Genomic DNA, 51,659 nt, shown 5'->3' with positions numbered 1-51,659 from the left:
TGGCCTCCAAAGCCACCTTCGCCTTGAACTCTGCCGAATAGCGTTTCCGTTTGGTCATTTCTGTGCGTTCTTCCTCAGGCGCTACAGCTTAGCACTTGGTCCGAAATCCCGCGACCACCTCTCTACAATGACGACAGACCACACAGCGCCATCGGATATAACGTCCCGAGCGCATTGCACTTTCCCGGTGACGCAACCAGCCCGTCATCGTGAGCAAGGTCCGAAACTCCAGCTTCGGGTGGTCCAGAGTTGGTAGGCACAGCAAAACCGCAACGCACCCAAAGACCCCTAGTCAAGCTACCCCCTCCCAACGACCTCAGGTACATGCATTAAAGCGCGCTAATTTTGCGCCGCTCTGTGGCCAGATCTTACTCTGCCGTTGACAGACGCCAAAAGGTATGCGACTGGAAATCACGTGCCCGAAGGTTTTTAGATCGCTGATTGGAGAAATATAAAGCACTTGAAAAGAAAGTCGCTTTATTCAATAATAACTAGGCCTTAATCTGAATTATTATTGATATGATAGTTGACTGATTTCCCTTCGCTTCAGTCTGACCACACCCACGATTATAGAAGAGCACACCCAAAATCGAGCGAACGAGACTTCTCCAGTTCGAAAGCTCCTAACCGTGGTATTTCTCGGATCCTTTCGAGCTGGCGATTGCAAATTAAACAAGAAAGACTTCGTGATGGAGCGCTTACTGATCGCAAATGCACACGATCCAAAATAATAAGCGATGAAACTTCTTAACTTACTCACACGCCTGCTATGCACTGCAATCTCTATGTTATCAGGAGTACTTGGTTATTCTTGGGCCGTTAAAAACGCCCCTTCCGAAACCGAGTTTTTTGTGCAAGCTGGTTTGCTTTCACTCATTATCCAAACTTTACTTATTTCAATCGCCTCCAATCATAAGAGCCGCCTTCTGAACGGTTGGAAAGTTGGTCAGATTCATTTACGTTCGTCAATCAGTATAGCCATTTCTGCATCTTGCACAGTTATTTTTGCAATACTTACATTCATCATCTGGTACACAACCAGCGAACAAAAACTGTTTTTCTTCGTTACCCTGTTTCTCCTCGCTTTCACTCTTCAGCTATTGAGCTTTACCGCCAGCAGTCAGCAACAAGTTGTTGATCTTGCGCGGTTCTGGAGGTTTCAACTCATCGGAGCAGTGACAAGGCTGGCTGCAGTAATAGTACTCGTTGTCGGATTCAACCTGTCGTTTTTAGGTGTTCTTATTTCTAATGCTTTTGCCGCGGCAACGATTGCTCTGCTATATAGGAACCTCCGTTTTAATCTGACTGATTTAATACGCGATCTGCGTCTGGCAATTACTTATAATAGATCACTGCTTCGACTGGACGGTATCCTTCGCGCTTTCAGGTTGAGCTATGAGCAACAGCTTATGATGGCATTCATTGTAGTGTCAGACTTCGCATTCTTGCATGAGAACAACAAAAGCGAAGCCGCATATACCTCGACTGGGTTTCTAAATGCTGAGGCAACAGCGCTCCGTCAGGTCTTTGCCTCTAGCGAACGCGAGAACTTTCTTGGCGAAAAGTCCTCAGGTAGGTTCGCTATCATTAGTATCATCTGCCAGATTGTAGCCCTTCTTCTCTGGAACTTTGAATCTTTCACCGAGCAGCATCTTCTTATTTTGCCGGACCTTGAAAACGGGGGGACGCGCACTATTCTACGAGCTCTGGCCGTATATGTTGCACTTTACCCACTGACGCTCGGATTTGCATTTGCCGACTACTTACCAACTTCCCAGGTTAGGCTTCTAGCGTTTTCCCTTGCAATAAGTACATCAATTCTGCTTTGTCTCGCAGCGGCTTTTCAATCATTGTGGACTGGAGAACAGCTTTCTAAAGAAGTATGGCCGCTTTGGGCCGCAGCCCCAGGATTTACGATTGGACTTTCGTTTAGCTATCTGCGGTGGCGTAAGAAAATGCAAACTAAAAGCGCGTAGCAGAAAATTGGCAACAAGAGCGGCTTCATGATATCTCTAATTGGCATCCGAATGTTCCTATGGTCGTCCATCGCGATATTTGGACTCATTCCAATAGTAGTTGTCTACAGCGGTTTTGCGGGTATCATTTTTTCACGGGATGAACTAAACATAGCCACGCCCCTTATCAATGGAGTGGTTATTTATTCTGCAATCTCAATAGCTTCTTGGGCTTTCCGAGAAAGACAAAGAGGTCTTATTGTTAGACAATTTCGCTTTCCTAATGCAAACTTCGTGGCATTTCTTTTGCTTTTGTGGTGTATGATTGATTTAGCGGGCGGTGGCCTGAGTTATCGCCAAGACGACGTATCCACTGGCATCGCGAACCGCAGCGGGCTCTTGCGCATTGCGATCATTTCAAACGGCGCTGCGATAGTTGGAGCAACTTATATTTTCCTGGCACGGCAACACGCCAAAGCAACGAAACGAATTCTTATCGACGTTTCCGTCTTTACTTTTCTGGGAGTCTTGGCTGCCTCGGGCTCTAGAGGGTTAGTTTTATCGACGTTAATATCCATTTTTCTGGGAAACTTATTGAAGAATCGCGCCGAAAATGGGCCTTCAGCACGTGTCACCTACTCAAATTTCCTTGCGATCGCTATGCGCAAATTCGCGAATCTCGGAAAGACAATGATTTTAGCTGGTATGGCACTAGCACTGATCGCGATATGGGGGGCCCAACGAGATAACTATGAAAGCACTTCTTTCTCTTTTCTTTTTCGCCTATCTGAACCCTACTGGCATTTTAGCTATTCAGCATGGCAAACTAGGGGGGCAGACCCGTCGCTGTTCACCGACGCCCTTCAAAGAATTGGCTCGATCCCGATGCGGTGGTTTGGGGTTCAGTTCGAAGGCAGCGTTGACGGTGCAGAGTATTTTCTAGATAGATACCTCGGGATCGACTACAAAGAAGGTGTTTCTCTACCCTTGACGCTGTTAGGGCACGGGCTTCTGGCTGGTGGCTATATTGGCGTATTCTTAAATTTCTTCATTGTCGCGGCATTTGCAACCGCACTGAATCGCTATCTACTGCGAATTCTGCATTTCTCACCAAGTACTATTATTGCACTGCTCGCCTATCAATTGAGCAAAGCCGTTACGATTTACCCCAAGACCCTCTCCGGTGCGTTCTTGTATCTTGGATACGAGTTGTTTCGTGATATAATTATAATTTTTACAATCGCTACGATCATAAGGTTAATTGGCCGTGCCACAAACAAAAAACCTTACCAATCTGCCTGAAATTCTGCCCAATCTCGCTCTCTTAACCGTTCACGGAGAGGGACGAGGGGGCGGAGAGAGTGTCGCGCGACTGATCGAAACTGCCTATGTCGAACGAGGTGTCACCCTTGTGGTAACTACCGCTCGAGAAGCGAAGAAGGCGTTGCTCGAGTTGAAGGAGCATCTGCTTTGCAGCAACGGAACCGTCAAGAGAACCAGTGCACTAGTGCTTTTTAGCTCGGGCCCTCGAGACTTGCCCTTAATATTGTTTGCTATACGGCACAGGATCCCATTCGCCGTCTATATGCAGGTACCCTACACTTTGGCCGTCACTTGGCGCGACCCCATTCATGCAATTGCGGTCATGGTTTACGTCAAGGTGTCCTCATTAGCGTCCCAAATAAGGATTGCTAATTCAGAGACCACTGCCCGTAGCTTTTCCCGTCCAGCGGAAATAGTTTTGCCGATTATAGATTTACCTGAGAAATCTCTCCCTGAAGACTCTCCTATGCAAAATTCACTGTGCCACGACAAGAATATGGTTTTTGTAACGGCCTGCCGGCTCTATCCCGAACGGGGCCGTGGGTCCAAAGATCTGGACGCACTGGAGCAGCTTTTGACAGAATGTCGGGCCCTCAATGCTCAAGGCGGCATCCAATATTCCGTGCAGCATTATGGCGATGTAGACCCTCAAATCTGCGTCCGTTTCGCAAAGTACAAGGATGTACTTTCCTTTGGCGGCTTCAATTCAAATTGGCTTCGTGACGAGAATGGCCCATTTTTCTTTTTTTCAGTTTATGAGGGCTTCGGCCTTTCAGCATATGAAGCCGCCCAAGCGGGAAAACCTGTTTTTGTAAATTCAGCTTTTCCCTCAGACTTAACTTCACTGTTCTCTAACATACATTTCGTCCATACTGGCTCGCACAGTTACTCGATACTAAAGCAGATGCTGAATGCGCTTTCTACTTATAACTGACCTATTAGATCCTGAGCGTGGGTCTGAATTTCAAATTGCTTTGAAGGCTATTTCGGCGATCGCGCGTCAGCCTAGCGCCACAATCGACTTGTGGACCCTAGAACGGCTCGATAACCGTCAATCAATTATCAAGTGGCTTGTGGACAAAGGACTTGCAAATCGGGTTAAACTGAACTTCGTCTCGATGATTTTTGCCAAAAGTAATGGAGATCACCCAACACGATTGCATTTTCTCGCCGACCTGTTGCGACTATATAGTGCGGCCTTACGCACGAATGACGCACAGACAGTGATTTGGAAATCTGGTCAGGTTAACGCTTTATTTTACCTGCCATTCTTGTTTGTACAAAAGAAAATCATCCTAGGTGCGATTTCTGGACTAGAATATCCACCTTTGAGGGCAATTGCGCGCTACGGCCCCCGATCACTTTTAGTAAAATACAGCCTTTACGCCATTTTAATACTTTTGGAGCGAGCGGTCTTTCATTTTGCAATTCGCTTGCGGCGCCAGCCGCTCACCCTGCTCTTTGCCACCCAAACTGACCGTAGTGTTTTCGCACGGACCATTGCAATGCGCCCTCATCTCATACGTGATGCTCTTTACAGTGAAGTTGATCTCGAAGGTATTCTCGCTTCAGTCCCACATCCCAACGCCCAGAAACCCCACAAAGAAACCACATGCCTGCTTTGGTCCGGTGCCTTGAATCAGAGAAAGAACCCCACAGCTGCGCTTCGAGTTTTAGCCAAAGCAGTACAACTCGGGCCCAAGACCGAAGCTCTCATGGTGGGAAAAGGACCTCTTGAAAATCGGTTAATTGAGGAAATAAAGTCTGTCTCCAGCCCGCAATTGACACATTTGCAAGGACTGACACGTTTAGATTTTTTGACAAAGTTGAGCCAGTTTGATGCTGTACTTGTTACCAGTTGGCGGGAGGCAAATTCCGTTTTCATTTTCGAGGCACTCGCAGCGGGCTGTCCTGTTGTCGCAAGCAACATTTCAGGGATGCGTGACAGCGTGGCTAAAACAGGAACTGTACTAGAATTCGATCAGCTCGCGGAGCCTGACCACGCGGCAAGAATATTGTTGGCCGCCGCCCAACGCAACAACCGCAGAGAAATTCGTGGCTATGTCGAAGCATTACACAGCGCCGAGATGACAACAATCGAGAAGGTACTCTTACACACATGAAGCCATCTGTACTTTCCTTATTGCGGACCTCCTCGGGGCTGGATGAATACCCTCTTTTCAGAGCCTTGGTTTCGAGTGATCTAGATGTGGTGAATTTTGATGACCGGCTTTACTGTTGGCACGAAGTTCCGACGAAGTCACACCGTTTAGCCCGCCGATGGAACCGCCGTGCTCTGGCAACAGCGCTTGACGAGCGGCTAATATACTATTTAGAAAAAACACGACCGACACATTTTTTGATCTTCAAGTCGCCATCGCTGTCGCGGAAAGTTGTATTGGCGGCAAAATCTGTTGGCGCAAAGACAGTGGGAATATACCCTGATCTCGATCCTGCTGTATACGGCGCTGAGTATGTTGATGCCCTGTCCGAAATTGATCTGTTCTTTCATACTAAACCAAACCTATCAGATTATTTCCGAGATAGCATAAACAAATATTCTCAAGCCATTGGGCCATTTTATGATCCAGCTCTGGTAGCGCCAATAGCGCAAGCAGATCCAGAAATCGGCGTGAGCTTTATCGGCCACCACTCACCGGGTAAGGAACAAAGTATCGCTGAGTTTGCGTCACTCTATTCCGGTAGGGTTTCAATCTACGGTGATCGGTGGTCGGCAAATATGTTCCGCAATGCCAAGGCAGACATCGTTATACATCCCGCTCTTTATGGCAGAGCAGTCAATGATGTTTACCAGCGTTCAACCTGTGTACTAGGATTGTTGATGGAAGCAGTCGGAGCTCACGGAACTGGTGACGAAATAACATCACGCACAATACTTGTTCCTTCTTATGGCGGTCTGTTATTACACAAGAAAACCCCAACAGCAGCCGCTATCTTTGGCGATCATGACGATCTTATGTACGAGAACGCCGAGGATCTTGCTGAAAAAGTCAAACGTTTGGAGAGTGATCCCAATCGACGAACGAACCTTGCCTCGATCCAACAGGCTCTGGCGCTATTAGCCGGAACAGATGCACAATCCTTCATCAAGAAAACAATTCTGTCATGAAAATTGCAATTATCTCATCAACCTTTCCAACCGAAAAGCCAGGCGGAGTACCCACATATGTTGACGGCCGAGCCACCTTTCTTTCACGAAAAGTAGACGTGCGAGTCTACGCATTAGGTCAGGTGGATTCCGGAGATAGCTCTGCGCAATACAAACAGGTTAGCTTGGGGCCTTCAAAAAATTTCAAGAAGAACTTTCTATTCACCTGGATGCGTCTCTTGAGAGAAATCCGGAGTTGGCGTCCTGACGTGATTGAAATTCATAATATACCTGTGGGCCTACCTATTTTTGCGCTGTTCCCACTCTTCGGCATGACGCAACCCACCTATTTTTTTCATGGCCCCGCTCGACTTGAGGCCAAGATCGAAGGTGCGAGCCGCATAAGGTATACTCTCAGGTATTATCTAGAGCACTTTTGTTTGCGCCGAAGTCGCGTCAACTATTGCGTTTCGCAGGCTTTCCGCAATGTTCTGCTTGAGGAACACTCCTTTCTTGTTCGCCGATCTAGAAAAGTCGCGATCCGTTACCCCAGGATCAAATTACCACATGAATTGGACACTCCAACAGCCCAAACGCCCGAGAGTGAGCGGCTTAGCTATATTTGCGTTCGCAGACTTGTAGAGCGGACTGGCACGGCCCAATTGTTAGATGCCTTCCTTGCCGCTAAGGCCTCCAAAAGTCTGCCAAGTGGTGCTGTACTCAGAATTGTAGGCGATGGTCCACAGCGACCTATACTTGAAGAAAAAATCAAGAACAAAGATCTATCAGATTCTGTGGAGCTATTGGGACACGTTTCGCAAGAAGAGCGAGACAGGTTATTCGCGACTTCCAACTTCAATGTAGTGCCTACCATAGGCTTGGAAGGTTTCGGGCTCGTAGTTGTAGAAGCCGCTTTCTGGGGCTGCCCCTCAATCGTAACAGATGTGAACGCATTACCCGAGGTAATTTCCAAACTTGACGGAATAGGCGTGGTCGTGCCGCCAACTCAAGCAGGATTGCAAGCCGCGCTTAAAGACACCAAACCTTTGCCAATTGAACAACGTCACCACCTCGCAGAACTCGCACGGCGCAAGTTCGGAGTTTCTTGAGCTAATGGGATAAACTGTGACCTAGCATGGCATTTGTCGACCGTCAGGGTCAATAGGACAGTTGTAAGTGTAATGACCCAGCTGAATCTGCTCAGTTTAAGCCGCTAATCTGAATGCCTCGGCAGGCGTGCGCATTGCTAGGGCCTGATGAGGGCGGCGGTTATTGTAAAAACTGATCCAGTCGCCGATGACGCGCGTGGCGTGCTGGATGCTCTCGAAGCGGTGACGGTGGGTGCATTGTTCTTTGAGAGTACGAATGACCCTTTCGACCATGCCATTTTGCTGCGGACAATGCGGGGTGATGAACTCCTGTTTCATTCCATAGCTGCGGACCAATGCTGTGAAGTGCCTGCTTGTAAAAATGAGGCCGTTGTCTGAGCGAAGCAGGAATTCGTTCTGGACGCGGCCAAGGGTCCCGAACCTGCTGATCAAAGCATGTTCCAAGGCTGCGCTGGCAGTGGTTGCTTTGCCGGATCTGGAGATGTGCCAGCCCAGAAGTTCCCGCGTGTGGCAATCGATGACCAAGGCCAGTGATGCCCAACCGTCTTTTCCAGTCCAGACGCGGGCCAGATCCGTGGACCAGCGCTCGTTTGGCGCCGTGGCAACTGAGGGCACAGCCTGAATGCGAGGGCGCATCCCGATGGCACGCTTACGCACTTGCCAGCCTTTTATGCGGAAAATCCGCTGCACAGTGTTCTTGTTGAACCCTAACAGCCAGGCCACGGTTCGATAGCCGAAGGAAGGCTCTTCCTCGATCATGGCTTTGATCGGCTCTGCGAAACGGGGATCAACCTTGGGCGCCGACTTTGTCGGTCGATAGTAAACGGTTCGCCGCGGGACGCCGAACCAAGCGCAGAGTTTGGCGATCGAGACCTTGATCCCGTCCGCCAAAAGGCCCTCATGGAGCGTCCGGATCAATTGCCGTCCTCCCGCTCCATGAGGGCCTGGAACTTTTTTCGAGCGCGCAGCTCAAGCATGGCCTCGCCATAGGCTTCTTGCAGGTCTTTGAGCTGCTTCTCGTACTGCGCGTGGATATCTTGCGGCGTGGCGCGCAGGGAATTCTCCATCCCCTTCTTCGCATCGTCGATCCAAGTTTCAATCTCGGACGGCGTCAGATCAAAGGTCCGGCTGGCTTCCGCCACCGTGGTTTTGCCCTGAATGATTTCGATCACCAGGGCGGTCTTTCGCTTGGCTGTCCAGCGTTTGACGGTCTCGTCCATACTTTTACTCATGGCTATTTTCTTCCTTTATAGCATGAGCAGGAAATCAGTGGGTCGTTACACGAAAGCTTCTTGCGGAATGCGACTTGGCCATCCGCTGTGGCGCCATGGACTTGAAAAACCCTTTTTGCCAAGTCCATGCCGATGATGCTAACTTGTTCCATGGATACTTCCTCATTCAGCTGATGTGACCCACATCACCTTGGCACGTTGCGATGCCGTCGGGAGGGGGTATCCACCCCATCAGTTCTCGGTGACATCCAACAATCGTTCGGCAGTTCTGGCACGGCCAATTCGTCGGGCTTCTCCCGCTTATGACGCTTGCGCGGCTTGATACGGAAGTTCAGCTCAAATTCACGGTATATCCGGTAGACCCGCTTGTGGCTCCAGACGTGTCCTTGGACGTTGCGCAAGTACAGAAAGCACAGGCCGAAACCCCAAGTCTTCTTCGCCTTCGTCAGTCCAAGCAGAAGATCGGCGATCTGCTCGTTCTCGTCGTCCAGCTTGGGGCTGTACCTGTAGCACGTCTCGCTAACATCGAACGCTCGGCACGCCAGCGCAATGCTGATGCCCTTTATCGCCACCACTTTCATGGCCAACTCTCGGCGCTGAGCTGACCGCTTCATTTTTTCCAAGGGCCTCCTTGAGCAGATCATTCTGCATGCTGACATCGGCATACATGCGCTTCAGCCGCCGGTTCTCCTCGGCCATCGCTTTCATCTCGCTAATTAAGCTCGCAGCCATGCCACCATACTTGGCGCGCCATTTGTAAAGCGTGGCGCTGCTCATCTCATGCTCGCGACAAAGCTCTTCAGCAGGAACGCCGCCTTCCATCTGGCGCAGCACACCCATGATCTGGGCTTTTGTGAAGCGTGTCTTCTTCATTGGAATCTCCTCGTTCATCCTGCCGATAAAATTCTACTTCCGCATCCATTTAAGATCAGGGGGATTACCCTCAATCAGAAGTGAGCGCCGCTATCACTCTCTGCGAAACACTTCCAATGCAGTACTTTGTATTTTTCACTTCCACATTAAGCCTCACAATCGGCTCCGTATTCGAACTCCGCAAATTGAACCGCCAATCCCCCATATCAAAGCTAAGGCCATCCATCTCGTCGATCTCTTTCGCTTTTTGCTCAAATTCGCGGCGGACGCGCGCTATCGCGGCTTTCGGGTCTTCCAACGTGAAATTTATCTCACCCGAACTTGGGAATGCTGCCTTCCGACCGGCAATCTGATTTGCCAATGGCCCATTTCGACTCACCAATTCAGCCACCAGTAACCACGGGATCATGCCGCTGTCACAAAAGACGAAATCGCGGAAATAGTGGTGGGCTGACATTTCGCCGCCGTAGACTGCATTCTCGTCGCGCATTGCTTGTTTAATGAACGCGTGGCCGGTGCGGGATTGGACCGCCTTACCCCCTGCCTTTGCGACCACATCCTGCGTGTTCCAGATCACACGGGGGTCGTGGATGATCGTGGCGCCCGGTTCTTTTTTCAGGAACGCTTCCGCCAGCAGGCCCACGACATATTCGCCATCAATGAAAGCGCCGGTGTGATCGAAGAAGAAACAGCGGTCGAAGTCGCCATCCCATGCTACGCCGAAATCTGCGCCAGCGGCGACAACAGCTTCTGCAGTCGCGGGGCGGTTTTCGGGGAGAAGCGGGTTCGGGATGCCTTGCGGGAAGGTGCCGTCGGGCTCGTGGAACATCCGTTCGAATACGAGAGGCGCTCCTGTCTCGGCCAAACGTGCGGAGATCGCGTCGAAGGTCGGACCCGCCGCACCGTGACCTGCGTTCACCAGAATTTTCAGCGGCTTCAGAGCGAGGACATCCACGAAAGAACAAACGCATTCGACGTAAGCGGCACGCGCCTCGGCGGCAACGTCCCGCGTCTCGCCGGATTTTGCGTCGCCGAAGGCATCCGCCTCGGCCAGTTCTTTGATCTTAGCCAAGCCCGTCGCCGCATCCAAAGGCGCAGAGCCGGCGCGCACCATCTTCATCCCGTTGTAATCCATCGGGTTGTGCGATGCAGTGACGCAAATCCCCCCGTCGGCGGCAAAGTGGGTGGTGGCGTAGTACATTTCTTCGGTACCCGACAGGCCAAGATCCAGCAAGGTGCAGCCTTCGTCCATCAAGCCGCGAGCGACTGCCGCCGCGAGGGATTCAGATGAGGCGCGCACGTCGCGGCCAAGCACCACGGTTTTGGCTGCCAAAGCACGGGCAAAACCACGCCCGACCCGATATGCGATCTCTTCGTCCAGATCGATGCCAAGGCGACCGCGAATATCGTAGGCTTTGAAGCAGGTTAGCGCGCTCATCCCTTTGCTCCTTGTCCGCGGGAATAGACATCTTCGTAGCGGATGATGTCGTCCTCACCCAGATAGCTGCCGGTCTGAACCTCGATCAGCACCATGGGCACTTTGCCCGGGTTCTCCATCCGATGCACGGCGCCCAGAGGGATGTAGACTGATTGGTTCTCGGTCACCAATTTGACCGTATCATCCACGGTTACCTTGGCGGTGCCTTCGACCACAATCCAATGCTCGGCGCGGTGGTGATGGCTTTGCAGCGACAATGCGGCACCCGGATGCACAACGATCCGCTTCACTTGGAAGCGCGAGCCCACAACAAGGCTCTCATACCAGCCCCAAGGGCGGTAATCGCGCGGCAGAGTTTCCGCCTGCGGCACGGCCTTTTCTTTTAGCTTGGCAACGGCGGCTTTTACCTCTTGGGCGCGATCTTTGTGGGCAACTAGCACCGCATCAGGCATGGCAACCGCGACGATATCTTTAAGGCCGATGCCGACCAGTTCCTGCGCCTCACTTGTGGCATGCAATAGCGTACCTTCGCAGTCCAAAGCCGTCGCGGGCCCAGTCAACACGGTGTCTGACGCATCCGCATCTCCGTCACGCCAGACCGCCTGCCAATCGCCCAGATCGGACCAAGCGCCGGAATAAGGAACGACCGTCAAATTGTCCGCCCGCTCCATCACCGCATAGTCGATTGAGATGTCGGGCAGCTTAGCCCACTCATCTGCATCAAGCCGTGTGAAGGACAGATCCTTCTCAGCCGCCCCAAAGGCTGCGCGAGTAATATCCAGAACCTCGGGCGCGTGTTTTGCGAAGGCTTCCAGAATGGTCGTGGTCGAGAATAGGAATATACCCGCATTCCACAAATGCATACCACCAGCCAATAGCGCCTCGGCCTTCTCGCGGTCTGGCTTTTCGACAAAACTCTTCAACGGCTGAGGAACAGGGCCGAAATCGTCGGTTGGTTGCGATAGTTCCAGCCAACCATAGCCGGTTTCGGCGCGGTCAGGGCGAATGCCGAAAGTCACCAGCTGGCCCGATTTCGCCGCCGGTGCGGCAGCGGCAACAGCATCTCGGAACTGCGCGGCATCGGGGATCACGTGATCCGACGGCGCAACCAGCATCAATGCGCCCGCTTCCCGTGCCTCAAGCGCTAGGGCTGCGGCACAGATCGCAGCAGCGGTGTTCTTGGCGGACGGCTCGATCAAGATATCTGCAGGCGCCATTTCAACGGCAGCCAGTTGTTCGATGACGATGAAACGGAAATCCGCGCCTGTCACAATAATAGGTGCAGCATAACCCGCGCCAGACAAACGCCGCGCTGACGCTTGATAGAGGCTTTCATCACAAGAAAGATTCACGAACTGTTTAGGATAGGACTTGCGCGACAAAGGCCAAAGACGCGTGCCCGAGCCACCACAAAGAAGGACTGGATGAATGGATTGGTTCATAAGAAAATTCTCGACAAATCTGAAAGCACCGTTGTGGTCGTACTAATGGGGAAACTCTCATTTTGAAAGGCAATAGATCAGCTTTCTGGGGAACCTTCTGTAGAGAAACAACGAAAGGCCACGTTACTTCAAACAGGCACTTTCTGCCAAAAAACACGTCTTTTGAAGGTACTTGCAATGCAGCTCAAGATTGAATCAGCGCACAACCTCAATCCCCAAGCGTGAATTGTTCGCAAAAAAGCAACCCACTGAATTTAGCATTTTGGAACAATTTTTGTTCGCTCTGCCTTAAACCCCATGGGCGAGTTGCGTGTTTGCGGTCGAAAAGCAGCGCCTTATCGTCTTTCAGGAATTCCAAACTCGCCGGTTTTGCTCTTGGCAAAGAATCAGATTGCGCGAGATACACACACCGCTTTGAAAGCAAAATCCTTTAAAACCTCACACATCCCGAAAACTCGGCCCGCGCCACTTGGCTGATCTGCTGCGACATCTCTAGAAAGGCTGCGGGCTCGCCGCTTGAGCGGCGCCAGGCCAGGCCGATCTGCCGCATTCGCGGGGGCGCTAGGGGGATAGTGCAAACGTCGCTGTCGGCGCGCTCGACCTCGGATCTCGAATAGAGCGCGGGCAGCAAGGTGACGCCCATCCCCAAAGCCACCATCTGGCGCAGGGCATCCAGACTGGTTCCCTCAAAATCCTGACGCAATTGCGCACCGGACAGCTCACTCAAGTCCTTGATTTGACGGTGTAACGTGTAGGCTGGGTCCAGTGTGATGAAGGTCAGGGCAGACAGATCCTCAAGGCGTGCGCTTGTCTGCTGCGCCAACGGGTTTCCGTGATCAACCGCCAGCAACAAAGGCTCGCGGAACAGCGGATAAAAGCGCACGTCGTCATGGCCGACAGGCGCTTGGGTCAGGATCAGGTCATGGGTTCCCGCCAGAAGATCCTCGATCAGCGCTTTTGACGGGCCATCGCGGATGATCAGTCTGAAATCGGGATAGATTTCATGCAGTTTTCGCAGCACCCGCGGCATCAGATAGGGCGCGATTGAAGGCGACGATCCAAGGCGCAACGTCCCGCTTAGCCCCTCATGGGCAGAGAGCGGGCGGTGCATCAAACCATCTACCTCGGCCAGAATGTGCAAAGCGCGCACAGCCACATCGCGGCCCGCTGGGGTCAGGATTAGGCCATTGCGTTTACGCTCAAGCAACGGCGCGCCCACGGCCTCTTCCAAAGCGCTGATTTGCAGGCTGAGCGAGGGCTGACTGATCCCCAACTGCTGCGCCGCGCGGCGGTATTGCAGCACGCGGGAAAGCGTCGCGAAATAGCGCAATTGGCGCAGGGTGATCTCTGCCATCGGTTCTCCGCCGCTAATTTTGATAGGAAAATCCTATCCTACTTTTGCATTTCATTGTCTTTTCTTAGCGCAAACCGGCCCCACGTCAAAAAAACGCCTGCACCGCACAAAGACCTGAAATGCGCGGTGCGACAACGGAATGAACAGGGAGGATAGCGATGTTCAAAGGACTGGGACTGGCAATGGCATTGATCTTGGGCGGTATGGTCGCTTTGCCCGCCGCGCTTGTGATGATGATCTGACAGATCTTCTCCGGAAGGGGTAAAGGCGCACGCAACACCCCCCGTGCGCCTTTTTCTATGGGTGCGCGGCGGCCCTCAACCGCCAGCCAATCACTATCCAAGCCCCGCCAGCCACAGATAAAGGGGCAAACCCAGCGTGATGTTGAAGGGAAAGGTCACCCCAAGCGACAGGGTCAGGTAGACACCTGCCTCGGCCTTGGGCAGGGCGATCTTCATCGCCGCAGGCACAGCGATGTATGAGGCCGATGCCGCCAGCACCATCAGCAGAAACAGGCTGCCCGTCTGCAAGCCGATCACGCTGCCTACGCCCCAAGCCAAAGCCGCCCCCACAACAGGCATCACCAAACCAAAGGCAAAGAGGCCCGCGCTAAGCATATGCTTGTTTTTCAGCAGACTACGCCCCGCCGACAGGCCCATATCCAACAGGAACAGGCACAAAATCCCCGTGAATGGCGTGACCACGAAGGGGGCAATCATCTGCATGCCTTTGTCCTGCGTGACGGCCCCGATCACGAAGGCTCCGGTCAGCAGCACGATCGAGCCATTGGCGAACAGCTCTCGCATCGGCACGCAAGCGGTCTCTCCCGCAGACCGGCCAAAGCGGGCGGCAATCCAGAGGGCAGATAGGATCGCAGGGACCTCCATCGCGGCGGCAACGGCCACCATGTAGCCGTCGGCGGCAATACCCGTCAGCTCTAGCAGACTAGAGGCGGCGACGAAGGTCACGATAGAGATAGACCCGTAGTGCCCCGCCACCGCCGCCGCGTTCATGGCGTCCAGCCGCGTCATCGCCCGCAGCAACATGAAGGCCACGAACGGGATCAGGAATGACAGTGCCAGCCCTGCCCCGATGGCCAGAAACAGATCGGCCCGCAATCCGTGCTGCGCCAGACTATTGCCGCCTTTGAACCCGATCGCCAGCAGCAGATAAAGGGACATGAACTTGGCCGCCCCTTCGGGAATGGATAGGTCGCTGCGCAACACAGCGGCCAGCAAACCAAGGGCGAAAAACATGATGGTCGGCACCATGAGGTTGCCAACAAGACTGTCGAAAATAAGCGGCATCGGGATCTCCTAGCGAATGGCCCGCGCCTCTTGCCCGAAATTCTGCGATAGCATAAATACAAACTGATCTTGTTATGAATAGCCTGAGGCTATGTATGCGCCCGACCCTGCGACAGATGGAATATGTGGTGACCGTCCACCAGCTGGCCAACTTTGGCCTTGCCGCAGAGATGCTGCATGTCAGCCAGCCAAGCCTGTCCAACCAGATCGCCACGGTTGAGGCCGAACTGGGCGTGCGCCTGTTTCAACGGGGTCGCAGCGGTGTCACGACCACATCGCAGGGGCTGGAATTCGTCACCCGCGCCCGCCGTATTCTGGCCGAGGTCGAGGCGCTGAATGCCGCCATGACCAGCAAAATCCCGTTCGGTGGGCGTTTGCGCCTAGGGGTTTTGCCGTCAATCGGGCCGTATCTATTGCCGCAAGTGGTGCGCAGCCTGCACCAGACGCAACCGGACCTGCGCGTTGTGGTGCGTGAGGAAAACACCCTCAGCCTTGATGAAGGGATCAGGAACGGGCGGTTCGACGCCATCATCTCGACCCCCGAGGATCACCCGAACACCCAGCAACATTTCCTGTTTCGGGAACAGCTGTGGGCGGCGGTCTCGCGTGACCATCCACTGGCAGAACTGGATGAGATCACGGCGGGGGATCTGGCAGGCCAGCGGTTGCTGACGCTGGACACGGGCCACCGGCTGGCGCGGATCGTTTACGCGATCGCGGGGCAGAACGGCGGGATTGTCTCGAATGACTATGAGGGGACGTCGCTGGACTCGATCCTGCTGATGGCGGCGACCGGCGCGGGCGTGGCTGTGCTGCCCGACCTTTTCGCCCGCCGCCAAGCGGTGCACCGGGAAGAGGTCAAGATCATCCCCCTCAACGTGCCGGACGCGGACCGCGCGATCAGCCTGTTGCTGCCCGAGCGTTCTCAGGCCGGTGATGGGCCCGATCTGCTGGTGCCCCCTCTGAAGGAAACCGCCGCGCAATTTGGCGTCTAGCCCCTTCGGGCACACCAAATGCGCGGGGCGTGCTTTATAAAAAATCATCCCGCCGCGGGGTGAAGCAGTCTACCAGCTGGCCCGCTTCAAGGCAGATGCAACCGTGCATAGCGCCGGAGGGGATGACAAAGCTGTCCCCTGCCCCGACTTCGAACTCTTCCCCATTCAGGTGGAAACGAAAGCGGCCGCTTTCGACGTAGGTCGATTGCACGTGCGGGTGATTGTGCAGCGCGCCCTCCGCGCCGACCTCAAAGCGGAACGAGACCACCATCAGATCGGGCGCGTCGGCCAGAACTTGGCGTGTCACGCCTTTGTCGGGCGACACGATCGGAAAGCTGCGGAGAATTTCTGTCATCTTGCACCTCAATCGGTTTGGCGATGCGCATTCATCATATAAGTATCAAAACATGCATGACAAGAATTCTTTAGCCAAGAGAACAGCATCCCGAAGGCTTGGCCCGAATCTGCGCGGTTACTGGTTGTTCTCATGAGAACTTGACAGATCAATATCTGTATAACAAGTATGGACAAGATGTATGACTAACCGGCCAATCAGATTCGGCCGAAACGGGAGGGGACTATGCGGCAAAGCAAACGCCGTTACGCGGGGGTCGCGGAACAGGGCGTGTCGATCCTGATCACCTTGTTTGGGCTGTTGATCCTGACCTTCGTGATCGGGCGCATCATGCCCACCGATCCGGTGCGCGCCATGGTCGGTGAGGATGCAACGCGCGAGGTGTATGAGAACGTCTATCGCCAACTGGGCCTCGACAAACCCATGTGGCAGCAGTTCCTGATCTACCTGCGCGATATCGCTACGTTTGACTTCGGCACCTCGATCCGCACGGGCAAACCGGTGCTAGAGGACATCGCCCGCGTCCTGCCCGCCACGATCGAGCTGGCGACCTTTGCGATCATCATCGGGGCGGGCCTTGGCACGCCGATGGGGGTCATCGCCGCCACCAATAAGGACAAATGGCAGGATCAGCTGATCCGCGTGTTCAGCCTGATGGGGCATTCGATGCCGATTTTCTGGACGGGGATGATTGCCCTTTTGGTGTTCTACGCCAATCTGGGCTGGGTCGGCGGCTCTGGCCGGATGAGCCAGTTTTACATCGGCCTTGTGCCGGAGCGGACGAATTTCCTACTGATTGACAGTGCATTGGCCGGCCAGTGGGACGTGTTCCGATCCGCCCTGAACCACATCATTCTGCCCGCCAGCCTGCTTGGCTATTCATCCTCGGCCTATATCACGCGGATGACGCGCAGCTTCATGCTGGACCAGATCAACCAAGAATATGTGACCACCGCGCGGGTCAAGGGCCTCAGCCGTCGGCAAACCATCTGGCGCCACGCTTTCGGCAATATCCGCGTGCAGCTGGTGACCATCGTGGCGCTGGCCTATGGCGCGCTGCTGGAAGGAGCCGTGCTGATCGAGACTGTCTTCGCATGGCCCGGCTTTGGCCAATATCTGACCTCGAACCTACTGATCGGGGACATGAACGCCGTGATGACCTGCGTGCTGATCGTCGGCGTCATCTTTATCGGCCTGAATATCCTGTCCGACATCCTTTACCGCGTATTCGACCCGAGAACGAGATGAGTATGACCGACCGCCTCTCAAGCGCCCCTGCGCCGCGCCGCCTGCCCCACGGGCTGATCGTTGCCCGCAATATCCTGCTGTTTCTTATGCGTGCGCCGACCTCGCTGTTCGGGCTGATCGTGCTGGGGCTGCTGATCACCCTTGCGGTTTTCGCGCCGCTGATCGCGACCCATGATCCCTATGTGCAGAACTTGCAAAACACGCTTCAGCCGCCCTCTGCCGCACATCTTTTCGGCACAGATGAATTGGGACGCGATATCTTTTCGCGTCTGGTCGCCGGTTCGCGAATTACCCTCTCGATCATCTTTCTGGTGACCATCGTGGTCGGCCCGCTAGGGCTGTTTTTCGGCACGGTCGCGGGATACTACGGCGGCAAGGTCGATACAGTGCTGATGCGGATCACCGATATTTTCCTGTCCTTCCCGTCCTTGATCCTGTCGCTGGCCTTTGTCGCCGCCCTCGGGCCAAGCCTGAACAACGCAATCATCGCGATTTCGCTGACCGCATGGCCGCCCATTGCGCGACTTGCGCGGGCCGAGACGATGACCTTCCGGCAGGCAGACTATATCGCCGCCGCAAAGCTGCAAGGGGCATCGTCAGCGCGGATCATCTGGCGGTCGATCGTGCCCATGTGCCTGCCCTCGGTCCTGATCCGCCTGACGCTGAACATGGCCACCGTGATCCTGACCGCCGCAGGTCTGGGCTTTCTGGGACTTGGCGCACAGCCGCCCCTGCCCGAATGGGGCGCGATGATCGCCACGGGCCGCCGCTACATGATCGACAGCTGGTGGCTGGTGACCTTCCCCGGCCTTGCGATCCTCTGCGTTAGCCTTGCCTTTAACCTTTTGGGCGACGGCCTGCGCGATGCGCTGGACCCCAAACAGATGAACCGGGGGTAATCATGGACCCTATTCTTGAGGTGAAAAACCTGTCGATCCGGTACCACGGTGCACCCGAGCCAGCGGTGCGCAACGTCAGCTTTACCTTGGGCCGTGAACGGCTGGGGATCGTGGGCGAGAGCGGGTCGGGCAAGTCCACCGTCGGCCGCGCCATCATGCGCCTGATCGACAGCGCCGAGATCACCGCAGACACCATGCGCTTTGAGGACGTGGACCTGTTGAACGCATCAGAGCGCCAAATGCTGAAGGTGCGCGGCAAGCGGATGTCGATGATCTTGCAGGACCCGAAGTTCTCGCTGAACCCGATCCAGCGCTGCGGCCACCAGATCGCCGAGGCTTACCGCACCCATGTCCGCTGCTCCAAGGCCGAGGCCCGCGCCAAGGCGGTCAAGATGCTGGAACAGGTCCATATCCGCGACCCCGAACGGGTTTATGATCTGTACCCGCACGAAGTCTCTGGCGGCATGGGCCAGCGGGTGATGATTGCCATGATGCTGCTGACCTCGCCTGATCTGGTCATCGCGGACGAGCCGACTTCGGCCCTAGATGTGACCGTGCGCCTGCAAGTGCTGCGTATTCTGGACGGGTTGGTGAAGGACAAGGGGATCGGGCTGGTGATGATCAGCCATGACTTGAACCTTGTCCGTGCCTTCTGCGACCGCGTGCTGATCATGTATGCGGGCCGACTTGTGGAAACGCTGGACGCCCGTGATCTGAACAACGCACAGCACCCCTACACGCGTGGCCTTTTGGCCGCACAGCCGCGCATCGGCGGATCTCGCGCCCCGCTGCCGGTCCTGAACCGGCAGGACAGTTGGCTGACACCGCAGGCCCAAGGAGACGCCCTATGAAATCCGTTACAATCAGCGATCTCTGCGTCAGCTTTGGTGCGCTTCAGGTGCTGCACGACATCCAGCTAGAGGTCGCCGCAGGCGAATGTTTCGGCCTTGTGGGCGAAAGCGGCTCGGGGAAATCCACGATCCTGCGCTGCGCCGCGCAGCTGAACCAGAAATGGACCGGAACGGTCGAAATCGGCGGCAAAAGCGTGCGCGATATGTCCGTGGCCGAGCGTTGCCGCGCCATGCAGATGGTCTTTCAAGACCCCTACGGCTCGCTGCATCCCCGCCACTCGATCCGCACAACGCTAGAGGAAGGGCTGCGCATCAACGGGATAGGCAACCGCGACGCCCGTCTGGCGCAGGCCATGCGCGATGTGGGCCTGCCGGTGGAATTCCTTGACCGCTATCCGCACCAGCTTTCTGGCGGTCAGCGTCAGCGGGTGGCCATCGCGCGGGCGCTGATCTTAGAGCCTGACGTGCTGCTGCTGGATGAGCCGACCTCAGCCCTTGATGTCTCGGTTCAGGCAGAGGTTCTGAACCTTTTGGTCCGGCTGCAAAAGGAAAAGGGCTTTACCTACCTCATGGTCAGCCACGATCTGGCCGTGGTCGATCACATGTGCGACCGCTTCGCGATCATGCAGCACGGGCGGGTCGTTGAGGTGCTGCCGCGTGAGGCGATCACCCAAGGCGGCGCAACCCAGCCCTACGCGAAAGAGCTGATCGCCGCGAGCCTTGAGTATGAACACGCCGTCTGACCTGCCCCCCTTCTTGGCGGCGCGGCGCGACGCGCTGCCGATGGATCTGTCCTTCGCCTCTGCGCGGGGGCCATATTCCGTTTGGGCAGATCGCTTGATGCGCGCTTGGCGGGCGGGCCTGCCCCCGATGGACGGCGCGGCAAAAGGGCGGCACGATGGTACGGAAGTGACGTTGGAGTTTGCCACCGGCGCGACAGCCTCTGGCCGGTTTGTCCTGCCCAAAGGCATAGGCCCCTTCCCCGCCGTTCTGCTGCTGCACGACCACGGCGGCGCGTTCGAACACGGTTTGCGCAAGCTCTTTGACGATCCCGCCAGCACAGAAACCCGCGCCCGTCACTATGACGGTGCCGCCCCTGCCTCGGCATTTCTAGAGGCGGGATTTGCGGTGCTTTGCCTTGATGCGTTGGGATGGGGCGCACGGCAAGCGGGCGGCTATGAGGGCCAACAAGCCCTTGCCGCCAACGCCCTTGGGCTTGGCTGGTCACTGGCCGGACTGGTCGCGGGCGAAGACGCCCAAGCCGCCGCATGGCTGGCCAAACAGCCTGAAATCGACGCTATGCGGATCGGTGCCTTTGGCTTTTCCTTCGGAGGGTTCCGCGCATGGCAAGTGGCCGCGCTTAGCCCCGATATCGCAGCCCATGCCAGCCTGTCTTGGATGGCTTGCCGCAATGATCTGATGCAGGAAAACGCGCCGCTTTTGGCGGGGCAATCTGCCTTTTACATGCTGCACCCCACGATCGCCGCCCGCGCAGACTTCGCCGATCTGGCGGGACTTGGCGTGCAGAAACCCCAATTCTACCGCTCGGGACGCGGGGATCGGCATATGCCCGAGGCCAGCGTCCAAAAGGCTTGGACCCAAATTGCGCGGATCGCGAAGGCGGCAGGTGCCCCTGCGCCCGACACCGCCATGCATGATGCAGGGCACACATGCCCGCGAAAGTCATTGGACGAGGCTATCACCTTCCTCAGCCGACACCTCTGACACCAACGGCTGTCATTCTTGCATCAAAAAAGGGGCGCTGAGTAATCTCAGCGCCCCTTCCTTTTCGCCCTAAACCGGGTCAGCGTTTCTTAACCACATCCTCAAACCGCGTGACCCACGGGTCAACGATGATGCCTTCGATGTCGTCCTGATAGGCCGCCGTCACAACCCGCTCCGAGAACGGCAGGATCGAGGGGACAACCTCTTCGATCTTGTCCTGAATGGCCTTGTAGATATCGGCCTGCGCGTCTGTGTTCGGTTCAATCAACCCCTGTTCGATCATCGCGTTAAGCTCTTCATTCTGGAACGAGGTGCGCCAGCCCTGATAGTTGGTCAGTCCCGCGTCCTGCGAGTTGTCGGGGTTATAGATCATCGCCCGCAGGTTGCTGTCAGGGTGCGGCTGCTGACCGCCGCCGCCGCGACCAACCAGCAGTTCAAACTTGCGCTCGCGCATCGCGCCGTAAATCTGGCCACCATCGCCGGTGATGATCTCGGCATTGATGCCCGCTTGGGCCAACGTGCCCTGAATGGCCGTCGCACTGTCCAGAAACTGCTGGGTCGAGATCACGCGCAGCGTGGTGTCAAACCCGTCGGGATAGCCCGCCTCAGCCAGCAGGCCCTTGGCCTTTTCCACGTCCAGCGTGTAGCCCGGATCGGGCAGCAGGGCAAAAGCGCCAGAGTTGATCGGACGCTGCTTCGGCACCCCGAAATACGGCATGATCGCCCCGTTGATCCCCTCATAATCGATCAGGTAGCGCAGCGCTTCGCGGACCTTGGGATTGGCGTAACGCTCGTCCTCCATCGACACGGCGAGGTAATAGAAACCAGCCGAAGGGACCGTTTCCACGGTGATCTCTTCGTTGGTTTCCAGCGCCTTCAGATCAGGTGCCGCCAGCGAGAAACCGACGTCCAGATCGCCCTGCTCCAGCCCCAAACGCTGCGACTGGCTTTCAGGCAAATGGCGCATCAGAACGCGCGACATCTGGGGCGCATCGTCCCAGAAATTGTCATTGCGACCAAGGATCACGAATTCATTCGCCCGCCAATTGTCCAGCGTGAACGCACCCGAGCCTGCCGCGTTGTTGGTCAGCCATTCCTGCCCCGCATCGCCGTTTTTCTCGTTCTCTTGAACCAGCTTGCTATCAAGGATCGAACCGCGACCGGATTCCGCAAGGTTCATCATGATCAGCTTGGGGTCGTCCGCCTGCGGCAGGGTCAGCTTGAACGTATGGGCATCGACCGCCTGAAAATAGCTGTCCACATCCTCGACCACAAAGCCGCGAGAATTCAGGGCCGAGGCCTGCGCCAGACTAAGGGTCATCATCCGCTTGAAGCTGTAAACCACGTCATCGGCAGTCACAGGATTGCCGGACGCGAATTTAGCATCGGGACGCAGCTTGAAGGTCACCGACATGTTGTCGGGCGCGACCTCCCAGCTTTCCGCAAGACGCGGCTCAAGCGCACGGGTTTCGGGGTTCAACTGAACCAGCGTGTCATAGACGTTGTTCAGGATCTGAACCGCCTCGCCGCCGGTGATGGCCGCAGGATCCATCGTCAGCACGTTGGTCATGTCGAACGCAACGATCAGCTGGTCCGCAGGCGTTTCAGCCAGAACCGGCGCGGTGCCGGCCATCAATACGGCCACGGCAGCGCTTGCAAGCAAATGTCTCATAAATCTCCTCCCTGAGAGTTTTGGACTAGTTAAAAAGCGGGCGCGTCAAGCCACGCGGTTGTTTTCGATGTGGTCGAAATTGATGTCCTCGCCCAAACCGGGGCGGTCGGGCACATGGACAAATCCGTCTGCGTCCATCGGATCGGACAGCGCATTCAGGTAGTCGAACCCGTCGTCGTATTCGAGGAACGGGTGCAGCAACCCGCGCTCATACCAGCGGCAGTTTTTGACCGCCGCCACGACCTGAAGGTTCATCGCCGTGTTGCCGTGAACCTCGCAGTTCATGCCGAAAGCCTCGGCCAGATGCAGGGTCTTCAGCGCAGGGGTGATCCCGCCCACGTCATTCACGCCGGTCCGCAGGATGTCGCAGGCCCCCGAGGTGATCCATTCCGCGCGGTGCCAGTGTTTTCCGGCGGCGCTTTCCGGACCTATCACAGGAATGTCCAAGTTGTCTGACAGCCAGCGATAGGATGACATGGATTGTTCATCCATCGGCTCTTCGATCCAGTCGAAATCCAGCTTCTCCAGACCCCGCCCCAGCGCCAAGGCATCGGTGCGCGAATACCAGTGAAAAGCGTCGATCATTAGGCTGATGTCGGGGCCAACGGCCTCGCGCACGGCGGCGCAGGCTTTCAGGTCCATGCGCACATCGGGCGCCCAACTGACGGGCGGCATCCATGTGTGCAGCTTGATCCCTTTGTAGCCCCGCGCAACCAGCGTTTCGGCAAAGCGGCCATAGTCGTCAGGGGTCGCCAGACCGCCCTCTAGCTCGTCCCCGCACATGATCGAGCCATAGGCGCGGACCTTATCGCGATAGCCGCCGATCAGCTTGTAGACCGGCTGGCCTAAAGTGCGTCCGGCCAAGTCCCACAAGGCGCAATCGACAACCGCAAGGGTCCGGTCGGTCAGCTGCGCCGCCGAACCGCGCTGCCAATGGGCAAGGTCCTGCCACAACCGTTCGCGGTCGCGGTGATCCTGTCCGATCAACACCTTGCGCACGAATTTATCCAGCACATGGGGGCGCATCACCTCGGGCGGGGCAAAGCTGTGGCCCTCGTTGCCGTCCTCGGTGCGGATGGTCAGAATGCCCTGTTCGACCTCATGTTCGGGTCCGGGGTGGGCGTGTCCTGCGCTGTCCGAATGGCGGCGAGTCTTATGGCGGAAAACCCGCGCTGAGACGTCGGTGATGATCACTGTATTCTCCTCCGTCCGCGCGGCGTACCGCACGGGTCAATTGCTGTATGACAAGTTGTATTACAGCATTTGTGAATCGGTCAACAGGCTTCTTCAAAACTCTCACCGAACTGCCCGAATTTGCCGCTGGACCTAAGCCCGCAAAGCCCGCTATGAATAAAACCTGTAATATATGAAAGAACGAGGCGCGCGTGATCGAGACGACAAACCTTCAGAACACTCCGCCGCGCACCCGTGTGACCGTCATCGCGGACGCCTTGCGGGCCGCGATTCTGTCGGGCGAGGTTGCCCCAGGCGACCGCCTGCCAAGCGAGGCCGAACTGACGCGGACCTATTCCGTCAGCCGCACCGTGGTCCGAGAGGCGTTCGCCCAACTGCGCACCGAAGGACTGGTCGAGGCCCGCAAGGGCTCGGGCGTTTACGCTTTGGACCCCGCGCAAACCCAACAGCGCCCGTTTTCCGATCTGGACACCGAACGGCTGTCGGGGGTGATCGAGCTGTTCGAACTGCGCTCGGCCTTTGAAATTCGCGCCGCAGGCTTGGCGGCGATGCGCCGCTCTGGCGCGCAAATCGAAAAGATCGTGCGGGCGCAAGAAGAGCTGGCCAAGTGTTTCGAGACTGGCGCATCGACCCGCGAGGCCGACTTTGCCTTTCACGTGGCCATCGCCGAAGCCTCGCAAAACAAGCGCTTTGCCGAATTTCTGACTCTGATCCGCCCCGGCCTTGTGCCCCGCGTGGAACTTGAGGCAGGCGACGGCCCTCCCCGGGCCTATATCCCGAACCCCGATCTGGTGAACGAGCATAACCGCATCATCGACGCCATCATCCAAGGCGATCCCGATGCCGCCGAAAGCGCCATGAAGGCGCATCTTGAAGGCGGTCTGGACCGCTACCGCGCCCTTTTGCGCAAGTCATATCGTTAACCTTCGTCAACAACGCCTTCCAACCGTGCCTTTTGTTCGCCCTCGTCAAACTGGAACAACTGACCGGATCGGCTGATCTTCAGCCGCTCGACATGGGCGCGGGGACTGAGGCCGATGATGCGTTTGAACATCCGCGAGAAGTAATAGGGATCGCTGTAGCCCACCCGCGCGGCGGCCTCGGTGACGGAATGGCCGGACTCTAGATACTCCATCGCCCGCTCCATCAAGCAGAACTGCTGGTACTGACGCGGGGTACGGCCGATGCGTTTCTGAAAAGACCGCTGGAAGTAGTCGCGGTTATAGGGCGCCTCATCCATCGCGGCTTGCACGATAGCGGCGTCCAGCGGGTGGGCGCTGATCTTTGAGGCCGCCTGCATCACCGCCAGATCGATGCCCGCTGTGCCTTCAATGGGTTGCGCCGTATCGGGCCGCCAACGAATAAACGCCGCGTTAATATAGGCATTCAGCAGCACCATGAACTGATGGTGCTGGGGCAAGGTGACCGAGCCGGGCGGCGATTGGGACCGGAAATGACGAGCTAGCGGTTCGTGCACCGGCCAGGGGGCCAGATCGGCAATCGGGCGCAGCTCCATCAGGGACAGCAGATCGTGTTCGCCAAAGGCCCGCAGGGTGAAATGCTGCGCGATGCCGATGTATTCATCGCAATGCTCGATCCAGCCCTCAAAGCGGGTGTGCGGCGGGATCAACATCGCTTGGCCCGCCCGCAGGGTCAGGCGTTGGCCGTCCATCAGGTATTCCCCCTGCCCGTCCAGCGCGATGATCAGGTCATAAACCTCATTCGATTTATCCACCTGCCATGAGGGCGCGTGCTGCATCCGGATGGTCGAGCGTGTCAGCGACAGGCTCAGCGCACCCACCGGCACACGGTCCAGAACACCGCCTTCGATTTCCTCCATCCCCTGCCCTTCCTGTCTGATGGGTTGCGACTCATCATACCACCTGAATTGCGCTTGCCGTCAACAGAGGATGCGAGGCATCCCCGTTCTGGACATTTTCGAACCTAGCACTTTCGGGCATGCCAGATACCTGCTCGCCGTAGGATTAAACCGGTTAATTATGGTAATACCCCAAATTTTCCAGAGATATAGGGCCAATTCAGCCACACAACTCCCTCTGCACGCCCCCAGCAACTCACACCAAAGGACGTTCAATTTCGTCCATCTTTTTTTCCCTAATCGTGTATCCAACATATCCCATATGATCTGCTAATTTGTCTGACAACATCGGGAATCGTGCAGGAAAGGCACAACCCGATCTGCCGCGGCGCGGGCCCCAGCCACAAGCTGAGCCCGCCCACGCAGCCACGGAGGAGAAGTTTTGATGGATCAAATTGCAGTGCCGTCACTGGGCGGCAGGCTTGGTGCGCCATGACAGCGCGTCGTATGTTGGGATTGGGCTATCTGGCGCCCTATATCGCCGGCCTGCTGGTCTTCACGATGGTGCCGTTTCTGGCGTCTCTGTACCTGAGCTTTACCGACTATAACCTGATGTCGGCCCCCGTCTGGACGGGTCTTCAGAACTATATCGATCTGTTCACCTCGGACCGCACATTCCGCCGGTCTTTGACGGTAACGCTGATCTATGTGTTCACCACGGTGCCGCTGAAACTGGCCTTCGCGCTGTTCATTGCCTACATCCTGAACTACCGCCTACGGGGCATCAATTTCTTCCGCACCGCCTTTTATGTGCCGTCAATTCTTGGCGGATCCATCGCGATTGCGGTGCTGTGGCGCTATATCTTTGCCACCGATGGCCTTGTGAATATGGGCCTCACTGCCATGGGGTTCGAGGCCGTCAACTGGTTCGGCGATCCCGGCAATGCCCTGTTCACCATCACGCTGCTGCGCTGCTGGCAGTTCGGCTCGGCTATGGTGATCTTTCTGGCGGCGCTGCAATCCATCGACAAATCGCTCTATGAAGCGGCAGCGATTGATGGCGCGTCCAAGCTGCACAGCTTTATCTTCATCACCATTCCGCTGCTGACGCCGGTGATCTTTTTCAACCTGATCATGCAGATGGTGCAGGCGTTCCAAGAGTTTAACGGCCCCTACATCATCACCGGCGGTGGCCCGCTGAAATCCACCTACCTGCTGCCCCTTTATATCTATGATGAGGCCTTCAAGCGGTTCGACATGGGCTATGCCTCGGCGATCGCATGGGTGCTGTTTGTGATCATCATGGTCCTGACGCTGGTCGCCTTCTGGTCGTCGAAAAAGTGGGTGTTCTACGCCGGCGATAAGCGGAGCTGACCCATGACCCAAATGACCGACACAACTCTAGACCTTGCCCGCCAACACGCGAATGCCCGCATCCGCAAAGCCCGCATCAACGCCGCAATCCGCTATGTCGTCCTTGGCATTGTGGGGCTGGTGATGCTGTACCCGCTGATCTGGCTGGTGGGCGCATCATTCAAGACCAACAGCGAGATTTTCGCCAACCCCGGTTTTCTGCCGCAAAACCCCACAGCGGACGGCTATATCGAGGGGTGGAAGACCTCGACCCCTTACACCTTCGGGACGTTTTTCCTGAACAGTTTCAAAATCATCGTGCCCAAGGTGATCGGCACCGTGATCAGCTGTACCTTCGTGGCCTATGGCTTTGCCCGCTTTGATTTTCCGTTCAAGAAGATCCTCTTTGGCTCGGTCATCGCGATCCTGCTGCTGCCCAATGTGGTGACGCGGATTCCCCAGTACATCCTGTTTCGGGATTTGGGTTGGCTGGACAGCTTTCTGCCGCTTTGGGTGCCCTCGGCACTGGCAGGGGATGCGTTCTTTGTCTTCATGCTGGTGCAGTTCCTGCGCGCCATTCCCGGCGACATGGAAGAGGCCGCCCGTGTGGATGGTGCCAACAGCTGGCAGACGCTGGTGTTCATTGTGGTCCCCATGCTGGCCCCTGCCCTGATCTCGGTCGCGCTGTTCCAGTTCATGTGGACCATGAACGATTTCCTCGGGCCGCTGATCTACATCAGCTCGGTCGACAAATACCCCGTCAGCCTTGCCCTGAAACTGTCCATCGACACCACCGAAGCCTTTGCGTGGAACCGCATTCTGGCGATGTCAGTCCTGACCATCACGCCTGCGCTCGCCGTGTTCTTCGCTGCCCAGAAATACTTCATCGAAGGGATCTCCGCCGGGGGGATCAAAGGATAAAATGGCACGTCTTCAACTGCATAACCTTGAGAAAACCTACGGCAACGGGTTCCGCGCCGTGCATGGCATCAACCTTGATATCGAAGAGGGAGAGTTCATGGTTTTCGTCGGCCCCTCGGGCTGCGCGAAATCCACCACTCTGCGGATGATCGCCGGACTGGAAGAGATCAGCGGTGGCGAGGTGCGCATCGGTGACCGGATCGTCAACGATCTGCAACCGGGCAAGCGCCACATCGCAATGGTGTTCCAGAACTACGCCCTTTACCCCCATATGAAAGTCCGCTCGAACCTGTCGTTCGGCTTGCGTCTGGCGGGTGTGCCAAAGGCCGAACGCGCCAAGGCCGTGGATGAAGTTGCCCGCATCCTTGAAATCGAGCCCCTTTTGGACCGTCTGCCCAAGCAGCTGTCGGGCGGACAGGCGCAGCGCGTGGCCTTGGGCCGCGCCCTGATCAAGAAGCCCGAAGTTTTCCTGTTCGATGAGCCGCTCTCGAATCTAGACGCGAAACTGCGTGCATCCATGCGGGTGCGCATCACCGATCTCCACCGCCGCCTGAAGGCGGAAGGCAAAGCCTCGACCGTGGTGTATGTGACCCACGACCAGACCGAGGCGATGACCATGGGCGACCGCATCTGTGTGATGCAGTCGGGCCATATCATGCAGGTGGCCACCCCCAAGGTACTGTACGATCAGCCCGCGAACCTGTTCGTGGCCAGCTTTATCGGCAGCCCCGAGATGAACCTGATCGACGGCAGCCTGAACGGCAACACCTTCACCACCGCCACCCAGCAGGTCGAGCTGCCCCCGCATCTACTGGGACGCCTGTCCAGCTATCCCAAAAAGGCGGTGCTTGGCATCCGGCCCCAGCACCTGCGGCTGGCGACAACCGGCCTGACCGCCACCCTCAAGAACGTCGAGTTCATGGGCCATGAGGTTTACCTCTACGCCAATCTGGATGGAACGGACGTTGTCTGCGTGGCCTCGACCGCGGAATTTGACGCGATGGACCGCAGCGCGGACCACCTGACGCTGCAACCAGACCCTGCCCACATGCACATTTTCGACCGCGAGAGCGGTGCGAATGTTTCGCTGCCCCAAGGGGCCGCGTGATTTCGGAAGATAGAGGAGGAGCTCCGAAATGAAGACCCTGATGACGACTGCCGCCCTTGCGGCCATGATGACCACCAGTGCCGCGTCTGCCGCCGATCTGCGCATGTCGTGGTGGGGCGGTGAAAGCCGCCATGTCGCGACCCAAGAGGCGCTGAAAATTTGCGGCGAAAAGCACGGCCACACCATCGCGCCCGAATTCACCGGCTTTGACGGCTACCTTGAAAAGCTGACCACCCAGATGGCGGGCGGCACCGAGGCGGACATCGTGCAGGTCAACTGGCCGTGGCTGCCGCTGTTCTCCAAGGACGGTAACGGCTTTGCCGATCTGAACGGCCTGTCCGATGTGATCGACCTGACCCAGCTGACCGAAGAACAGCGCGCCGCCGTGACCGTAGATGGCAAGCTGAACGGCCTGCCCCTGTCCACCTCTGGCCGCGTATTCTTCTTTAACCTGACCACGCTGGAAGAGGCAGGCGTTGCCGTTCCCACCACTTGGGATGAATTCTTCGCCGCTGCCGAGGCGCTGCGCGCCGCCAAGGGCGACGAATACACCCTCTTCAACGCTGTGAAAGAAACCGCGCAGTTGTTGGTGACGCTGGCAGTGGTTCAGAAAACCGGCAAGGATCTGGTGGACCCCGCGACCAACCGCGTGGCATGGACCGCCGAAGAACTGGCCGCCGGTATCGCGCATTACGGCAAGATGGTTGAAACCAAAGCCATCCGCTCGATGCAGGAAGATGCGGCTGCGGGCAACGTGAACCTCTATGAAAAGCCCGAATGGGCCGAGGGCAAGATTGCTGGCTCGTACGAGTGGGACTCGACCTACAGCAAATACGCGAAGCCGCTGAACGAAGGTCAGAACCTGCAAGCAGTTGCGCACCTGCGCTTTGACGATGCGGTTGTGGATGGCATCTACGCCAAGCCTTCGATGTTCTTTGCGGTCTCGGCCAATGCCAAGGACCCCAAGGCAGCCGCGCAGATCGTGAACTGCCTGCTGAACGAAGCCGAAGGCATCGATGCATTGGGTGACACCCGTGGTCTGCCTGCCTCGGCCATCGCGGCCAAGCGCCTGACCGACGCCGGGGCGATCAACCCCAACGTTGCAGCGGCAAATGCCATCGTGATGGCGGCCAGCGGCCCGACCATCTCGCCCTTTAACGAGCATCCCGAGGTGCGCGGCATCTTCATCGATACGCTGGAAGAATATGCCTACGGCATGATCAGCGCCGATGAGGCCGCAGAGGTCATCATCGACGGTGCCAACAAAGTGCTGCGCGGTTTCGACCCCAGCTAAGCCCCCTGCCCTGTCGCGACCTCCCAGCGCGGCAGGGCGATTTATGAGATCAAAGGTTAAGACGGACATGCTTTCGCTGACCGCACTTTCGGTGCGTACAATCGCCTTTTGCTATGCTCCGGACGGGGCGCGCTATGCCCTGCCCGCAGAAGTCCAATGGACCTTGAGCGGCGCGGGCATGGTGCGTCAGGGCCAGACCCGTACCGCCCTGACCGTGGTGGATGATCTGCGGCCCGATACCGATTACACGCTGATGGTGCAGGGTAAGGTGCTGTCGTTCCAGACGCCCGCCTGCGCCGGTCTGGTGAACATCGCCGATCATGGCGCGGTCGCAGATGGCCCCGACACCGCCGAACACGCCGCCGAGAATGCCCGCGCGATCATCCGCGCCATCGGCGCCGCGCCCAAGGGCGGCACGGTGCTGATCCCCGAAGGAACGTGGATTAGCGCCCCCGTCGCCCTGCGCAGCGATCTGACCCTGTGGCTGAAAGGAACGTTGAAGGCCCCCGCAGATCGGACCGGTTGGCCGATCCTGCCCGCCCGCAACCACGCCGGTAAGATGCTTGGATCGTGGGAAGGGCTGCCCGCCGATTGCTTTGCCGCACCGCTTTACGCTGTGGGCACCAACTGTCTGACCATCGCTGGCCCCGGCGCTTTGGAAGGCGGCGGGGATCGCGGCGACTGGTGGACCTGGCCGAAAGAGACCCGCCAAGGCGCCCACCGCCCCCGTGGGCTGCATCTGGTGAACTGCCAACAGACGCAGTTGATCGGGTTCGCCGTGCGCAACGCGCCCTCATGGACCGTGCACCCGCAGGGCTGCCAGGACCTGACCATCGCGGGCCTGCACATCAGCGCCCCCGATGACAGCCCCAACACCGACGGCTGCAACCCCGAAATGTGCCAGAACGTGCGCCTGACCGGCGTGCGCTTTTCCGTGGGCGACGACTGCATCGCCATCAAAGCAGGCAAGCGCGGCGATGCGGGCGAAGAGGATCACCTGACCGCCACCCGCGACATCACCATCTCTCATTGCTTGATGGAGGCTGGCCACGGCGGCGTTGTCCTTGGATCAGAGATGAGCGGCGACATCACCGACATCACCGTTGCCGCCTGTGAAATGCGGGGAACCGATCGCGGCCTGCGCCTCAAGACCCGCCGCGGGCGGGGTGGCAGGATTGATCGCATCACCTTCCGCGATGTGGCGATGACAGATGTAGAGACCGCCTTCAGCGCCAACGCCTTTTACTACTGCGATCACGATGGCCACGACGATTGGGTGCAGACCCGCGATCCCGCGCCTGTCACGCACCTGACCCCGCAGATCGGCCGGATCGAGGTATCAGACGTCTCGATCACCGGAATATCCCACGCGCTTGGGGCCTTCATCGGCCTGCCTGAACAGCCCATCGGCCCAATCCACCTGACCCGCATCACCGTGCAGGATCTGAACCCCGATGCCATTCCTACGGCCCCCGTTATGGCCGATCACATCCGCCCCCTGCGCCACGCGGGCATCGCGCATGAGTATGCGCAGATCATCGCGGACACCGACATTCCGATCGAAGAAGGCGGGCTGACCCTGCTTTCGGAAAGGACAGACTAATGGACTTGCTTGACTACTTTGATGCCTATGCCCGCGACTACCGCGCCTATAAAGACGGGCGCTGGTGCTATGAGGACGGCCTGCTGTATCTGGCGCTGGTGCGCCTGCACCGCACCACAGGCGAGGCGCGTTGGCTGGACCATCTGCGCCGTCTGGTAGATGCGCAAGTCACCCCCGAAGGCCAAATCCGCGACTATGAGGTGGGTGAGTATAACATCGACAACATCCTGTCGGGCCGCAGCCTGTTCCATCTGGCCGACACCACTGGCGATGCCCGCTATGAAGCCGCCGCCGATGTGCTGGCGGGCCAGTTGGCCAGCCACCCCCGCATTGATGCGGGCAACTACTGGCACAAACAGCGCTATCCCCATCAGGTCTGGCTAGACGGCCTCTATATGGGTCTGCCGTTTCAGTTGGAATACGGTCTGCGCCGAGGCGATGCCGCGCTGGTCCAAGACGCTTTGGCCCAAGTTCAGACCGCACTGGCCTTCACCAAAGGCCCCGCCGGTCTTTACATCCACGGCTATGATGATGCCCGCCAGCAGCCTTGGGCCGATCCGGAAACCGGCCTTTCGCCCGCTGTTTGGGGCCGCGCTGTCGGCTGGCTTGCGATGGCGCTGGTTGATCTGGTGGAACTGCTGCCCGACGATCCCCGCGCCCCGCGCGAGGCTGCCCGCGCCCTGCTGGAGTCGGTGATCGCACAACAGCAACCCTCTGGCCTCTGGCATCAGGTGATGTGCATGCCTGACCTGAAGGGCAACTATGAGGAAAGCTCGGCCAGTGCCATGTTCTCTTACGCCATCCTCAAGGGCGCACGTCTGGGCCTGATCCCCGACAACGCCCAAGGCCTACGCGCCCTGACAGCCCTTGAAGGCAAGTTGTCCCCTATCGATGGCCGCACCCAACTGACCGACATTTGCTGTGTCGCAGGGCTTGGCGGATTTGACGGAGTTTATCGAGACGGCACGCCCGAATACTACGTGACCGAACGCATTCAACCCGACGATATCAAAGGTGTCGGCCCCTTCGCCTACGCCTTGACCGAACGAATTCAAGCCGCCGCTCACGCCTGAAACACCCCTCAAAGGACGACCCTATGACCCTGACCGTCACCACCCGCCACGCCATTCACCCAGACCACGCAAAGGGCATGGACACCGCCGCCCTGCGTGACAACTTCCTTGCGCAAGACATGTTCAAGGACGGCGAAATCCGCCTGATCTACACCCACTACGACCGTTTCGTCATGGGCGGCGCGGTGCCGGCGGGGGGCGATCTGACCCTTGATGTGGTGGCCGAGACCAAGACCGCCACCTTCCTTGAGCGCCGCGAGATGGGCGTTGTAAACATTGGCGAGACCGGCACCATCACTGCCGATGGCCAGACCCACACGCTGGAACATGGCGAAGTCCTCTATCTGGGCATGGGCACCGGCGCGGTGACTTTCAGCGGCGCGGGCCGCTACTACATCACCTCGGCCCCTGCCCATCAGGCCTATCCCACCCGCCTGATCACCATGGCCGAGTGCAAAGAGGTCCATATGGGCGCGAGCGAGACCAGCAACAAGCGCACCATCAAGCAGTTCATCCACCCGCTGGTGATGGAAAGCTGCCAGCTGATCTTGGGCTATACCACGCTGCACGACGGCTCGGTCTGGAACACGATCCCCTCGCACATCCATGATCGCCGGATGGAGGCGTATCTCTACTTCGGCATGGCCCCTGAATCCCGCGTGCTGCACCTGATGGGCGAGCCGCAGGAGACCCGTCACCTCTTCATCGGCAACGAAGAGGGCGCGATCTCGCCGCCGTGGTCAATTCACTCGGGCGCAGGCATCGGGGCTTATACCTTCATCTGGGCGATGGCAGGCGATAACGTCGATTACACCGACATGGACTTTATCCAGCCCGAGGATCTGCGATGAGCCGCTTTTCCCTTGCAGGCAAAACCGCCCTTGTGACCGGCGCCAACACAGGCATCGGTCAAGCGATTGCGGTCTCGATGGCGGAAAACGGAGCCCATGTGATCGCCGCAGGCCGCCGCAGCTGCGCCGAGACCGTGGCCGCCATGGGCAGCGGCGAAGAGCTGCTGCTGGATCTGTCCGATCCCATGGCCGCGAAGGATATCTTCGCGGATCGTCAGGTCGACATTCTGGTGAACAACGCAGGCATCATCCGCCGCGCCGACGCGGTAGACTTTACCGAAGAGGACTGGGACGCGGTGATGGACCTGAACGCCAAGGCGCTGTTCTTCACTTGTCAGGCCTTTGCCAAGGCGGTCTTTGCCCGCGAAGGCACAGGCAAAATCGTCAACATCGCCTCGCTTTTGTCGTTCCAAGGGGGCATCCGCGTGCCGTCCTACACCGCGTCCAAGCACAGCGTTGCGGGTCTGACCAAGCTGCTGGCGAATGAATGGGCCGCAAAAGGCATCAACGTGAACGCCATCGCACCGGGGTATATCGCCACCAACAACACCGAGGCCCTGCGCGCTGACCCCGCCCGCAATCAGGCGATTTTGGAGCGTATCCCCGCAGGCCGCTGGGGCGATCCCCGCGATATCGCGGACACCGCCACCTATCTGGCTGCACCAGCCTCAAACTACGTCCACGGCGCGATCCTGAACGTGGATGGCGGCTGGCTGGCAAGGTAAACGGCACCCATGATTTCCGTACGCGCGGGGGCCAACCCGATCCTGCGCGTACGCTCGGGCCTCCAGCCCACAAAGAAATTCATAGAAAATCACTACTTTTCATGAAAAGGTGAAATAGAAACCCTTTTTCATGGAAAGTAAGTGCATTTCATGGATGCCCGCGATCATCACCGTTTTTCAGACGCCGTCAGCGTTTTTCGGGAAATGCGCTTGCCAGAGCCTGCGGTGCCCTCTGGCTACGCAGCCTTGATCGAGGCGTATGATCTGCGCGTCCCGCATCCACTAACCATGTGCGCGATAGGGTCACGCCACAAGGTGTTTGAAGCCGAAGGTTGGCGCATCTACACACCAAGGCACGCCCCCGCCGCGACGCTGGAAGGACATCTGACCTTTGCCCTGAAATATGAGGGCCTTGATCTGGCGGTACTAAAACGCTTGTTTCAGGCGGTTGAACCGTCGGATCTTGAGGCAATGATCGCAGCCAAGCCGACCAGCGCCTATATGCGGCGGATTTGGTTCTTATATGAATGGTTGCTGGGGCGGGCGCTGGACTTGCCGGACGCGAAATCAGCAACCTATGCCGACATCGTCGACACCAAAATGCAATGGGCGGGCAAGGGAACGACTTCGACCCGCCACCGTGTCCGCAACAACCTGCCAGGCACGCCAGATTTTTGCCCTATGGTGCGCCGGTCAGACACCTTGGACCAATTTGTGCAGATGAAACTGGATGCGCAGGCGCAGGCGATCATTGGGAAGATTTCCGGCAGCCTCTTGGCCCGCACCGCAGCCTTCCTTTTGCTGAAGGATTCAAAATCCAGCTACGCGATCGAGGGCGAAGCCCCTCCGCATGACCGCATCCAGCGCTGGGGCAAAGCCATCGGTGAGGCCGGAAAATACCCCCTGAACGAGACCGAATTCCTGCGTCTGCAACAGATCGTCCTTGGCAAAGACAACCGCTTTATCAAGATGGGGTTTCGAAAGGATGGCGGCTTTGTCGGCGAGCATGAGCAAGACACGCGGATGCCCCTGCCGGACCATATCAGCGCGCGGCCAAATGATTTGCCCGATCTGATCCGTGGCATGATCGCCTTTGATCAGGACCATGCGCCCGATCTGGACCCGGTGATCGCAGCCACCATTCTGGCCTTCGGCTTCATCTATATCCACCCGTTCGAAGACGGCAACGGACGCATCCACCGCTACCTGATCCACCACACCCTAAGCGCCCGCGGCTTTAATCCGCCGGGCTTGGCCTTTCCGGTCTCTTCGGCCATTCTTGACCGCATTCTTGACTATCGTGCGGTGCTGGAAAGCTACTCTAAGCGGGCCTTGCCCCACATCGACTGGCGCCCGACAGCCAAGATGAATGTTGAGGTGTTGAATGATACGGGCGACTTTTACCGTTTCTTCGACGCAACGCCCCAAGCGGAATTCCTGTTTCAATGCGTGGAACGCACGATCACCCATGACTTACCCGAAGAAGCAGACTTCCTCCGGCGCTATGATCTGTTCCGATCCCGTATCGAGGCGCATGTCGATATGCCCGCCTCCATGATCGATCTCTTGTTCAACTTCCTCAAGCAGAACAACGGCCAGCTTTCAAAGCGGGCACGGCGGGCAGAGTTTGCCATGCTGACCGATGTAGAGGCCGAAGATTTTGCGGCGATCTATCAAGAGGTTTTTCAGGGTGATCAGCCGTGAACAGCCAAGGCCGGACCACTGCTGCCTTAGGTTAAACGGTTATCGCACCCGCGCCGATCTCTCCGGTGAATCCCAGCGAAGCTGAGGCTGCGCGACCGGCTTCACGTAGCAGCGCCACATACTCAGGCTTTTTCGCCTCATCGAAGCGGAACAGAGGGAAGGCGATGGAAATAGCCCCCACTGACCGGCCCGCGTGGTCCAGAACCGGTGTTGCCATACAGCGCACGCCTGCCTCGGATTCCTCAATCTCTTCGGCGTAACCCTGAGCATGAATTCGGATCAGTTCTGATCGCAAGGCTTCAGTATCAGTGATTGTCTTCGGGGCCAGTTTGACCAGATCCATCTGGGCAAGACGGTCATTGATCTCGTCCTCGCTGCGCCACGCCAACAGGGCCTTACCCAACGAAGTGCTATGAATCGGGTTCCGTTTGCCCAAGGTCGAATGCATCGAGAGACTATAAGCCGAGTCATATTTGTGGATGTAAGCCACCCGATGATCGGTGCCGTCCAGAACCCCCAGATTGATGGACTCGCCCGTAGCGCGGGACAGTTTTCCCATTTCGCGGTCGGCGACCCGCAGCAAATCCGCCTGCCCCGACAGCGTCCGCGCGCCCAGAGAGAACAGTTTTAGCGTCAGACTGTATTTCTCGGTCTCGGGGTCCTGTTCGACATATCCAAGCTCAATCATGGTCTGCAGCAGCCGGTGCGCCGTGGTCTTTGACGTCATCGCGGTCTGCGCCAGCTCGGCCAAACCAACGCGTTTTTCATCAACCAGCGATTCGAGAACAGCAAAGACCTTGAGAACAGCGGCGGCGTTTTCGGTTTTTTGTGGTTTCTGAGCCATGGTCGGTGTCCTGAAAATTCTGGAACAGCATTCTGTTTTTCTTGGGAAATTAAGTCAAGGCGACCATTTGAGCGCCCGAACACCCTGATATTCATACGACAACTAGCAGAAACCCCAATGACAAGATAGGGCTTGATTAAATATTTGGACTGTGCATTCTTAATTTTCGAAACGGCATTCCGAAAATAGTAAAGGCCGTTCCGGAGGAGTTCTGACCATGACCATGCACCCGCTTTTGCGGCAGAAGGATCGCTTTATCAATCGCGCCGGAGTGATCGAACTGATCGACCGGCTGACCGATAACCTGATCAATATCACCGACGAAACGGGCGAATTTCTGCTGCGGCTAGAGGATGGCCGCGTCATCGACACCAAGGGATGGGCCGGTTGGGAATGGACCCACGGCATTGGCCTTTATGGCTTGTTGAACTACTGGAAGCAGACCGGCAACAAGGACGCGCTTAAGATCATAACTGATTGGTTTGAGGCGCGTTTATCCGAGGGCACCCCCACCAAGAATATCAACACGGTTGCCCCTTTCCTGACGCTGGCATGCCTTTACGAACAAGACCCCAATCCGGTCTGGGTGCCTTACTTGGAAGCATGGGCCCAGTGGGTCATGCACGAAATGCCCCGCACCCACGAAGACGGTCTACAACACATCGTCTACAACAGCGTGAACGACCAGCAGATGTGGGACGACACCTTGATGATGAGTGTCATGCCGCTGGCCAAAATCGGACTGGTTCTGAACCGCCCCGAGTATGTGGAAGAGGCGAAATACCAGTTTCTAGTCCACGCGCAGTACTTGTCTGATAACTCATCAGGCTTGTGGTTTCACGGGTGGACCTTTGACGGCGATCACAACTTTGCCCGCGCGCTTTGGGCGCGTGGAAACAGCTGGATCACCATCGCCATCCCCGAGTTCATCGAGCTGCTGGACCTTGCCCCCAACGATCCGATCCGCCGCCACTTGCTCTCCCTGCTGGGGCGGCAGGCGCGGACGCTGAAAGGGTGCCAACACACCAGCGGGCTGTGGCACACGCTGCTCGATGACCCTGATAGCTACCTTGAGGCCTCGGCCACCGCAGGCTTCGCCTATGGTCTGATGAAGGCCGTGCGCAAACGCTATCTGCCCGCCGACTACCTGCCTGTGGCCGAAAGTGCCGTGAAAGGTGTGATCGACAACATCAACCCCGAAGGAGAGCTACAGCAGGTGTCCTTCGGCACCGCAATGGGCAGCGACCTGAACTACTACCGTCAGATCCCCCTGACCTCGATGCCCTATGGGCAGGCGATGGCCATGCTTTGCCTGTCGGAATTCCTACGATCCTACATCTAACCCGTTTTCAGAAATTTTTTGGTTTCAGGAGGAGAGAACCAATGAATAAACCCCTATCCACGCTGGCCTTTTTGGCTGCCACCATCGCCGTCACCCCCGCTATGGCCGAGACCCTGCGCTTTGCCTATGCCAGCAACGCCACTCCGACCGTCGAGGCAATGCAGAAATTCGGCGAGTTGGTGTCGGAAAAGACCGGCGGCGAAGTAACCGTCACCTATTTCCCCGACGGGCAACTTGGCGGCGAACGCGAACTGGTCGAGATGGTACAGGCGGGCAGTCTGGACATGACCAAGGTTTCGGGCGGCCTCTTGGAGAGTTTCACCCCCGTCTACGGCGTCTTCCCGATGCCCTACCTCTTTGACAACGAAGAGCATTTCTACGCGGCGATGGACAACGCCGACATCATGGGACCGATCTATGAGGCCAGCCGCGATACCGGTTTCGTGGGGCTGACCTACTACAATAGCGGTGCGCGCAGCTTTTACACCGCCAACAAGCCGATCAATGGCGTCGCCGACCTCAAAGGCCTGAAGTTCCGTGTCCTGCAAAGCCCGACCTCGATCAAGATGGTCGAAATGCTGGGAGCGACCCCCGTGGCCATGTCGCAGGCCGAGGTCTACACATCCCTGCAGCAGGGGGTTCTGGATGGGGCAGAGAACAACGAATTCGCCCTAACCATCGCCCGCCATGGCGAGGTCAGCAAGTACATGTCCTATGACATGCACACCCGCATCCCCGACATCATGCTGATCAGCAGCGCCACCTTGGACCGCCTGTCGGACGAACACCGCACCGCCGTGATGGAAGCCGCCAAGGAATCCACCGAGTTCCACAAAGCTGCTTGGGGTGCCTCGATCGACGCGGCCAAAAAGGAATGCGAAGAGCAGTTCGGCATCGAATTCCTCTACCCTGATGTCTCCGAATTCCAGGCAGCCGTGGCCCCGATGTATGATGAACTGAAGGCCGAGCCCGAGAAATACGCCGTGTTCGAAGCCATCCGCGCTGTGGCACCGGCCAAGTAAATGAAGCACCTGCGTGATCTTCTGGATCGGGTGGTTGGGGGGCTGTGCGCAGCCCTCCTTCTGGCGCTGGTCGGGGTGCTGACATGGCAAGTGCTTAGCCGCTACGCCCTGAATGCGCCCTCGACCTATTCCGAGGAAATCCTGCGCTACGGTGTGATTTGGCTGTCCCTTCTTGGGGCGGCCTATGCCACAGGCCAAGGCACTCATATGTGTGTGGACCTGCTGCGGGAATTCAGCAGTGGCTGGCGCAAACGAGCGCTGGAATTTCTGGTCCCGCTGGGTCTGATGGCCTTTGCCAGCGTCACCTTGATCTACGGTGGATACAAGGCAACGGCGATTGCCGCCCGCCAAGTCAGTTCTGTCATGCAAATCCCCATGAGCTGGGTCTATCTGGCGCTGCCCGTCGGCGGCACGCTGATGATCCTCTACTGCCTTTTAAACCTATACGATTTAATCACTGGCACCCGCGATCTGCCCGACGCGGCAGAACGTGCCGTGGCCGCCGGAGACTGACCCATGGCCGGAGAAGCCTCGTTCATCCTGATTGCCGTCTTCGGTGTATTGGCCCTGTTGGGCTTGCCCCTTGCGGTGGCGATTGTCGCCGCCGCCTTTGCCGCCGTAGCTCTGGTGCTACCTTTCGACATGGCCGTCTTTACGGCCGCCCAAAAGATCGTCGCCTCGCTGGACAGCTTTTCCCTGCTGGCTGTACCGTTCTTTATTCTCTCCGGCGTCATGATGAACTCAGGCGGGATTGCCCTACGGCTGGTGAACTTTGCCAAGCTGATTGCGGGCCGAATCCCCGGATCGCTGGCGCAGACAAACATCGCGGGCAACATGTTGTTCGGCAGCATTTCCGGCTCGGCGATTGCGGCGTCCACGTCAATTGGCGGCGTCATGGTGCCCATTCAGGCCAAAGAAGGCTATGATCGCGACTTTGCAGCGGCGGTGAACATTGCCTCTGCGCCCACGGGCATGCTGATCCCACCCACGACCGCTTTTATCATCTACTCGCTCATCTCTGGCGGCACGTCGATTGCAGCCCTGTTCATGGCAGGCGCTGTGGCGGGCACCCTTTGGGGCATCGGCATGATGGCCCTGACAGTCGCGATTGCAAAGCGACGGAACTATCCGCTGGCCCCAAGCCCGTCGATACGCGAGGCGCTGAATGTCACGTGGCAAGCCATTCCTAGCCTCATGCTGATCGTCCTGATCATCGGCGGCATCCTCTTTGGCATCGTCACACCGGTCGAGGCCTCTGGCATCGCGGTCCTTTATACTATGGCGCTGGCCTTTCTGATCCACCGGACCATGCCGATCAGCGCCCTGCCACGCTTTTTGATCGAAACCTCAATGATCACTGGCACAATCATGCTGCTGCTGGCGGCCTCGGCGACCCTATCGTTTGCCATGGCCTTCACTGGCATTCCCGCAGCCGTAACCGCGCTGGTGTTAGGCGTGTCTGAAAACCCCATCATCGTGATGCTGATCATCAACATGATCCTTTTGGTGGTTGGCTGCTTTATGGACATCGGCCCTGCGATCCTGATCTTTACCCCGATCCTGCTGCCCATCGCCCAGAAAGTGGGTGTCGATCCGGTGCATTTCGGCACGATCATGGTGTTCAACCTTGCGATCGGCACCATCACCCCGCCCGTTGGCACCGGCCTGTTCGTTGGCGCCAGTGTCGCCGGTGTTCGGGTCGAACGCGCGATCCGCGCCCTTGGCCCCTTCTACCTACTTCTCTTTGCAGTGCTGATGCTGGTGACCTACGTCCCTGCCATCTCAATGGCGCTGCCGCGGGCCCTTGGCCTGTGACCCACCCCTCAAAGGACCAGCCTATGACCCTGACCGTCACCACCCGCCACGCCATTCACCCCGAGCACGCCAAGGGCATGGACACCGCCGCCCTGCGGGACAACTTCCTGGCCCAGGACATGTTCAAGGACGGCGAAATCCGCCTGATCTACACCCATTACGACCGTTTCGTCATGGGCGGCGCGGTGCCTGCGGGGGGTGATCTGACCCTTGATGTGGTGGCCGAGACCAAGACCGCCACCTTCCTTGAGCGCCGCGAGATGGGCGTTGTGAACATTGGCGAAACCGGCACCATCACTGCGGGTGGCCAGACCCACACGCTGGAGCACGGCGAAGTCCTCTATCTGGGCATGGGCACCGGCGCGGTGACTTTCAGCGGCGCGGGCCGCTACTACATCACCTCGGCCCCTGCCCATCAGGCCTATCCCACCCGCCTGATCACCATGGCCGAGTGCAAAGAGGTCCATATGGGCGCGAGCGAGACCAGCAACAAGCGCACCATCAAGCAGTTCATCCACCCGCTGGTGATGGAAAGCTGCCAGCTGATCTTGGGCTATACCACGCTGCACGACGGCTCGGTCTGGAACACGATCCCCTCGCACATCCATGATCGCCGGATGGAGGCGTATCTCTACTTCGGCATGGCCCCTGAATCCCGCGTGCTGCACCTGATGGGCGAGCCGCAGGAGACCCGTCACCTCTTCATCGGCAACGAAGAGGGCGCGATCTCGCCGCCGTGGTCGATCCACTCGGGCGCGGGCATCGGGGCTTATACCTTCATCTGGGCGATGGCAGGCGATAACGTCGATTACACCGACATGGACTTTATCCAGCCCGAGGATCTGCGATGAGCCGCTTTTCCCTTGCAGGCAAAACCGCCCTTGTGACCGGCGCCAACACAGGCATCGGTCAAGCGATTGCGGTCTCGATGGCGGAAAACGGAGCCCATGTGATCGCCGCAGGCCGCCGCAGCTGCGCCGAGACCGTGGCCGCCATGGGCAGCGGCGAAGAGCTGCTGCTGGATCTGTCCGATCCCATGGCCGCGAAGGATATCTTCGCGGATCGTCAGGTCGACATTCTGGTGAACAACGCAGGCATCATCCGCCGCGCCGACGCGGTAGACTTTACCGAAGAGGACTGGGACGCGGTGATGGACCTGAACGCCAAGGCGCTGTTCTTCACTTGTCAGGCCTTTGCCAAGGCGGTCTTTGCCCGCGAAGGCACAGGCAAAATCGTCAACATCGCCTCGCTTTTGTCGTTCCAAGGGGGCATCCGCGTGCCGTCCTACACCGCGTCCAAGCACAGCGTTGCGGGTCTGACCAAGCTGCTGGCGAATGAATGGGCGGCAAAAGGCATCAACGTGAACGCCATCGCACCGGGGTATATCGCCACCAACAACACCGAGGCCCTGCGCGCTGACCCCGCCCGCAATCAGGCGATTTTGGAGCGTATCCCCGCAGGCCGCTGGGGCGATCCCCGCGACATCGCAGACACCGCCACCTATCTGGCTGCACCCGCCTCAAACTACGTCCACGGTGCGATCCTGAACGTCGATGGCGGATGGCTGTCAAGGTAAACGAAAAGCGCCGCCCGATTAGGGGCGGCGCATCTTAATCCGGCTTAAACCGTTTCTTCGGTTTGGACATAGCCGCCGTTGTAGCTCTCGCTCTTGCGGCGGACTTTTGAGTGTTCGACCACCCGATCACGGGCCGCGCCGCGGAACTCCTCAATCGAGGCAAAGCCCTTGCGGTCCAGATAGTCCGACAGATCGCTGGTCAGCTCTTGGATCAGTTGCACGCCGACCCCGCCGCTGCCCTTCTCTTCCATCGCCGCCGTGCAGACCTGCAAATTGCCCGCCCCGTGGACGATAAAGTTGAACGCCTCGCGGAAGCCCTTGATCCCGCCGATGCCCGAAATCGCCTTGTCCGGATAGGCGCGGGAAATGTCGTTCACCCGCTGCAATGCCTGATGCAGAATGGCCAATCCGCCCAAACCGCCAGAGGTCACAAGGCCATCGACCTCAACCTCGAACTTCATGGTTTCGGGGTCCATCAGGGGCAAAGAGGGGAAGGTGTTGCACAAGGATATTGAGGCCGCGCCTGCCTCATAGGCCGCGCCTGCGGCATCCACCAACGTCGAGGTCGCGGGCGTCAGTTTCACCCAGATCGGCACATCCACCGCACTGGTGACGGCCTTCAAAACCGCGCGGATGATATCTTCGTCGTTGGCGATATGGGCGCCCATATCCTTGCGGTCCATGTGGGGGCAGGACATGTTCAGCTCTAGCGCATCGCAGCCCGCGTTCACGCAAGCGCGGGCCAGTTTGCGCCAGTTCTCCATCTCTGCCTCGCCGCCAGCCCCCGCCATGATCGAGCCGATCAGCATCCGGTCGGGATAGGTGGTCTTGATCTCTTCCAGATCAGGCAGCCACTGTTCCAGCGGCTGGTCCGAGATCAGTTCCCAGTTCCAAGAGGAATGGGACACCGTGTCGGGGCGTTTGTAGCGCGACACATAGGGTTTCTCTTCGCTGGCCCGCTGGTAGATCGTCTTTGGACCGGCCACGTTTTCCACCGGATGCAAGCCGATGGTTTTCGTGACAACCCCGCCCCATCCGGCCTCAAATGCCTTCAGGATCTTGCGCTTGCTCTCGGTGGGAGGTGCCGAGGCAAGGATGAACGGGTTAACGAAGGTAAGGCCGGTAAACTGCGTGATCAGCTTGTCTGACATAATAATTCCCCTTGGACCGACCTTCAGGATCGACAGTTTTTGACCATCCAGTCAATAAATATCGGATGGCTTTTGCGGTCCGATGATAAAAATGCATAAAATACGCTGATTTTATGGGCTAGCCGCAGGGTTCAAGACAAGCGCTTCATAAGAAAAGGCCGCGGCAGAACGGATCTGCCACGGCCATTGTTCGCAAGAGCGAGCCGATTACTTCGGCAGCAGCACTTTATCGATGACGTGGATCACACCGTTCGACTGTTTGACATCGGCGGTGGTGACTTCGGCGGCATTGCCGCTTTCATCAAAGATGAACACGCTCCCCGACGGCGTGACTTGCGCAGACAGCGCATCGCCCGACACGGCATTGAAATGGTAGAACCCATCGGACGAGCTCTTGGCGGCGGCGACGATGTCAGCGGCGCTCCAATTGCCTGCAACCACATGGGCGGTCAGGATTTTGGTCAGCATATCCTTGTTTTCAGGCTTCAGCAGCGTGTCCACGGTGCCAGCGGGCAAAGCGTCAAAGGCGCTGTTCACCGGTGCAAAGACGGTAAAGGGGCCTTCGCTTTGCAGGGTATCCACAAGGCCAGCGGCCTGTACTGCGGCAACCAGCGTGGTGTGATCGGCCGAGTTCACGGCATTCTCGACGATGTTCTTGTCCATGAACATGGGCGCACCACCCACCATCGGATTGCCGGTTTCCGAATGCGAAGCGGCATAGGCACCAGTGGCACAGGTCAGAGCCAGAGCGGCAGCAACAATCAAAGTCTTCATCTGAGTTTTCCTCCAGGGTTTGTACTTTGAATACGCAGGGTTCAGAGAAAAGGATGACGGATCGAGATCACATTAATTGTAAGTTTCGTGACTGGACTGTTTGCTGTTGAAAGCTAAGGCAGCGGCGCTCAGGAAACCGGACCGGCCCCCTTCATCGCCTCAAAGATCGTCTCCAGATGCTGGCGCATGGCCGTTGCGGCCTCATCCCCTTGCCCCTGCGCGATACAAGCGACGACCTTTGCATGCTGCTCACAGTGAAACGTCGTGAAGGTCGACACCCCAAGCCGGCGGTAGGTCTGTTCCCATTCCCGCTGCCAAGCGGCGTGGCGGCGCACGCCAGTCAGGTAGTCCAGCAGGCCCAATAGGATCGGGTTGCCGGTCACCTCGGCAAGACCGCGATGGAATGCGGCATCCAGTTGTTCACATTCAGATCGGGTAGTGGCGGCGCGTCCGCGGGCGATCAGATGGTTCAGCCAAGCGATCTGCGCGGGCGAGGCCAAAACTGCAGCGTCTGCGGCGACGGATGGTTCAATTGTCATCCGCGCCTGCATCAACTGGAGCGGCGTCGCCCCTTGCACAAGGATCGCATCGCGAACCGGATGACCCGATGGGCGCGCGCCCAGAAAGGTGCCTTGGCCCACATGCCGCCAAAGCTCGCCCCGCATTTCCATCTCGGCCAAGGCGCGGCGCAGGGTTTCGCGACTGCACCCAAGAATACGCGACAGTTCCCGTTCCGGCGGCAGCTTGTCCCCGACGCGCAGACCGGCCTTGGTGATATGGCGCTCCAGCGCCTCGGTGATCTGTTGTCTGCGTGTCATCGGCTCTCCCCCACCAGACCAATTTGCAGACCAATCCAGCGGCATGCAACAGACTGCGCCGTCACGAGGAGGACAAACATGCTGACATATGTCGTACTGGCCGTCGCAGGACTGGGGGCCGGCGTGCTGAATGCCATCGCAGGAGGCGGCACGTTCCTGTCGTTCCCCGCCCTTGTCTGGGCAGGCGTGCCCCCGATCATGGCCAACGCGACGGCAACATTTGCCGCCCTACCCGGCTATGCCAGCAGCGCGTGGGCCTACCGCAAAGAGATCGCGGGCGGCGGCAAACCTTCGCTGCGCCAACTGATGGCGATGGCTGTGTTGGGCGGCCTGATCGGCGCGGGCCTGCTGCTGGTCACCCCCGAAGAGCTGTTCTCCGGCGTTGTCCCGTGGCTTTTGCTGCTGGCGACCATTGCCTTTGCAGTAGGGCCGTCGTTCCTGCGGTATCTGACCAAGACGGGGCGTCAGACCTCGGTTCCTGTGGCCTTGGTGATCGTTCTCAGCGTGGCGATCTACGGCGGCTATTTCAACGGCGGGCTTGGTATCCTGCTGCTGGCGGCCTTTGGCCTGATCGGCATGACGAACCTGCACCACATGAACGGGCTGAAGAACCTGATGTCCTTTGTGCTGTCGGTGGTGTCGGTGGCAACATACTCCGCCGCTGGCCTGATCGACTGGGGCTCGCTTGTCGTGGTCGGGGTGTCCTGCGCGATCGGCGGATATCTGGGCGCGAACTTTGCGCGCAAGATCAAGAACACCGCGTTGCTGCGCGTTTTCATCATCACGGTGGGCTTTGTTATGGCCGCGCTGTTCTTCATGAAATAGGTCATGCGCCGCCCGATTGGGGCGGCGCCTACCCCCTTAGCCCCAAGGGGTCACAAGGTATTTCTCGCCCGTTTTCATGGCGCGATAGTCCAGCACCGCATCGCGGGTCAGCATCTGTTCCAGCGTGACGCGGGTCTTGTAGTGGCTGGCAAAAGTGGTGGTCAGATTATCCCGCACCCGCTGGCGCATCCGCATCACGGTGTCCCGCCCGATAGCTTGCAGGAAGGGGAACATCAACCAGCCCGAAAGGCTCCACCCGAACCCATAGCTGCGGGTCAGGGTCGTGGGGCTGTTATCAAGGCGGCCGTAGATATACATCCGCTTCATCTGGTTCGAGCCATAGCGCGAATATTCGGTCATCTGCTCATAGGCGACGCGCTCCATCGCTTTGAAGGCCGTGTCCACCAGCGTGCCGCCCCCGATGGGGTCAAAGCCGCAAAACGCACCTGTTTCGCGGATCGCATCGGTCAGTTGCTCAAAGAAATCACTGTCCGAGGCATTCACCACATGCTTTGCCCCCTGCCCTTTCAGCAGGTCCACATGCTCGGCCTTGCGGACAATGTTCACCAGTTCAATCCCGTCCTCAAGGCAGATGCGCGTCAACATCTGCCCTAGGTTCGAGGCCCCCACTGTGTGCAAGATCGCCTTGGCCCCGTCCGCCTTGGCGGTCTCCACAAACCCCAAAGCAGTCATCGGGTTGATAAAGGCGCTGGCCCCCTCTTCTGCGGTGTGATCGCCCAAGGGCAGGCACAGATTGGCATCCGCCAAACAATACTCGCTGTAGGCACTGCCCGGCACGCAAGACACCCGCTGCCCCACCAGCGCCTGCGCAGCGGAGCTGTCGCCAGCGGCGATCACCGTGCCTGCGCCTTCGTTGCCTGCGGGCAGCTTCAACCCATGCCGCGCTTTTGAAGCGGCGTTCACCGGCGCAGGCAGCTTGGCCACGAATTTGCCAGCCGAGTATTCGGCGTTCTCCACATCCGCGCCACCGACCAGAATGGCCAAATCCGAGGGGTTGATCGGCGCGGCCTCCATCCGGACCAGCACCTGAGCGCCGGTGGGATCAGGCAGCGTCACATCCTCAAGCGCGACGGTCAGCGTGCCGTCCGCCTCCAGCGTGGTGAACAACTGTTTGCCGGTGGTGGCCATGGGCGCGGTCCTTTCAAGGTGAGTGTTTGCGCGAACGGTAGCTTAGGGTGGACGGGCCGCCTACCCCAACGTTGGGTCATGGAATGTCGCGCATTCCAAAGATCACGTCAGACGAGATCTCTGCCGACCATCACGTCAGCGCCTGCTGTCGTTGTTTCAAATGCCATGAATACATTGGAACCTAAACGATCCATATTCAAACCGTTACAAACACTATCACATTGCTGCATTGCGAGCGCATTTGCGGTCTCTTATTCTGGGAATATGGTTATCGGGCGCCCGAATAAGCGGGCGACATGGAGGCTGCAACCTCCACCCCGCCCTGACCGTAACGTGTCGTATGGAGACAACGTCATGGCTATGGCCTCCCTAAACGCATGCGCGAGCGTTCGCAATATCGCGCCCCCTCTTGGACATCCGGGATCACCTCCGTCGCCTGATACCATCAGGCGGCATTTGCAGTCTTAATCAGACCCGCTCTGCGCCTTCAGCACAGGCCACTGCCCTCCGGCAGCGATCCGTCCTGCTGCGTCCAGCGATCTGACTTTCCCAAGCTATTTGGCCGTTCCGGCCTTGATCTCACTAACCTCAGATTCCGAGGAGGATACCCTATGCCCAAAGGCAACACACCCGCACCCGACTACGTCATCCTGCCCGAGAGCGGCCTGCGCCTCTACCTGCCCCGCGGCAGCAACCATGTTCCCGCAGAAGTTTGGGTGCCCTACCCCGGCCCAATCCCGAAGGACTGGCACGCCATCGCCGAGGCAAAAGGCTTCGCCATTCACAGCCGCATTCGTGACAAGTTCCATCTGTGCCTCCAGTGCCAGACCTGCGGCGCCCTCACTGCCCAGAAAGTCTTCACACTGCGCACCGCGCAGCCTGCCTGCGTTGCCTGCCAATGTCAGGCCCGCGAAGACCTTGCGCAGGCGGCAGGTCTGTCCTTCCTGCACCGCGATCCTTCGAACCGCCACTATGGGATTTTTCGCGCCCCTTGCGGGCACAAGATATCCCGACAGTTCGCGTTTCTAGAGCGTATCACCGCCGGCGAAGTCGCCCATCGCTGCGAATACTGCCTCGAGGATCGGGACCGCGCTGAGGCCCAAAGCATCGGCTGGAACCTGCTTTGCAGAGACCCTGATGACGCCAATTATCGGATCTACCAGCACAGCTGCGGCCATGTTCAGCGCGTCGCCCGCACGAATATGCATTGGGGTCAGGTGGACTGCGCGGGCTGCGGGCAAAGCTGGACCTCGCGCCCGTCGAACATCTACCTGTTGCAACTGACGTGGCCCGATCAGGATCAGCCGTGGATCAAGCTCGGCTTCAGCAACCATCCCGAAAAGCGGTTCCGCCATCAGTTGGGCTTGGCCGAGGATGTCGACGTGGACTTGCTTCGGAACGTACCGTTTGAAACCGGACATGAAGCCTGCTGCGTGGAGAAGAAGCTCCACGCGACCTTGCGCGAAGCCCATCCCGATCAGGTGGTTCCCCGACCAGAGCTGGAAGACCGCATCAATGTGGTCTCCGAAGTCTATCGACCAGATCGGCTGCAAACCATCCTCACCCTCTTTGATCGCGTCGTGACCAAAGAGGCCAGTTAAGTCTGCCTCCCAAGGGCCGCGTGTGATCAACGCGGCCCTTTTCTTTGAAGCATTCCACGGCTTCACCTGCGTTGCCTCTTGGCAAAGTTTGTCATAACCTTGCTGGAAAAGGAGATCGTCATGGGCACTATGAATATCTCGCTACCTGATCAGATGAAGTCTTGGGTCGAAGATCAATCGAAGTCAGGCCGCTACGCCAATTCTAGCGATTATGTAAGGGACCTGATCCGCCGTGATCGGGCTCGTGTCGAAGCGGTTGCCGAGATTCAGGCGGCTGTCGATGCGGGCCTTTCCAGCGGGGCCGCCACTCCGCTGGACCGGGACGCGTTCAAGCGCCGGATGCGCGACCCGAATGGCGGAGTATAAAGCATGGGGTCTGCGGCCCGCAGCCGAGGCTGACCTCAGCGAAATCTGGCGGCACAGTGCTGTGACATGGGGGCCTCAGCAAGCGGATAGCTATGTAGATGCGTTGTTTGCGACTTTCGATCTGTTGGCTGACTTTCCCCAAATGACACCGGTGAGATCCGAGTTCACCCCGCCCGTGCGCATCCATCCCAGCGGGACCCATCTGGTAATTTATCAGATGACCGATCAGGGCATCGACATCATTCGCCTACTACACGCCCACCAAAATCTATTTGCCTATTTACAGGAAAGCTGAGGCCGCGCGCTGATCAACGCGGTCCTTTTGATTCTGGCATGCTGTGACTCACTGTCCTGAGTTTGGCGAAACGTTGCGATTTGACCGCGATCGCACCGCCTTCTGCGACGCGCAAACACAAATTTTTCCGAAGTACACCCCACCCGATCTACTGCCCACATCCACACCAAACGGCATCTCGGGCGGTGCGGGAGATGTCTTTTATCAAGAAGGCCGTCAGGGCCGCCGCGATAAAAGCAGGGGTGACGGTTTACCGTCGCCATACCCTGCTTGGCAGCGATTTACGGGTCGATGCGCATGTCGATCTGCCGAATACCCTGAGTATACCTCTCCGTTGACCATATTCGAACCCTGTGGCGCCCGAAAATTAACTGCTCCAGTAAACATCAGATTTTTATAAGTTTTTCTGAGGTTTTTCGCTAATCGATTCTACACTCATGGAAAGTTGAATGCGAGTTCACCATGAGTAAAGACACAGATATCACCAGCGCCAGAGAGGCGTTAGAGCATCTAAAGACACAGCCCCCCAAACGCGGCAGTCCGCTGATGGACCTGGTGCGTGAGCTTGCCGAAGACATCCGTGCAGCGATGTTGGAGGGGCATACTCTGACAGACATCGTGGCTGCGCTGAACGCAAACCGCGACGCAGATCAGCAGATCAACCCGCAGACCTTCAGGAACTATCTCCAGAAGGCTCGGGCTGAACAGGGTCTCGCGCCAGTGCAGCCCAAACGCGCGCAGCCGACGCAGACAAGGCCCGTCAAAACCAACAGCAAATTTGTGCAACCCGAGCCAACTGCTCGGCCGCACACCCGCCCTGACGCGCACGTGGCGCGCCAGATTCCTACTCAAAAGACGAACGGTCGAAACATGAAAGGTGACCTATGAAGAGTGTAATTTTTATCCATGGCGACAAAGGGGGCGTGGGCAAGACGCAATGCGCCACGCGGACTGCGGCAGCTTTTGAAGCTGCGGGGCGACCGCTCACGCTAATCGACGGCGACGTCAAAAACCCAGGCCTTCACATGCTGTTTGAAGACCGAACCACATGTGTGGACCTACGGACTGCGGTGGGCATGGAAGAGATGCTCGAAACCATCGTCAGCAGCCCAGATGACGTGCTGATAGACCTGCCCGCCGGAGGGTCGGACGCAACCGCAAAGATGACCTCTGACGGGTCTGCCGAGGGCATGATCGATCTTGCATTCTTGCTAGATCAGATCGACGCCCGCGCGGTGATGCTCTTCGTGATCGACCAAAGCCGCGAAGTTCTTGCGGCGCTTCGCGACGAACTGGCGGTCTTCGCAGGCCACCAACCCGACTGGGTTGTGGTGCGGAACCATTTCCAAGACCGGCCCTTTACCCTCTTTGAAGAGAGCATGACCAGACAAACCCTGTCGGAAATTGGCGGACAGATCGCCGACATGACGCGCCTTGACCCTGCGGTAGTCGCCTTCATGGCCAATACCGGATGCAACCTGAACACCATTCACGACCACGCGGACGCCAGTCTGATCCCCAAGATGCGCGCTGCCTCTGCCTTGCGCAC

49 protein-coding genes and 2 pseudogenes are annotated in these 51,659 nt (G+C 57.9%); 34 read left to right on the top strand and 17 right to left on the bottom strand.

Annotated features, from left to right (window positions below; genetic code table 11):
• Nucleotides 1-737 precede the first annotated feature (737 nt).
• The 6 genes from CLV74_RS19710 to CLV74_RS19695 are packed head-to-tail and all read left to right on the top strand — an operon-like array spanning nucleotide 738 to nucleotide 7,496.
• A complete protein-coding gene (locus CLV74_RS19710) occupies nucleotides 738-1,976 on the top strand; it encodes a hypothetical protein (RefSeq protein ID WP_106268254.1) in 1,239 nt (412 codons plus the stop codon).
• A gap of 27 nt (nucleotides 1,977-2,003) precedes the next feature.
• Nucleotides 2,004-3,257, top strand: coding sequence for a hypothetical protein (locus tag CLV74_RS19705; protein ID WP_106268251.1), 1,254 nt, complete (start codon nucleotides 2,004-2,006; stop codon nucleotides 3,255-3,257).
• On the top strand, nucleotides 3,217-4,212 hold the full coding sequence (locus tag CLV74_RS22630; RefSeq protein ID WP_146134990.1) for a glycosyltransferase family protein: 996 nt from the start codon (nucleotides 3,217-3,219) through the stop codon (nucleotides 4,210-4,212). Before CLV74_RS19705 ends, CLV74_RS22630 begins: the two co-directional genes overlap by 41 nt.
• Nucleotides 4,190-5,401: a glycosyltransferase gene (locus CLV74_RS19700; protein WP_106268248.1), complete on the top strand. Its 1,212-nt coding sequence runs from the start codon at nucleotides 4,190-4,192 to the stop codon at nucleotides 5,399-5,401. Before CLV74_RS22630 ends, CLV74_RS19700 begins: the two co-directional genes overlap by 23 nt.
• On the top strand, nucleotides 5,398-6,408 hold the full coding sequence (locus CLV74_RS22625) for a glycosyltransferase family protein (protein WP_146134989.1): 1,011 nt from the start codon (nucleotides 5,398-5,400) through the stop codon (nucleotides 6,406-6,408). Before CLV74_RS19700 ends, CLV74_RS22625 begins: the two co-directional genes overlap by 4 nt.
• Nucleotides 6,405-7,496 carry a glycosyltransferase family 4 protein gene (locus tag CLV74_RS19695; protein WP_106268246.1) on the top strand — a complete coding sequence of 364 codons (1,092 nt, stop codon included), beginning with the start codon at nucleotides 6,405-6,407 and terminating at the stop codon, nucleotides 7,494-7,496. The genes CLV74_RS22625 and CLV74_RS19695 overlap by 4 nt, the downstream gene beginning before the upstream one ends.
• Before the next feature lie 96 nt (nucleotides 7,497-7,592).
• Here the strand turns inward: CLV74_RS19695 and CLV74_RS19690 are convergent, their stop codons facing one another.
• The 8 genes and pseudogenes from CLV74_RS19690 to CLV74_RS19660 form a co-directional block, all read right to left on the bottom strand.
• A complete protein-coding gene (locus tag CLV74_RS19690) occupies nucleotides 7,593-8,414 on the bottom strand; it encodes an IS3 family transposase (protein WP_106268243.1) in 822 nt (273 codons plus the stop codon).
• Complete coding sequence (locus CLV74_RS19685) at nucleotides 8,411-8,716, bottom strand: DUF1153 domain-containing protein (RefSeq protein WP_245888621.1); 306 nt, start codon at nucleotides 8,714-8,716, stop codon at nucleotides 8,411-8,413. The genes CLV74_RS19690 and CLV74_RS19685 overlap by 4 nt, the downstream gene beginning before the upstream one ends.
• Before the next feature lie 62 nt (nucleotides 8,717-8,778).
• Nucleotides 8,779-8,880, bottom strand: a pseudogene (locus CLV74_RS23495) (IS110 family transposase); the annotation flags it as partial.
• Between the two features lie 96 nt (nucleotides 8,881-8,976).
• Nucleotides 8,977-9,601, bottom strand: a pseudogene (locus CLV74_RS19680) (transposase); the annotation flags it as partial.
• A gap of 70 nt (nucleotides 9,602-9,671) precedes the next feature.
• Nucleotides 9,672-11,039, bottom strand: coding sequence for a phosphohexomutase domain-containing protein (locus CLV74_RS19675; protein WP_106268239.1), 1,368 nt, complete (start codon nucleotides 11,037-11,039; stop codon nucleotides 9,672-9,674).
• On the bottom strand, nucleotides 11,036-12,481 hold the full coding sequence (locus CLV74_RS19670; protein WP_106268237.1) for a mannose-1-phosphate guanylyltransferase/mannose-6-phosphate isomerase: 1,446 nt from the start codon (nucleotides 12,479-12,481) through the stop codon (nucleotides 11,036-11,038). Before CLV74_RS19670 ends, CLV74_RS19675 begins: the two co-directional genes overlap by 4 nt.
• 430 nt (nucleotides 12,482-12,911) lie before the next feature.
• Entirely contained in the window at nucleotides 12,912-13,835 is a 924-nt protein-coding gene (locus tag CLV74_RS19665; protein ID WP_106268235.1) for a hydrogen peroxide-inducible genes activator, read from the bottom strand.
• A gap of 335 nt (nucleotides 13,836-14,170) precedes the next feature.
• A complete protein-coding gene (locus CLV74_RS19660) occupies nucleotides 14,171-15,142 on the bottom strand; it encodes a sodium-dependent bicarbonate transport family permease (RefSeq protein WP_106268233.1) in 972 nt (323 codons plus the stop codon).
• Nucleotides 15,143-15,237: 95 nt separating this feature from the next.
• Here CLV74_RS19660 and CLV74_RS19655 point away from each other — a divergent pair, with 95 nt between their 5' ends.
• Nucleotides 15,238-16,137 carry a hydrogen peroxide-inducible genes activator gene (locus tag CLV74_RS19655; protein ID WP_106268231.1) on the top strand — a complete coding sequence of 300 codons (900 nt, stop codon included), beginning with the start codon at nucleotides 15,238-15,240 and terminating at the stop codon, nucleotides 16,135-16,137.
• Between the two features lie 34 nt (nucleotides 16,138-16,171).
• Here the strand turns inward: CLV74_RS19655 and CLV74_RS19650 are convergent, their stop codons facing one another.
• Entirely contained in the window at nucleotides 16,172-16,492 is a 321-nt protein-coding gene (locus tag CLV74_RS19650; RefSeq protein ID WP_106268229.1) for a cupin domain-containing protein, read from the bottom strand.
• 225 nt (nucleotides 16,493-16,717) lie between these two features.
• Between CLV74_RS19650 and CLV74_RS19645 the strand changes: the two genes are divergently transcribed.
• From CLV74_RS19645 to CLV74_RS19625, 5 genes are read left to right on the top strand one after another with little or no spacing between them, the layout of a single operon-like run.
• Complete coding sequence (locus CLV74_RS19645) at nucleotides 16,718-17,740, top strand: ABC transporter permease (protein WP_106268227.1); 1,023 nt, start codon at nucleotides 16,718-16,720, stop codon at nucleotides 17,738-17,740.
• The gene (nikC, locus tag CLV74_RS19640) at nucleotides 17,737-18,639 is read left to right on the top strand and encodes a nickel transporter permease (protein WP_170108118.1); all 903 of its coding nucleotides are present in this window, start codon (nucleotides 17,737-17,739) and stop codon (nucleotides 18,637-18,639) included. The genes CLV74_RS19645 and nikC overlap by 4 nt, the downstream gene beginning before the upstream one ends.
• 2 nt (nucleotides 18,640-18,641) lie before the next feature.
• Nucleotides 18,642-19,490, top strand: coding sequence for an ABC transporter ATP-binding protein (locus CLV74_RS19635; protein ID WP_211299089.1), 849 nt, complete (start codon nucleotides 18,642-18,644; stop codon nucleotides 19,488-19,490).
• Nucleotides 19,487-20,233 carry an ABC transporter ATP-binding protein gene (locus CLV74_RS19630; RefSeq protein ID WP_106268219.1) on the top strand — a complete coding sequence of 249 codons (747 nt, stop codon included), beginning with the start codon at nucleotides 19,487-19,489 and terminating at the stop codon, nucleotides 20,231-20,233. The genes CLV74_RS19635 and CLV74_RS19630 overlap by 4 nt, the downstream gene beginning before the upstream one ends.
• Entirely contained in the window at nucleotides 20,217-21,215 is a 999-nt protein-coding gene (locus tag CLV74_RS19625) for a dienelactone hydrolase family protein (RefSeq protein WP_106268217.1), read from the top strand. Before CLV74_RS19630 ends, CLV74_RS19625 begins: the two co-directional genes overlap by 17 nt.
• 79 nt (nucleotides 21,216-21,294) lie before the next feature.
• Here CLV74_RS19625 and CLV74_RS19620 read toward each other — a convergent pair whose 3' ends face one another.
• On the bottom strand, nucleotides 21,295-22,887 hold the full coding sequence (locus tag CLV74_RS19620) for an ABC transporter substrate-binding protein (protein WP_106268215.1): 1,593 nt from the start codon (nucleotides 22,885-22,887) through the stop codon (nucleotides 21,295-21,297).
• 45 nt (nucleotides 22,888-22,932) lie between these two features.
• Nucleotides 22,933-24,081, bottom strand: coding sequence for a mandelate racemase family protein (locus CLV74_RS19615; RefSeq protein ID WP_106268212.1), 1,149 nt, complete (start codon nucleotides 24,079-24,081; stop codon nucleotides 22,933-22,935).
• A gap of 191 nt (nucleotides 24,082-24,272) precedes the next feature.
• Between CLV74_RS19615 and CLV74_RS19610 the strand changes: the two genes are divergently transcribed.
• Entirely contained in the window at nucleotides 24,273-25,004 is a 732-nt protein-coding gene (locus CLV74_RS19610; protein WP_106268211.1) for a FadR/GntR family transcriptional regulator, read from the top strand.
• Here the strand turns inward: CLV74_RS19610 and CLV74_RS19605 are convergent.
• A complete protein-coding gene (locus tag CLV74_RS19605) occupies nucleotides 25,001-25,921 on the bottom strand; it encodes an AraC family transcriptional regulator (RefSeq protein WP_106268209.1) in 921 nt (306 codons plus the stop codon). The two genes, CLV74_RS19610 and CLV74_RS19605, sit on opposite strands and share 4 nt — an antisense overlap.
• A 471-nt stretch (nucleotides 25,922-26,392) precedes the next feature.
• On the opposite strand from CLV74_RS19605, the gene CLV74_RS19600 reads away from it, so the two are divergent.
• The 9 genes from CLV74_RS19600 to CLV74_RS19560 all read left to right on the top strand — a co-directional run bounded on the left by CLV74_RS19600 (nucleotide 26,393) and on the right by CLV74_RS19560 (nucleotide 36,532).
• Nucleotides 26,393-27,274: a carbohydrate ABC transporter permease gene (locus tag CLV74_RS19600; RefSeq protein WP_106268207.1), complete on the top strand. Its 882-nt coding sequence runs from the start codon at nucleotides 26,393-26,395 to the stop codon at nucleotides 27,272-27,274.
• A 3-nt stretch (nucleotides 27,275-27,277) separates the two neighbouring features.
• Nucleotides 27,278-28,174, top strand: a complete 897-nt coding sequence (locus tag CLV74_RS19595) for a carbohydrate ABC transporter permease (RefSeq protein WP_245888620.1) — start codon at nucleotides 27,278-27,280, stop codon at nucleotides 28,172-28,174.
• Nucleotide 28,175: 1 nt separating this feature from the next.
• Complete coding sequence (locus CLV74_RS19590; RefSeq protein WP_106268205.1) at nucleotides 28,176-29,282, top strand: ABC transporter ATP-binding protein; 1,107 nt, start codon at nucleotides 28,176-28,178, stop codon at nucleotides 29,280-29,282.
• Nucleotides 29,283-29,310: 28 nt separating this feature from the next.
• A complete protein-coding gene (locus tag CLV74_RS19585) occupies nucleotides 29,311-30,576 on the top strand; it encodes an ABC transporter substrate-binding protein (protein WP_106268203.1) in 1,266 nt (421 codons plus the stop codon).
• Nucleotides 30,577-30,643: 67 nt separating this feature from the next.
• Nucleotides 30,644-32,179 carry a polygalacturonase PglA gene (gene pglA, locus CLV74_RS19580; RefSeq protein ID WP_106268201.1) on the top strand — a complete coding sequence of 512 codons (1,536 nt, stop codon included), beginning with the start codon at nucleotides 30,644-30,646 and terminating at the stop codon, nucleotides 32,177-32,179.
• Nucleotides 32,179-33,252, top strand: a complete 1,074-nt coding sequence (locus CLV74_RS19575; RefSeq protein ID WP_106268199.1) for a glycoside hydrolase family 88/105 protein — start codon at nucleotides 32,179-32,181, stop codon at nucleotides 33,250-33,252. Before pglA ends, CLV74_RS19575 begins: the two co-directional genes overlap by 1 nt.
• 23 nt (nucleotides 33,253-33,275) lie before the next feature.
• Nucleotides 33,276-34,103 carry a 5-dehydro-4-deoxy-D-glucuronate isomerase gene (kduI, locus tag CLV74_RS19570; protein ID WP_106268197.1) on the top strand — a complete coding sequence of 276 codons (828 nt, stop codon included), beginning with the start codon at nucleotides 33,276-33,278 and terminating at the stop codon, nucleotides 34,101-34,103.
• The gene (gene kduD, locus CLV74_RS19565; protein WP_106268195.1) at nucleotides 34,100-34,828 is read left to right on the top strand and encodes a 2-dehydro-3-deoxy-D-gluconate 5-dehydrogenase KduD; all 729 of its coding nucleotides are present in this window, start codon (nucleotides 34,100-34,102) and stop codon (nucleotides 34,826-34,828) included. The genes kduI (CLV74_RS19570) and kduD (CLV74_RS19565) overlap by 4 nt, the downstream gene beginning before the upstream one ends.
• 150 nt (nucleotides 34,829-34,978) lie before the next feature.
• On the top strand, nucleotides 34,979-36,532 hold the full coding sequence (locus CLV74_RS19560) for a Fic family protein (RefSeq protein ID WP_106268193.1): 1,554 nt from the start codon (nucleotides 34,979-34,981) through the stop codon (nucleotides 36,530-36,532).
• A 31-nt stretch (nucleotides 36,533-36,563) separates the two neighbouring features.
• Here the strand turns inward: CLV74_RS19560 and kdgR are convergent, their stop codons facing one another.
• Entirely contained in the window at nucleotides 36,564-37,376 is an 813-nt protein-coding gene (gene kdgR, locus CLV74_RS19555; protein WP_106268190.1) for a DNA-binding transcriptional regulator KdgR, read from the bottom strand.
• A gap of 217 nt (nucleotides 37,377-37,593) precedes the next feature.
• Between kdgR and bglB the strand changes: the two genes are divergently transcribed.
• From bglB to kduD (CLV74_RS19525), 6 genes are read left to right on the top strand one after another with little or no spacing between them, the layout of a single operon-like run.
• Nucleotides 37,594-38,718, top strand: coding sequence for a beta-galactosidase BglB (gene bglB / locus CLV74_RS19550; protein WP_245888619.1), 1,125 nt, complete (start codon nucleotides 37,594-37,596; stop codon nucleotides 38,716-38,718).
• 41 nt (nucleotides 38,719-38,759) lie between these two features.
• A complete protein-coding gene (locus CLV74_RS19545; protein WP_106268188.1) occupies nucleotides 38,760-39,740 on the top strand; it encodes a TRAP transporter substrate-binding protein in 981 nt (326 codons plus the stop codon).
• Entirely contained in the window at nucleotides 39,741-40,253 is a 513-nt protein-coding gene (locus CLV74_RS19540; RefSeq protein ID WP_106268186.1) for a TRAP transporter small permease, read from the top strand. It abuts the gene before it with no gap.
• Between the two features lie 3 nt (nucleotides 40,254-40,256).
• A complete protein-coding gene (locus CLV74_RS19535) occupies nucleotides 40,257-41,555 on the top strand; it encodes a TRAP transporter large permease (protein WP_106268184.1) in 1,299 nt (432 codons plus the stop codon).
• Nucleotides 41,556-41,578: 23 nt separating this feature from the next.
• Nucleotides 41,579-42,406: a 5-dehydro-4-deoxy-D-glucuronate isomerase gene (gene kduI, locus CLV74_RS19530; RefSeq protein WP_106268182.1), complete on the top strand. Its 828-nt coding sequence runs from the start codon at nucleotides 41,579-41,581 to the stop codon at nucleotides 42,404-42,406.
• On the top strand, nucleotides 42,403-43,131 hold the full coding sequence (gene kduD, locus CLV74_RS19525) for a 2-dehydro-3-deoxy-D-gluconate 5-dehydrogenase KduD (protein ID WP_106268180.1): 729 nt from the start codon (nucleotides 42,403-42,405) through the stop codon (nucleotides 43,129-43,131). The genes kduI (CLV74_RS19530) and kduD (CLV74_RS19525) overlap by 4 nt, the downstream gene beginning before the upstream one ends.
• Before the next feature lie 44 nt (nucleotides 43,132-43,175).
• On the opposite strand, the gene CLV74_RS19520 is transcribed toward kduD (CLV74_RS19525), so the two are convergent.
• The 3 genes from CLV74_RS19520 to CLV74_RS19510 all read right to left on the bottom strand — a co-directional run bounded on the left by CLV74_RS19520 (nucleotide 43,176) and on the right by CLV74_RS19510 (nucleotide 45,874).
• Nucleotides 43,176-44,282: a tRNA-dihydrouridine synthase gene (locus tag CLV74_RS19520; RefSeq protein ID WP_106268178.1), complete on the bottom strand. Its 1,107-nt coding sequence runs from the start codon at nucleotides 44,280-44,282 to the stop codon at nucleotides 43,176-43,178.
• 207 nt (nucleotides 44,283-44,489) lie between these two features.
• Nucleotides 44,490-45,056 carry a fasciclin domain-containing protein gene (locus tag CLV74_RS19515; protein WP_106268176.1) on the bottom strand — a complete coding sequence of 189 codons (567 nt, stop codon included), beginning with the start codon at nucleotides 45,054-45,056 and terminating at the stop codon, nucleotides 44,490-44,492.
• Between the two features lie 128 nt (nucleotides 45,057-45,184).
• Entirely contained in the window at nucleotides 45,185-45,874 is a 690-nt protein-coding gene (locus CLV74_RS19510; protein ID WP_170108117.1) for a FadR/GntR family transcriptional regulator, read from the bottom strand.
• A 78-nt stretch (nucleotides 45,875-45,952) separates the two neighbouring features.
• Here CLV74_RS19510 and CLV74_RS19505 point away from each other — a divergent pair, with 78 nt between their 5' ends.
• A complete protein-coding gene (locus CLV74_RS19505; protein ID WP_106268171.1) occupies nucleotides 45,953-46,699 on the top strand; it encodes a sulfite exporter TauE/SafE family protein in 747 nt (248 codons plus the stop codon).
• Between the two features lie 36 nt (nucleotides 46,700-46,735).
• On the opposite strand, the gene CLV74_RS19500 is transcribed toward CLV74_RS19505, so the two are convergent.
• A complete protein-coding gene (locus CLV74_RS19500; protein WP_106268169.1) occupies nucleotides 46,736-47,848 on the bottom strand; it encodes a zinc-binding dehydrogenase in 1,113 nt (370 codons plus the stop codon).
• A gap of 611 nt (nucleotides 47,849-48,459) precedes the next feature.
• On the opposite strand from CLV74_RS19500, the gene CLV74_RS22920 reads away from it, so the two are divergent.
• The 5 genes from CLV74_RS22920 to CLV74_RS19475 all read left to right on the top strand — a co-directional run.
• Complete coding sequence (locus CLV74_RS22920; RefSeq protein WP_170108116.1) at nucleotides 48,460-49,449, top strand: hypothetical protein; 990 nt, start codon at nucleotides 48,460-48,462, stop codon at nucleotides 49,447-49,449.
• A gap of 120 nt (nucleotides 49,450-49,569) precedes the next feature.
• Nucleotides 49,570-49,815, top strand: a complete 246-nt coding sequence (locus CLV74_RS19490) for a type II toxin-antitoxin system ParD family antitoxin (RefSeq protein WP_106268167.1) — start codon at nucleotides 49,570-49,572, stop codon at nucleotides 49,813-49,815.
• Entirely contained in the window at nucleotides 49,802-50,110 is a 309-nt protein-coding gene (locus CLV74_RS19485; protein ID WP_106268165.1) for a type II toxin-antitoxin system RelE/ParE family toxin, read from the top strand. Before CLV74_RS19490 ends, CLV74_RS19485 begins: the two co-directional genes overlap by 14 nt.
• Nucleotides 50,111-50,656: 546 nt before the next feature.
• Entirely contained in the window at nucleotides 50,657-50,998 is a 342-nt protein-coding gene (locus CLV74_RS19480) for a hypothetical protein (RefSeq protein ID WP_146134988.1), read from the top strand.
• Nucleotides 50,995-51,659, top strand: a 665-nt coding sequence (locus CLV74_RS19475; protein WP_146134987.1) for a nucleotide-binding protein, incomplete at its 3' end; no start/stop codon positions are given. The genes CLV74_RS19480 and CLV74_RS19475, both read left to right, overlap by 4 nt.

Origin of the sequence: Donghicola tyrosinivorans (assembly GCF_003003355.1) — a bacterium.
Lineage (GTDB): Bacteria > Pseudomonadota > Alphaproteobacteria > Rhodobacterales > Rhodobacteraceae > Donghicola > Donghicola tyrosinivorans.
This window is presented reverse-complemented; position numbering and strand designations above follow the sequence as displayed.

Bases quoted from the DNA above. Each gene is read 5' to 3' on its own strand.
- CLV74_RS19710 (WP_106268254.1), top strand. From the start codon at position 738: ATGAAACTTCTTAACTTACTCACACGCCTGCTATGCACTGCAATCTCT.
- CLV74_RS19705 (WP_106268251.1), top strand. From the start codon at position 2,004: ATGATATCTCTAATTGGCATCCGAATGTTCCTATGGTCGTCCATCGCG.
- CLV74_RS19700 (WP_106268248.1), top strand. From the start codon at position 4,190: ATGCGCTTTCTACTTATAACTGACCTATTAGATCCTGAGCGTGGGTCT.
- CLV74_RS22625 (WP_146134989.1), top strand. From the start codon at position 5,398: ATGAAGCCATCTGTACTTTCCTTATTGCGGACCTCCTCGGGGCTGGAT.
- CLV74_RS19695 (WP_106268246.1), top strand. From the start codon at position 6,405: ATGAAAATTGCAATTATCTCATCAACCTTTCCAACCGAAAAGCCAGGC.
- CLV74_RS19685 (WP_245888621.1), bottom strand. From the start codon at position 8,716: ATGGACGAGACCGTCAAACGCTGGACAGCCAAGCGAAAGACCGCCCTG.
- CLV74_RS19675 (WP_106268239.1), bottom strand. From the start codon at position 11,039: ATGAGCGCGCTAACCTGCTTCAAAGCCTACGATATTCGCGGTCGCCTT.
- CLV74_RS19670 (WP_106268237.1), bottom strand. From the start codon at position 12,481: ATGAACCAATCCATTCATCCAGTCCTTCTTTGTGGTGGCTCGGGCACG.
- CLV74_RS19665 (WP_106268235.1), bottom strand. From the start codon at position 13,835: ATGGCAGAGATCACCCTGCGCCAATTGCGCTATTTCGCGACGCTTTCC.
- CLV74_RS19660 (WP_106268233.1), bottom strand. From the start codon at position 15,142: ATGCCGCTTATTTTCGACAGTCTTGTTGGCAACCTCATGGTGCCGACC.
- CLV74_RS19655 (WP_106268231.1), top strand. From the start codon at position 15,238: ATGCGCCCGACCCTGCGACAGATGGAATATGTGGTGACCGTCCACCAG.
- CLV74_RS19650 (WP_106268229.1), bottom strand. From the start codon at position 16,492: ATGACAGAAATTCTCCGCAGCTTTCCGATCGTGTCGCCCGACAAAGGC.
- CLV74_RS19645 (WP_106268227.1), top strand. From the start codon at position 16,718: ATGCGGCAAAGCAAACGCCGTTACGCGGGGGTCGCGGAACAGGGCGTG.
- nikC (WP_170108118.1), top strand. From the start codon at position 17,737: ATGAGTATGACCGACCGCCTCTCAAGCGCCCCTGCGCCGCGCCGCCTG.
- CLV74_RS19635 (WP_211299089.1), top strand. From the start codon at position 18,642: ATGGACCCTATTCTTGAGGTGAAAAACCTGTCGATCCGGTACCACGGT.
- CLV74_RS19630 (WP_106268219.1), top strand. From the start codon at position 19,487: ATGAAATCCGTTACAATCAGCGATCTCTGCGTCAGCTTTGGTGCGCTT.
- CLV74_RS19625 (WP_106268217.1), top strand. From the start codon at position 20,217: ATGAACACGCCGTCTGACCTGCCCCCCTTCTTGGCGGCGCGGCGCGAC.
- CLV74_RS19620 (WP_106268215.1), bottom strand. From the start codon at position 22,887: ATGAGACATTTGCTTGCAAGCGCTGCCGTGGCCGTATTGATGGCCGGC.
- CLV74_RS19605 (WP_106268209.1), bottom strand. From the start codon at position 25,921: ATGGAGGAAATCGAAGGCGGTGTTCTGGACCGTGTGCCGGTGGGTGCG.
- CLV74_RS19600 (WP_106268207.1), top strand. From the start codon at position 26,393: ATGACAGCGCGTCGTATGTTGGGATTGGGCTATCTGGCGCCCTATATC.
- CLV74_RS19595 (WP_245888620.1), top strand. From the start codon at position 27,278: ATGACCCAAATGACCGACACAACTCTAGACCTTGCCCGCCAACACGCG.
- CLV74_RS19590 (WP_106268205.1), top strand. From the start codon at position 28,176: ATGGCACGTCTTCAACTGCATAACCTTGAGAAAACCTACGGCAACGGG.
- CLV74_RS19585 (WP_106268203.1), top strand. From the start codon at position 29,311: ATGAAGACCCTGATGACGACTGCCGCCCTTGCGGCCATGATGACCACC.
- pglA (WP_106268201.1), top strand. From the start codon at position 30,644: ATGCTTTCGCTGACCGCACTTTCGGTGCGTACAATCGCCTTTTGCTAT.
- CLV74_RS19575 (WP_106268199.1), top strand. From the start codon at position 32,179: ATGGACTTGCTTGACTACTTTGATGCCTATGCCCGCGACTACCGCGCC.
- kduI (WP_106268197.1), top strand. From the start codon at position 33,276: ATGACCCTGACCGTCACCACCCGCCACGCCATTCACCCAGACCACGCA.
- kduD (WP_106268195.1), top strand. From the start codon at position 34,100: ATGAGCCGCTTTTCCCTTGCAGGCAAAACCGCCCTTGTGACCGGCGCC.
- CLV74_RS19560 (WP_106268193.1), top strand. From the start codon at position 34,979: ATGGATGCCCGCGATCATCACCGTTTTTCAGACGCCGTCAGCGTTTTT.
- kdgR (WP_106268190.1), bottom strand. From the start codon at position 37,376: ATGGCTCAGAAACCACAAAAAACCGAAAACGCCGCCGCTGTTCTCAAG.
- bglB (WP_245888619.1), top strand. From the start codon at position 37,594: ATGACCATGCACCCGCTTTTGCGGCAGAAGGATCGCTTTATCAATCGC.
- CLV74_RS19545 (WP_106268188.1), top strand. From the start codon at position 38,760: ATGAATAAACCCCTATCCACGCTGGCCTTTTTGGCTGCCACCATCGCC.
- CLV74_RS19540 (WP_106268186.1), top strand. From the start codon at position 39,741: ATGAAGCACCTGCGTGATCTTCTGGATCGGGTGGTTGGGGGGCTGTGC.
- CLV74_RS19535 (WP_106268184.1), top strand. From the start codon at position 40,257: ATGGCCGGAGAAGCCTCGTTCATCCTGATTGCCGTCTTCGGTGTATTG.
- kduI (WP_106268182.1), top strand. From the start codon at position 41,579: ATGACCCTGACCGTCACCACCCGCCACGCCATTCACCCCGAGCACGCC.
- kduD (WP_106268180.1), top strand. From the start codon at position 42,403: ATGAGCCGCTTTTCCCTTGCAGGCAAAACCGCCCTTGTGACCGGCGCC.
- CLV74_RS19520 (WP_106268178.1), bottom strand. From the start codon at position 44,282: ATGTCAGACAAGCTGATCACGCAGTTTACCGGCCTTACCTTCGTTAAC.
- CLV74_RS19515 (WP_106268176.1), bottom strand. From the start codon at position 45,056: ATGAAGACTTTGATTGTTGCTGCCGCTCTGGCTCTGACCTGTGCCACT.
- CLV74_RS19510 (WP_170108117.1), bottom strand. From the start codon at position 45,874: ATGACACGCAGACAACAGATCACCGAGGCGCTGGAGCGCCATATCACC.
- CLV74_RS19505 (WP_106268171.1), top strand. From the start codon at position 45,953: ATGCTGACATATGTCGTACTGGCCGTCGCAGGACTGGGGGCCGGCGTG.
- CLV74_RS19500 (WP_106268169.1), bottom strand. From the start codon at position 47,848: ATGGCCACCACCGGCAAACAGTTGTTCACCACGCTGGAGGCGGACGGC.
- CLV74_RS22920 (WP_170108116.1), top strand. From the start codon at position 48,460: ATGCCCAAAGGCAACACACCCGCACCCGACTACGTCATCCTGCCCGAG.
- CLV74_RS19490 (WP_106268167.1), top strand. From the start codon at position 49,570: ATGGGCACTATGAATATCTCGCTACCTGATCAGATGAAGTCTTGGGTC.
- CLV74_RS19485 (WP_106268165.1), top strand. From the start codon at position 49,802: ATGGCGGAGTATAAAGCATGGGGTCTGCGGCCCGCAGCCGAGGCTGAC.
- CLV74_RS19480 (WP_146134988.1), top strand. From the start codon at position 50,657: ATGGACCTGGTGCGTGAGCTTGCCGAAGACATCCGTGCAGCGATGTTG.